Origin of the sequence: Pseudomonas auratipiscis (genome assembly GCF_036324085.1) — a bacterium.
GTDB lineage: Bacteria > Pseudomonadota > Gammaproteobacteria > Pseudomonadales > Pseudomonadaceae > Aquipseudomonas > Aquipseudomonas auratipiscis.
Genome location: NZ_JAZDCU010000006.1, coordinates 230,687 through 286,460, shown reverse-complemented (window position 1 = coordinate 286,460; position 55,774 = coordinate 230,687). Strand labels below are relative to the sequence as shown.

Genomic DNA, 55,774 nt, shown 5'->3' with positions numbered 1-55,774 from the left:
AAATGCTTTTTCTTACACGCATGCTCTTGTTGGGGCTGCATTTTGTTGTGATCGGCGTGGTCGGTGTATTGATTGGCCTGTGCCGGCCATTCAATCCGGACAACAGCCGAATTTTCGCCCGTCTCTACGGCCTGCCAGCCACCTGGCTGATGCGCCTGGATGTAAAGGCGGAGGTCGGCCCGTTGTTCGACCAGCCTCCCGGCTGTGTGATCGTTGCCAACCACCAATCCAACCATGACTTGTTCGTGCTGGGGCATGTGGTGCCGCCACGTACCGTGTGCATCGGCAAAAAGAGCCTGAAGTGGGTTCCGCTGTTCGGTCAACTGTTCTGGCTGGGCGGCAATGTGCTGATCGATCGCGGCAACGCCTACCATGCGCGGCGCGCCATGCAGACCACTACGCGCACCTTGCGTGAAGATGACACCTCGATCTGGGTGTTTCCCGAAGGCACCCGCAATGCTGGCGAGCAGTTGATACCATTCAAGAAAGGCGCCTTCCACATGGCCGTGGAAGCCGGCGTGCCGATCGTGCCGGTGTGCGTCAGTCGCTACGCCTACCGACTGAACCTGAACAGCTGGCGGCGCAGCAAAGTTATCATCCGCTCCCTGCCCCCGATTCCCACCAGCGGCCTGACCCAACAGGATGTACCTGCTCTGGCTGAACAATGCCGCATGCAGATGCAACGCTGCATCGACTTGATGGAAGTGGAATTGCATCAGGCCTGAACGGTTGCTCAATTCTGCGGGTCAGACCAAGCTACTGGCACGGTCATCAGAATAAGCGAGCTACCATGGGACGCGTCGTTGCGGCGGCGGTATACAGCGCCGGCAGAAAAGTCACCAATATCAGTATCGATGAAGGCAGCCTGTGGGCCAGCAAGCCTGGCCACTTCGTCTGGATAGGGCTGGAAGAACCCAACGCCCAGGAACTCGCCAACCTGCAATGCCAGTTCAACCTGCATGAACTGGCCATTGAAGATGCCTTGGAAAAGCACAGCCGGCCAAAGCTGGAAACCTTTGGCGACGCACTGTTCATCGTCACTTATTCACCCGTACGCCACGAAGGCAAACTGGAATTCATCGAAACCCACATCTTTGCCGGTAATGGCTACATCATTACCTGCCGCAACGGTCACTCCAAATCCTATGCCCTGGTCCGCCAGCGCTGCGAGGCACGACCATTGCTGCTAGAGCATGGCGAAGACTTCGTGTTGTATGCCCTGCTCGACTTTGTCACCGAAAACTATCAACCGGTCAGCGAAGCCATTCATGGCGAAATCGAAGAGCTGGAACAGAGCGTGCTCAGCAATTCGCTCCAGGAAGATGATATCCGCCGCCTGCACAGCCTGCGTCGTGACCTGTTGCGTCTGCGCCGCTACGTGGCACCGATGGTGGAGATCAGTGAAGAACTGCAACGCCTGGCCTTCCCGTTCATCGACAAGAACATGCGCCCGTATTTTCGCGATGTGCAGATTCACGTCACCCGGCAGATGGAAGACCTGACCGGGATTCGCGACATTGCCAGCCAGACCATCGAGATCGGCATGCTGCTGGAGTCATCACGCCAAAGCATCGTGCAACGCAAGTTCGCCGCCTGGGCGGCGATCCTGGCATTTCCCACCGCAGTGGCGGGAATTTACGGGATGAACTTCCAGAACATGCCGGAGCTGAGCTGGCATTACGGCTACTTTGCCGTACTGGGCGGAATCGTCGTGGGGTGCACGGCGCTATTTGCCAGCTTCAAGCGCTCAGGCTGGCTTTAGCCAGTTGTTGGTGCGCCACGAAGCGCAGCATCCATTCGCCGACCAAGCCACCCTGGTGCTCTTGCGTCAGGCTGGCCACCGCTTTCTGGTAGACCTCCTGGCCCAGACTCTGCTGGCGCAGGTCCAGCAGCGCCCGCGAATAGTCGTGGACGAACTCCGGATGGCCCTGGAAGCACAGCACCTGATCAGCGATATGGTAGGCCGCATACGGACAGAAATCGCTGGAAGCGATAACCGTGGCGTTGGCCGGCAATTCAGTGACCTGGTCCTGATGGCTGATCAGCAAGGTCAGCTCGGAGACGGTCGGGTCCATCCAGGGGGCCTTGCCCGCCAACTGATAGCGATGCACACCCAGGCCCCAGCCCTGGGATGAGCGTGCAGTCTTACCGCCCAGCACCAATGCCAGCACCTGATGCCCGAAACACACACCCAGCAACTTGTCGCCCCGGTTATAGCGCGCGAGCAAATAAGCCTTCAGGGTTTCAATCCACGGATCGGTGCCGAAAGAGTCGGCTTTGCTACCCGTTACAAGGTACGCGTCAAACACTTGGTCATCGGCGGGATAGTCGCCATTCATCACGTTGAACACGTCAAACTCGGCCGCAATCGGCTGACTTGCGAACAACTGCTCGAACATCCGTCCGTAGCCCTGATATTGATCGACCAACTCGGGTCGCAGGACGTCGGTTTCCAGGATGCAGATGCGTAGCGACATAAAAATAGTCCTGAACGACAAAGGCGGGATTGCCCCCTAAAGCCTGCCCCGAATAAGGCTTGTAAGCAAGTATGATGCGCTGACGAACGGTCATTTTTAACGCACCTGGGTGCAGAACCTTTGCAAGCGTCTAGCAGGGGGATAGTTACTAGATGGCATAAGGCCTCATAGCAAAATATTCAGGGCTAGCTATATATAAATACGAAAGCGTTCTAAAACATGGGTGACGTTGACCCTAAGGTTAGAGGTATACCCAATAACAGAGGTTCGCGTCTGGACGTCAAACCGCATTAACCATGTTTGCCGGATCGACGACAAGGAAGCCACTGGGCACTCAGGAATAACAACAAGAAGGCGGTCAGCCATGTTCAAACAACATAAAGTACGTCAAGCCGGGCTCATTTTATTCGCCACCACCTTACTGCTGATTGTGCCGAACCTGTCACGCCTGTTCGGTTGAACGGCACTATGGCTCTCTACAGCCCTGCGCGGGTACTCTGCCAGCCCTGACCTGCTGGAGCGTACCCATGCGCCATTACCTGATCCTTTGCCTATTGCTGCTCGGCTTGCCCGTGCAGGCGGCCGAACTCGTGCTGGAGCTGGCAAAAGGCAGCCAGCACTGGCAAACCGCACAGTTGCTGGCCCACCCCAAAGCCGAGGACATTCAGGTCGACAACGACGTCTCCTACAAAAAAACAATGCATTACCGCGCCGTACCTCTGGCGGTCTTGCTTGAAGGCATCGCGCCGGAGGATCACCTTCAGGCCGTGGCCGATGATGGCTTTGCCGCAGAGATGCCAGCAGCCCCCTTACTCAAGAACGGCCCAGCCCGGGCCTGGCTTGCGGTTGAAGACCCGGCCAAACCCTGGCCTGCACTGGGCGCAGGCAAACACAGCGCCGGCCCGTTCTACCTGGTATGGACCAACCCGCAAGCAGGCGGCATCAGCCCTGAGCAATGGCCCTTCCAGGTTGCCAGCATTCGGCGCCTGGCACCCGTTGCGCAACGTTTCCCGGCCTTGCTACCGGATGCTCGACTGGCCAGCGACGACGCTATCAACCGTGGTTTTGCCCTGTTCCAGAAAAACTGCCTGGCCTGTCACCGCCTAAATGGCGCTGGCGACGCACAGTTCGGTCCGGACCTGAACCTGCCGCACAACCCTACCGAATACTTCCAGCCAGCCTTCCTGCGCAGTTACATTCGCGATCCGCAAAGCCTGCGACGCTGGCCACAGGCAAAAATGCCCGGTTTCAGTGCTGACGTGCTCAGCGATCCGCAGCTCGATGACCTGCTTGCCTACCTTACGCACATGGCCTCGCGCAAACAGCCCTGAGGTTTATTGCTGTTGAGCGCTTAGGCCGGGCAGCACCAGAACCTTGGCGTGCATCTGCTCGAAACCGCCACCACGACGCATGCCTCGAACCGGACAGGCATCGAGGTAGTCCAGGCCAACCGCAAGCTTGAGATGGCGCTCGGGCCTGGCCAATTGATTGGTGACATCGAAGCTGTACCAGGCACCGTCCAGCCAGGCTTCAGCCCAGGCATGGCTGGCCATTTCCTGGTTTTGACTGTCAAACAGGTAACCCGACACATATCGCGCCGGCACGCCCAGGCTGCGCACGCAGGCAAGAAAGGCGTGAGTGTGGTCCTGGCAGACACCAGCGCCTGCGGCAAACGCCTGGGCGGCGCTGGTATCGACTGCGGTGCTGCCGGGGCGGTAGGCCATGTGCTGGTTAAGGGCGCCCATCAATTCGATCAACGCCGAACGATCACGTCGTTTGCGGCAAAGTTGGCTGGCGAAAGCACGCAAGGCTTCGTCAGGCTCGGTCAGGCGGGTAAAGCGCAGAAAGGGCAACGGTGATTGCGCATCATGTTCGGTTTCACAGGTTTCATCGATTTCCACCAGACCACGCGCACTGATAAACAGATCCGAATGCGGCTCTTCCAGGCTCAACACATGGAGGATATTGCCGAACGGATCTCGCTGCGCCCGCACCGGCCGTGGCAAGTCCAATTGCCAGCTCAATACGTGCTGACGGTCACTGTCACTGGGCGTCAAGCGTAGGTACTGGATGCTGGTGCGCACCTGATCTTCATAGTGGTACGCGGTTTCGTGACTAATGGTCAGTCTCATACGGCCTCCAGGTAAGCGCTTTGGATGGCATTGCCCAACTGACGTACCAGCGGAATGTACTGGGTCAGCCAGGGGTGCAAGCCTTCGGCGAGAATTTCATCGATGCCGGTGTAGCGCAGCCGCGCATCCACCTCGGCGGCCAGGCGCTGAGCCGCACGACCATTGCTGCCCGGCAAACTGGCCAGGATCAGATCGATTTCCTCAGTACAGGCCCGCAGTGAGCGCGGCACATCGGCGCGCAACAGCAACAGCTCAGCCACATGGCGGGCTGCCGGTGCGTCGCGATAAATCTCGGTGTAGGCCTCGAATGACGACAGCGCCCGCAACAAGGCACTCCACTGGTAATAACCACGGGCCGAGCTGTCACTGACTGCCTCGGCTTCATCGCCGAGCATTTCGTAGCGGGCATCGAGCAGGCGCAAAGTGTTGTCGGCACGCTCGATGAAGGTGCCGAGGCGAATGAATCGGAAGGCATCGTTGCGCATGATGGTGCCGTAGGTTGCACCACGAAACAGGTGGGAGCGTTCCTTTATCCACTCACAAAAGCGGCTCAAGCCGTAGCGGCCCAGGCCTTGCTCAGCAATACCGCGAATCTCCAGCCAGGTGGCGTTGATGTTTTCCCACATGTCAGCGGTTATCCGCCCGCGTACCGCATGGGCGCTGGCGCGGGCCGCCCCCAGACAGCTGTAGATACTTGCCGGGTTATCTGGGTCCAGGGCAAAAAAGTGCAACAAGCGCTCGGCATGCAACTGCCCGTGACGCTCAAGATAATCATCCAGGGTGCCAGTGATCAGCAGTGGCATGGCCACTTCTTCCAGGCCGTCGCCGCGACCGTCCTGCGGCATCAGCGACAGGGAGTAACTGACATCGAGCATCCGCGCCAGGTTTTCCGCTCGTTCCAGGTAGCGCGACATCCAGTACAAATCTGAGGCAGTTCTACTCAACATGGCTTAATCCTCGACCACCCAGGTGTCCTTGGTACCGCCGCCCTGAGACGAGTTGACCACCAGCGAGCCTTCGCGCAGCGCCACCCGCGTCAGGCCGCCGGGCACCACGCGGGTTTCGCGGCCAGACAATACAAACGGGCGCAAATCGATGTGTCGAGGAGCAATGCCGTTTTCGACAAAGGTCGGACAGGTGGATAGCGACAGGGTTGGCTGGGCGATATAGGCTGCAGGGCGCGCCTTGATCCTGGCGGCAAACGCTTCGATTTCGGCCCGCGTCGCCGCCGGCCCCACCAGCATGCCGTAGCCCCCCGAGCCCTGGGTTTCCTTGACCACCAGCTCAGGCAGGTGCGCCAGCACATGGGACAGCTCTGTGGGTTTGCGGCACTGCCAGGTCGGGACGTTCTTGAGGATCGGCTCCTCATCCAGATAGAAACGAATCATGTCGGTGACATAGGGATAGACCGACTTATCGTCGGCCACCCCAGTGCCGATGGCGTTGGCCAACACCACGTTGCCGCAGCGATAGGCCGAAAGCAGCCCTGGCACGCCGAGCAGCGAATCAGGATTGAACGCCAGGGGATCGAGGAAAGCATCATCCAGGCGCCGATAGATCACATCCACCGCCTTGGGGCCATCGGTGGTGCGCATGAACACGCGCTCATCGCGCACGAACAAGTCGGCACCTTCAACCAACTCGACGCCCATCTCCCGCGCCAGGAAGGCGTGCTCGAAAAAAGCACTGTTGAACCGCCCAGGGGTCAGCACGACCACGCTGGGGTCATCCAGGGGGCTGGCGCTTTTCAGGGTGTCGAGCAACAGATTGGGGTAGTGGTCGATAGGCGCGATGCGCTGGGCGGCGAACAGCTCAGGGAACAACCGCATCATCATCTTGCGGTCTTCGAGCATGTAGCTGACGCCGCTAGGGGTACGCAAATTATCTTCGAGCACGTAATAGCTGCCATCGCCATCACGGACCAGATCGATACCCGAAATGTGCGAGTAGATATCGCGGTGCAGGTCCAGCCCCTGCATAGCCAATTGGTACTGATCGTTGGCCAGCACCTGCTCTGCGGGAACGATTCCAGCGCGGATAATGCGCTGGTCATGGTAAAGGTCGGCCAGAAACAGGTTCAGGGCTTTAACCCGCTGAATACAGCCACGCTCGACCATGCGCCATTCGCTGGCCGGAATACTGCGTGGAATGGTGTCGAACGGAATCAGGCGCTCGGTACCCTGCTCGTCACCATAAAGGGTGAAAGTAATCCCGGCGCGATGGAACAGCAGATCGGCTTCGCGCCGACGCTGCGCCAGCAATTCCGGCGGGGTGTCGGCCAACCAGCGGGCGAACTCCCGGTAATGAGGACGGACCAGGCCGTCAGCGCTATACATCTCATCGTAAAAGGTGCGGATCATGCCGAACTCCTTGTCACCCGTGCACCCAGGCCATCGCAAGCCTCGTGCCAGCGGCATTAATCCTTTAATTTCAATAGGTTGTATTTTGAATAAAGAACGGTTGCACCAGATGCGTGCAACCGTTCGATCACGTTGGTAGGCGACGCTTCATTGCGAAGCGTTGTCAGGCCAGCTGGCGTTCCTGTTTCACGCCCCAGCCTTCGATTTCACCATCCAAGGGAGCTATCAACGCTTCGAAGTCCTGTTCGAATTCGTCAATGCCGCCATAGGTGGCGTACATCACCTTGCTTAACTCCAAATGCCAGGCGCCATCGTCACGCTCATGGATCTGAGCGCTGAGCGACTCCCCACGAAACTGTCCTGCTGCCCGTCGTGCCCGTGCCTCATCGGGAAAAACCGCGTAGAACTCAATGGGATGAATCTGGGCGAAGTTGAAGCCACCCTCTTTCATCTGACGCAGCACTGTGCTGCTGATGTCCTCGTATTGGCTGCTCATGAATCGTCCTCCTAACTACCGATGGATAGACTTTCAGTGCAAAACGCACCTGCCCGCGACACAAATCGTGCGGGGGCAATTCGAGCTGATGCATGACGTGGATCGGCAAGTCCGGGCAGCCAAAAAAACGGCCCGACCTTGATTGCAGCGTAGCGCGAAGTTGCCAAGCGCGCCAACTAGAGGCCTCAAGGTGCCTCGTTTATCGAGGTTATCTCCACCCCACTCTGCTCTTTCAGCCATTTGGCAGTGGGCATTGTGGCGCGATCCTGGAAATCATTGAGGTCCAGCTCATCCATGACCGGATACAGATGGGCGCGTATCAGCCGCGCCGCCTCCTCGATACCAGGTTCCTGCTCGGACATGAATGGCAGCGAGGTGCGCTCGCCCTTCTGGTCAACAAAGGTAATGACCCATGCTTTCATTGGACTCTCCTCTGCATCGACACTCCAGGTAAATCTGCCTACTTCACGTTGACCGCGTCGAGTGAAAAAAATTTTAGACAAAGGTTCCAGCGGCCATAAAAAAAGAGGCCCGAAGACCCCTTTCTTAGTGCGGCACGGACAATGTGTTACTCAGGTGTACCGTGGACAACGCCTGCAGTGTTATCCAGCAAGCTCTTGGTGGCTGTCTGGATAAACGACTCAAGCTTGTGGGTCAGGTCCTGTTGATCCGGGCTTTCGATCAGTTCGGCCTTGAAGTTGGCCCCCAGCTCATAGCGATACATGCGCGGCGACATGTCCTTGGATTCGATGAGGATACGATCCCCCTTCACCAGGCCAACAATCTGCTCACTGCCCGAAGGCTTGATCATGCCGAAGCCCTGATCGCCAGCCGGCAGGTTGAGCAAGTCACGGCCCCAGCATTGGTGACGGGTTTCACCACCCAGGCGGCCCATGATGGTCGGCACGATGTCGATCTGCGTGCCGACGGTGTGGTTGACCGCACCGAACTTTTCCTGGATGCCCGGCGCAATCAGCAGCAGCGGCACGTTGAAGCGGCCCAGATCCAGCTCGGTCACTTGCTGGTGGTTGCCAAAACCATGGTCACCCACAATCACGAACAGGGTCTCGTTGAAGTACGGCTCTTTGCGTGCCTTCTCGAAGAACTGACCCAGGGCCCAGTCCGAGTAACGCATTGCAGTCAGGTGCTGATCCAGGCGCCCCTGGCCGGTGACGGGCTCCACCGGCAATTGCGCAGGCAACGCGTACGGCGTGTGGTTGGACAGGGTCTGCAGCAATGCATAGAACGGCTTCTTGCCGTAGTTTTTGGCCAGCTCTTCGGCGCCACGGTCGAACATGTCCTGGTCGGACACACCCCAGGTAGGGTCGGAGAACACCGGATTGACGAAATCATTGCGACCGATAAACGTGGTCATGCCCTGATTGCCGAAGAACCCCGACTGGTTGTCCCAGGCGAAATCGCCGTTGTAGACATACACGTCGTCGTAATCACGCGCACTGAGCAGCGCTGGCAGGCCAGACAGCTTGTGACCGCCTTCGGGTGTCTGCATCAGGTATTCGAAACCTGGCAGATTCGGGTAACAGGCCATGGTGGCGAACATACCCTGGTGGGTATGGGTGCCGTTGGAGAAGAAGCGGTCGAACAACAGCCCTTCTTTGGCCAGCTTGTCGAAGTACGGGGTGATGTTGTTCGGGCTGCCCAGCGCGCCAACCGAGTGGCCCGCGAAGCTTTCCATGAGGATCACCACAACGTTCTTGATCGGCAGGGTGTTGGCGGTTGGTGGGGTGAAATCACGGCGCACGGCTGCGCTGTCGGCATCGACCAGCTTGTCGTTGTCGGTCAGCAGCATGTCACGCACCGTCTGGGTCGCCAGGGTTTGCTCGATGGTGGACTTCCAGACGTTGGCGCGGTCTTCACCGAAACGGCTCTTGGCCGCATCGATCAAGGTCAGGGTGCCATTGAGGCCCAACTGGTTGACGAAGTTCGAATCGGTGGTGAAGGCATCCCCCCAACGCATGGGTGGGCCCTGACGCAGCGTGCCGCGCGCGGCGATGACCGCCACCAGCAGGATCATGAAGAACACCACGCCACGCACATACCATGGCGCAACGGCGCGCGTGTTCGCCGTTTGATTCTGATAGGCGCCACGCGGGCGGGTCAGGCGGTCGATGCCTTTGAACAGCAGGCTCAGCAACCAGGTGCCAAAGGCCCAGGCCAACAGGTAGCGCACCACCGGGAAGCCGTACCAGAGCATACTCAGTACGGTTTTCGGATCTTCCTTCACATACTGGAACACCAGGCCGTTCAGGCGTTGATGGAACTCGCGATAGAAGTCCAGCTCCATCAGGCCGAGGAACATGACAATGCTCGAGGCCAGGGTCAGCCAGATCCGGAACAGACCGCGGGCAGCCATGGCCCGGGCACTGAGAACGGCCAACAGCAGTGGAATGCTCAGATAAACGACAACCCGCAGGTCAAACCGCAGGCCATTGAGGAAACCCTCGGCCACGGTCGACATCGGTGTGTCACCAATCATATCGCTGTTGTAGATCAGCAGAGCCAGGCGCACCAGGCTGAGCATGACCATGATCACCAGGCCACACAGCAAGGTGTAGGCCAGGTGCGATGTTAGCGTCGGTTGCAGCGGGCGCGACGCAGCCCGCTGATCACTCAAGGCGTCCGTGTTAGCCATGGATTGGAAGATCCCTAGGATTCAGATTCAAAGAAGGCAAAAAAAGCGAATCGGCAAATGTGCACTAAACCCAAGTCCAATGCACGGCCATTCGGCGAACGGATAATTGCGCGCGCGAATTCTCCATAATCGAATGTGAAAATTTCGTTGAGTGACACGCCGGGTAACGACTTGCGGTAAGGTAGCGAGTACTCCATCGCCCAGGCGTCATGCCATGTATTACCGCTATCAGCCCAGCCCGCTTGGCCCACTCTTGCTCGCGGGGGACGAACAGGGCCTGCATCTGATTCACATGGATGCTGCCCAGCCATGGGCGCTTTCAAGTGCCTGGCAACCCGCGCATAGCCAGCTCGATGCGGTAAGCCGTCAGTTGGACGAATACTTCGCCGGCAAACGAGAAGCGTTCGATGTACAGCTGGCACCCATGGGTACTGCTTTTCAGCGAGAAGTGTGGCAAGCCTTGCAGCGCATCCCTTACGGCACGACCTGCAGCTATGCAACCCTTGCTCAGCGAATCGGCCGGCCCCGCGCCATCCGCGCCGTCGGTACCGCCAATGGCGCCAACCCCATCTCGATCATCGTGCCCTGCCATCGCGTGATTGGCAGCAATGGCACCCTGACCGGCTATGCCGGTGGCGTGGAGCGCAAGCAGCAATTGCTCGAGCTTGAAGGGGCGTGGCTCATCTGATTCTGCAGTGCCCCGCTGCCACTGGGGAGGGGGCATCTCTGCAAGTCTATCGTGGGGAAAACCCACTGCTGCCGCCGCGCGGCCCGGCAATGGCCCAGATGATCAGGCCGAGCACCGGCAGCAACAGTATCAACAGGATCCAGAGGATTTTTGCGCCCAAACCCGCGCCACTCTTGAGCACGTTGATGATCGCCCAGATATCCAGTGCCAGGATTATCAGGCCCACCAGGCCATTGAATGTAGATCCCATGCTCTTGCTCCTTTGGTCGAGACTGCCCAAAGGATAGCTGGCTATGACGCCCATAGACGCTAATGGTTGGCTGCCAGGCATCGGCACTGGTTAAACTTGGGGCATTGACCCGTTTCAGTGAGGTATCTATGCCATCAGCCCACAGCTCCAGCAGCCCCGCCCCGGCGTCACTCTGGAATGCCTGGCTGCAGCAGGCGCAGTCCAGCCCCTGGCTGAGCGCAGGGTTGGGTTTGAGCCTGCTGGTTGTGCTTGGCTTGCTGATAGCCAGTGCCTGGAACGCCGTACACGGCGACCACCAGGAAAACCTGCACATGGCCATGCTCGGCGGCCTGGCAGGCTTTGCCGCCACCGCCCTGGGAGCGATGATGGCGGTGGTACTGCGCGAAGTCAGCACCCGCAATCAGGATGTGATGCTCGGCTTCGCCGCCGGCATGATGCTCGCCGCCAGCTCGTTTTCATTGATTCTGCCGGGCCTGGATGCGGCACGAGAAATTACCGGCAATGGTCCCTACGCGGCGTTGACGGTGGTGGTCGGCATGGGGCTCGGGGTGTTGCTGATGCTTGGCCTGGACCGCTTCACCCCGCACGAACACGAAAGCACGGGGCCTTGCGGCCCGCAGGCCGATCGGATCAACCGGGTATGGCTGTTTGTGCTGGCAATCACCCTGCACAACTTGCCTGAAGGCATGGCCATTGGTGTCAGCTTCGCTACGGGTGATTTGAATGTGGGCCTGCCGCTTACCAGCGCCATCGCCATTCAGGACATCCCCGAAGGCCTGGCGGTGGCGCTGGCCTTGCGCGCCACAGGGCTTTCAACCCTCAAGGCCGCATTGGTGGCAGTCGGTTCCGGCCTGATGGAGCCGATTGGTGCAGTGATCGGCCTGGGTATTTCCACCGGGTTTGCCATTGCCTACCCCGTGAGCATGGGCCTGGCAGCCGGCGCGATGATCTTTGTGGTGTCCCACGAAGTCATTCCGGAAACCCACCGCAATGGCCACCAGACCTCGGCGACCCTTGGCCTGATGGGCGGCTTCGCGGTAATGATGTTCCTCGATACCGCCCTGGGTTAAACGTGTACAGCCACCCGCAGCGCTTCCAGTGATGGCGCTGCGGCAATACCGACTTCGGCGCACAATTCGAGCACCCGCGGCAGGTCATTGGCGCCGACCATAACCACCTGCAGTTCGTCATCAAGCAACTGGCTGAAGTTCATCAGCACATAGCCGCCGACTTCTTTGTTCATCGCGCCCATTTGCACCTGGATCCGGTTGAGCGCGGTCAAGGGTTCGACCTTAGCCAATTGCTTGGGCTTGAGGTTGAAGGCCACGCTCTTGTCGAAAGAATCGACAATCTGCGCGAACAGGTCCTGGTAGCTATCGGCCTGGAACAGCACGGTGTCTGGCAAGCTGCCAACGACCATCCACTCTCCGAGTGGGATCGGAAAGCTGTCGTCGTAGTTGATATCTGGATTGTTGGCGAGGAAGGCTTGTGGGTCGGCATAGGCCTGGGACGCTTCTTCGGCAATGCGCTCGATATCGTCTTCGCGCATGCAGCCGGCGCTGATTTTGCCGATGAGTTCGACCAGTTGGGTTTTCATGAAGGGGCCCTGCGACGCTGAAAAAAGTCGCCAAGGATAGCCGCAAAAGGCCCCTGGGGGTTAGCCGGCCAGCGCTTGCAACTGCGCGGTAGTATCAACAGCGCCCATTGCCAACGCAGCGCCGAGCGCGGTAACGCCCTTGGCATCCTGGCGCTGGGCATCGGCGCCCTTGCTTAACAGGTAATCGACAATCGCGGTGCGGTTGAACATGGCCGCCATCATCAACGCGGTGCGACCATCAGTAGACGCCGAGTCCACCGCAACGCCTTGCTCTACCAGCAGCGTCACCATCGCCAGGTCACCTTTGAATGCTGCACCGGCCATGGGCAGCTGACCATTGTCATTGGCGATTTGCGCATCGGCGCCGTGCTGCAGCAGCACGGCTACCGCATCCAGATGCCCGTGGTAGCAAGCGAGCATCAGCAAGGTGTCGCCCTTGTGGTTGCGCAGGTTGGCAGGCAGGCCTTTGTCGAGCAGACGCCCAAGCATCTCGGCATCGCCCTGGCGTGCCCGGTCGAACACCTGCTCGGCGAATGCGGCAGCCTCGTCATCATTCATGGGCGTAGGGCTGCGTTGATCAGACATGGGGAACCTCCTGGCTTACGGAAAGCCCAAGTATTTGTCAGTAACGCCGCGAGGTCCACTGTGGATAACGCATGGTGCCGACAGAGCCAATCTATTGGCAAAGGGATCTTGCAAAATGCACTGTGCAAATTGCACGACCTTGCACAATGCATGAGGCGCCCGCCCGTATTTATATTTAAGTAGTTGATTTATATAGATTTTATTTCAATAAAAACCTGGCACAGTCGCTGCAACCATCACTCCATGTCTGCCACTAACAGCCAGGAGTCGATATGGACCTCATCCAGGAAAAATTTGCCTCGGTTTTCCCCGCCTACACCGTGGTCACCCAAGCGCGGCCTGACGGCGGCATTCTGCTGACCTTGCGCGCCGCAGATGGCAAGCAGGTAAAGCGCTCGATTTCGTATGGACAACTGCACTGCGCTGAACAGCTGACGTGGGCGATCAGTGCGATCCGCCGCGACCTGGCCGAACAAGCCAGTGAGCTGCCGGTAATTTCTCGGCTGCAGAGCCAACAGCGGTTCGCCCTGCCGACTTACCGCTAAGCCTTGACACCCCCCTTCACAAACAAGGCCAACCCCAACAGGACGTCGGGGTTGGCCTTGTTTGTGAAAGCCTGTGTAGCAGCCGCTACCCGTCCTAACGATCAATCATCAAGGCGTGGATAACGCTCGGCAATCGGGTCGCCGGTGAAATCTACAGCTTGCCCTTCTGGGGCGTTGGACAGGCGAATGGCAACGAATCGCGGTTCATCACCCATATCGACCCACAGCCTGGTGCCAGCCGGCACGCCGATCAAATCGCCCTTCTCACACAGCACTGCGTAGATGTAATCGTCAATGCGCAGGCTGAACAGCCCGCGTCCGGCAGCAAAAAAGCGCAGCTGGTCTTCCTTGCACGTATGCTCATTGCGCAAAGCGCCATCCACTTCACGGATTACATCGACATGGGCGTACCCGCGTTCGGCCAGCAATGTGTCGATGCTCGACCGGTAGGCTTCGATGATGTGTTGATCGCCAGCACCGGGCTGGATCGCAGAGTCAGCTTGCCAACGCTCGAAACGCACACCGTGCTCAGCCAGCGTGGCAGCGATGTCCTCAAGGTGGGTCAGCACCTTGTTGGGGATGTCCGGGGTGGACTGGTGGTAAACGGTCAGGCTGCTCATTAAAGGCGCTTCCTATGGCTGGGCATCTTTCATCTGGGTCGCAATGATAACGGCTGCGGCCAGGGCTGCGATGCTGGCAATACTAAAGGTGGTAGTTGCACCCAACAGGTTCCAGCTGTAGCCGGAATACAGAGCGCCCAAGGCTCCGCCGGTGCCGGCCAAGGCAGCGTACAGGGCCTGGCCCTGCCCTTGCTGACGCGCAGCAAAACTACGCTGCACAAAAGCGATGGCCGCGGCGTGGAAGCTGCCGAAGGTGGCGGCATGCAGTACTTGGGCGAACAACAGCACGGCCAGGTGCTCGGCATAATTGCCCAGAAGCAGCCAACGCAGGGCCGCCAGGATGAAACTGGCCATCAGCACCCGACGCAGCGATACCCGCGCCAGAATCCAGCTCATGCCGAGGAACATCAGCACTTCGGCCACCACGCCCAGCGCCCAGAGCATACCGATTATCCCGCGGCTGAAGCCGAGTTGCTCCAGGTGCAGGGTGAGAAAGGTGTAATAGGGACCATGGCTGAGCTGCATCAGCGCCACACAAACATAGAAGGCGGCCACGCCAGGGCGGGTCAACTGCTTGAGAAAACCACCCTGGCTTCGCTCATTCTGCCCCGGTGGCTGAGCGTTCGGCACCCAGAAGCTGGCGAGCACGATACCGGCCATGATGACCACCAACGCTTGCGGATACACATCCAGGCTCAAGCTATCGAATAGCCGGCCAAGGCCGACCACGGTCAGAATGAAACCAATCGAACCCCACAGCCGAATCTGGCTGTAGCGCGACGTCTGACCCTGCAAGTGCGCCAGGGTGATGACCTCGAACTGCGGCAACACCGCGTGCCAGAAGAACGCGTGCAAGGCCATGACCAGCGCAAGCCAGGCATAGCTTTTGGCAAAAAAGATCAGTGAGAAGCTCAACAGTGTGAACAGCGCGCCAAGGCGCACGATCAACAGGCGTTGACCGCTGCGATCACCCAACCAGCCCCATAGATTGGGCGCGATACAGCGCATCAGCATGGGGATGGCAACCAATTCGCCGATGCGCGCGCTGGAAAAACCCAGGTGATGAAAGTACAGCGCCAGAAACGGCGCTGTAGACCCGAGCAAGGCAAAGTAGAACAGGTAAAAGCTGGACAGCCGCCAGTAGGGAATCGGCGCCACGGCTCAACACGCCGCAGCGCGCATGCCAAAAGCCTGCATTACAGCTGGCCCAGTACCGGCGTGGTCACCCGTACATCGGCGTTCTGGCCGCGATGACGCAGCAGGTGATCCATCAGCACAATGGCCATCATCGCTTCAGCGATTGGCGTGGCGCGGATGCCGACGCACGGATCGTGGCGACCTTTGGTGATCACTTCGACCGGGTTGCCATCGACATCAATCGAGCGACCTGGGGTGGTGATACTTGAAGTGGGCTTCAAGGCCAGGTGGGCAACGATCGGCTGACCGGAGGAGATTCCGCCGAGAATGCCGCCAGCATTGTTGCTGAGAAAACCTTCAGGGGTCATCTCGTCACGATGCTCGGTACCACGCTGGGCAACGCTGGCGAAACCTGCACCAATCTCCACACCCTTGACCGCATTGATGCTCATCAAGGCGTGGGCAAGCTCGGCGTCCAGGCGGTCGAAGATCGGCTCGCCCAGGCCTGGCATGACGCCTTCGGCGACGACAGTGATTTTTGCGCCAACCGAATCCTGGTCACGGCGCAGTTGGTCCATGTATGCCTCCAGCTCCGGGACTTTGTCTGGGTCGGGGCTGAAAAAGGCATTTTGCTCGACCGAGTCCCAGGTTTTGAACGGAATCTCGATCGGTCCCAGTTGGCTCATGTAGCCACGGATGCGAATGCCCTGGCTGGCCAGGTACTTCTTGGCAATGGCACCGGCGGCCACGCGCATGGCGGTTTCACGTGCCGAGCTGCGGCCACCACCACGGTAGTCGCGCTCACCGTATTTATGGTGATAGGTGTAGTCGGCATGGGCCGGACGGAAAAGATCCTTGATCGCCGAATAGTCCTTGGACTTCTGGTCGGTGTTGCGGATCAGCAGGCCGATCGAGCAGCCTGTGGTGCGCCCTTCGAAAACCCCGGAAAGGATTTCGACTTCGTCGGCTTCCTGGCGCTGGGTCGTATGGCGACTGGTGCCAGGTTTGCGCCGGTCGAGGTCGTGCTGCAGGTCAGCCAGGGAAATTTCCAGGCCCGGCGGACAGCCGTCGACAATGGCGACCAACGCCGGACCATGGCTTTCGCCAGCGGTGGTGACAGTGAACAGCTTGCCGTAGGTATTGCCGGACATGCAGGACGCTCCGCGAATCAGCCTGATTTTAACAAAGCCGCCAGTATACGCAGGCTAACCCTTGAGTTCATCCCTGACAGCGAACCTTCTGCCCACACTTGGGTCCAAAATCCATCTCCTCGATAGTGGCCTGATGATGTTGCGTGTTTTCGTGGTATTCGCCTTGCTGTTCAGCGGCCTGGTACACGCTGCTGCCCCCACCGTGTTGCAACGCCCGATCAGCCTCGATACCGGCAGCGGCATGCTTTATGGCAGCCTGCTGTTGCCGCGCACCGAGCAACCGCCACCGGTGGTGCTGATTATTCCGGGGTCTGGGCCTACCGATCGCAATGGCAACAGCCCCGACGGTGCCCACACCGATAATCTCAGGCAACTGGCGCTGGTACTGGCGAAAAACCGCATCGCCAGCGTGCGCTACGACAAACGTGGCGTAGCCGCCAGCCGCCCAGCCACACCCGATGAACGCAACCTCAGCGTCGAACGCTACGTCGCCGATGCCGTGGCCTGGAGCCGTGCCCTCAAGGCTGATCCACGTTTTGGCCAGTTGATTCTGCTGGGCCACAGTGAAGGCGCGCTGATCGCCAGCTTGGCTGCCGAGGCAAGCGATGCCAGCGCCGTGATCAGCGTGGCCGGCAGTGGCCGGCCTATCGATGAGGTGTTCCGCGCGCAGCTCGCCGACCAGGTTCCGGCCCGCTACCGCCAACGTGTGGGACAAATACTGGACAGTCTCAAGGCCGGACACCCCGCCGCCGACGTACCGCTGCCCTTGCAGGACGTGTTGCGCCCCAGCGTCCAGCCCTACCTGATTTCGTTGTTTCGCCAAGACCCCGCGGCCGCATTCGCCAGCGTGAAAGTGCCCGCCCTGATCATTCAAGGCACCCACGATGTGCAGGTCGATGTGAGCAACGCCGAACGGCTCAAGGCCGCCAAGCCGGATGCCGAACTGGCGTTGATCCAGGGCATGAATCATATGCTGAGGATCGCCCCTCAGGCGGCCAGCGAGCAGCGCGAAAGCTACCTGAACCCTAAACTGCCGCAAGCCAGCGAGCTGGGCACCCGCGTGGTCGATTTTATCCACAGGCTGCCCGCTGCTTGAACGAACTTCACGGAAATTCAGCCTCCAGTCCCACACGATTCTGCCGATAAGCCGATGCTGGCATCGAGATTATGTCCAGCTTGCTGTGCATAAGAGGATTGCCGTGATGACTGAAGCCGCCCCCCAGGACGCCCCGGAAACCGCCGAGGCCGCGCCGGAACCCGCCCCGCTGCCGTGGGCCGAGGTGACTGCGGAACATTTCCAGCTGCTGCGCGTGGCGCCGCTGCCTACCGACCGCAACAGCGGCGCGCGCCCATTGCGCTTTGTCCAGTACGGCTATGCCGAACGGCACAACAAGGAGACCAGCCTGCTGCGCATGGTCATCCAGTTGCCAGGGCAGAAAGTGCGCAAGGAGCAGAACTGCCTGGATATCTGGGTGGATCATCAAGAGAAGCGCGTCCATGTCGGCCCCGACAGCGGCTTGCAACTTGAACCCCTGAACCGCGGCCTGGGTGGCTTCCTGCTGTCCCAGGCAATTGCCTGGGCGCAACGCAAGTGGTCGCACTACCGCGTTGACGGAGCTGCGCTGGCAAGCAAGGACGCGCTCAATGAAGACACCCGCCAGCGTCGAGATCGGATGCTGAACAGGCATGGCCTGGAGGTTGAGTACGCCGACGCCCAGCACCTGAAGGGACGCTACGTCGAGGTGCAGGTCGGCGAACTGAAAGGCGGCTGGAACAACGAGAAGGTGCAACGGGTTGAAATACTCGATGCTGCGCACATGCTGCAACAAGCCGAACAGACCCTGCAGGAAAAAGACGCCCAGCTTCGCGAGCGCGACGAGCGTGTCAGCAAGTACCGCCGTGAAGACAGCGGGCTACGTTTCACCATTACTTGCCTGGTGGCCTTTGCGGTGTTTCAGGCCGGGTTGTTGATCTGGATTGCGACGCACTGAATACATCGCGGGGCTCGCCCCGCGATGAAGTCCTCGCTTAAACCCTCGCAGCAAACAATTGCTGATGCTGGCGGCACTGCTGCGCCGTCAGCATGAACACCCCGTGCCCGCCCCGCTCGAATTCCAGCCAGGCAAAGTCCACTTCCGGGTACAACGCTTCGACGTGAACCTGGCTGTTGCCGACCTCGACAATCAGCAGCCCTTTATCGGTGAGGTGATCCGCCGCCTCGGCGAGCATGCGCCGTACCAGGTCCAGACCGTCGTTACCACAGGCCAGGCCCAGCTCCGGCTCGTGATGGTATTCATCCGGCATGTCGGCAAAATCCTCGGCGTCGACATAGGGCGGATTGGACAGGATTAGATCGAAGCGCTGCCCCGGCAAGCCGCCGAAACCATCACCTTGTACGGTGTAGACGCGCTCTTCCAGGCCGTGACGCTCGATGTTCTGATTGGCCACTTCCAGCGCTTCGAACGACAGGTCGGCCAGCACCACTTCGGCTTGCGGGAATACCTCGGCGCTGACAATGCCGATACAACCTGAACCGGTACACAGGTCGAGAATGCGCGCAGGCTCGCTGGCCAGCCACGGCTCGAAGCGCTTCTCGACCAGCTCGCCGATGGGTGAACGCGGGATCAGCACACGTTCATCGACGATAAAGGCCAAACCACAGAACCACGCCTCGCCTAACAGATAAGCGGTAGGCACGCGGTCTTCGATACGGCGTTTGAGCAGGCGCTGCAGATTGACCAGCTCGTCGTCTTCAAGCTGGCAATCGAGGTAGCTGTCGGCAACCTCCCAAGGCAAATGTACCGAGCCCAGCACCAGAAGCCGTGCTTCATCCCAGGCGTTGTCGGCACCATGGCCGAAAAACAGGTCATGCTCATGGAAACGGCTGACAGCCCAACGGATATGATCGCGCAGGGTGCGCAGGCGAGAAGTGATCACAACAGACTCCTTGAAAGACGACCTGCAATTCTAACAGCCCGGTCACAGAAAAGGTCGCTGAAAACGGCGTGTAAGCGATTCGCTGACATGGCTGCAGGCCACTAACCACGCTGCTTGTGCGCGAAGCGATTCACATAAGTGCTCAGGCAGGGGACAATAGGTTGAAAAGCCCTATCCAAAGGAGCCCTTGATGTCTGTTCCAATGACGATGTTCCACCTCAGCGGCCGTGGCTATCCGCCCGCCAAGCTGAGCAATGCCAGCCTGCTCATTATCGACGCGCAAAAAGAGTACCTCAGCGGTCCTCTGGGACTGTCGGGCATGGACGACGCTGTGAAGAACATCGCTAAAATGCTCGAGGCTGCCCGCAAAGCCGGTCGCCCGATCATCCATGTGCGCCACCTGGGTACTGTCGGTGGCATGTTCGATCCACAGGGACCGCGCGGCGAGTTCATCCCGGGCCTTGAGCCACAAGGCGATGAGGTGATCATCGAGAAGCGCATGCCCAACGCCTTCAAGAACACCACGCTGCATGAAACCCTGCAGAAGTACGGTCACCTGGACCTGATCGTCTGCGGTTTCATGAGTCACTCCAGCGTCAGCACCACCGTACGCCGTGCCAAGGACTATGGTTATCGTTGCACCCTGATCGAGGATGCCTGCGCCACCCGCGACCTGCCGTTCAAGGATGGTGTGATTCCCGCTGCGCAAATCCAGCAAAGCGAGATGGCGATCATGGCCGACAACTTCGCTTGCGTGGCGCCAACCAGCAGCCTGATCTGATCAGCCGCCTGGCGGGCTCACGGAACCACCTTGCGGCAGTTCGGTCAAAAACCGGATATCCACAGAGGAAATTGGCATGAAGTTGTCCAACGGTTTCGATGCCAAGCGCTTGCGCCAGCGTGAACCCAGCAATTGGGGGGCGCGCATGGCGGCTGCGTTTTCGGCACTGTTGGCCACCCTCGGCGTGCTGCTGGCCATGGCTGGCGCTGCCAGCCTGCTGGGTAACGTCCCGGCACTGGCCGAGCTTAACGCCAGCCGTGCAGGTGCCGCCGTGGTACTTGCCGGTGGCCTGTTGCTGTTGTACCTGGGTGTGTTGTTCTGGCGACGCAGCCGTCTGCGCCTGCGCCGCAGCCGCGAACTGAACCTGTCGCCCCACCTGATGAAGAAACACGATTGACTGCAACCTGAGGAAGAGTCGCGTAAACTGCGCCGCCCAGGCGGAGGCTTACATGCAAGACGATGATTTTTCCCTGTTCAAAAGCGAGATGCGCGGCGTCAAGCCGATCAAGCATGATCGCGCCGAAGTCGGTAAACCCAAGGCTGATCGCAAGCAGTTGGCGGGCCTGCGCCAGGCTGCCACCGTGCGCAGCAACCAGGGTGTAGTCGACGGCCTGTCGGATCAGTTTGTCATCGACGTAGGCCCCGAAGACGACCTGCACTGGAGCCGTGATGGCGTTCAGGAAAGCCAGATGCGCAAGCTCAAGGCCGGTCAGATAGGCTTCGAAGGCAGCCTCGACCTGCATGGCATGAACGTGGAAAAAGCCCGTGAAACCCTCTGGGCGTTTCTCGCCGAGGCGACCCGCTTCGAAGTACGTTGTGTGCGGGTCACCCACGGCAAGGCGGTACGCCTGGATGGCAAGAAGCCGATGATCAAGAGCCACGTCAACACCTGGCTGCGCCAACACCCGCAGGTACTGGGTTTTACCTCGTGCCAGGCCCGCCACGGCGGCACCGGTGCAGTCTATGTAATGCTCAAACGAACCATGCTCGAAGGCCGTGACGAGTAACGCCGTGCTTGCAGCGCCGCCACAGCCGCCGTACCCTTCGCGTTTGCGATAATTCCCCACAGGTAGATCCATGTCCCTGGAACAGAACTACACCGCTATCCTCGGCCAAATCGGCGAGGACGTCTCCCGCGAGGGCCTGCTCGACACGCCCAAGCGGGCAGCGAAGGCCATGCAGTACCTTTGCCGCGGTTATGAACAAACCCTGGAAGAAGTGACCAACGGCGCTTTGTTCAGCTCCGACAACAGTGAAATGGTCCTGGTCAAGGACATCGAGCTGTACTCGCTGTGCGAACACCATATGCTGCCATTCATCGGCAAGGCGCACGTCGCCTACATTCCCGATGGCAAAGTCCTGGGCTTGTCCAAGGTTGCACGGATCGTCGACATGTACGCACGTCGCCTGCAGATCCAGGAGAACCTCAGCCGCCAGGTTGCCGAGGCGATCCAGAAAGTTACCGGCGCCCTGGGCGTAGCAGTGGTCATCGAAGCCAAGCACATGTGCATGATGATGCGCGGTGTGGAGAAACAGAATTCGACGATGATTACTTCGGTGATGCTCGGCGAGTTCCGCGAAAATGCCGCGACTCGCAGCGAGTTTCTCAGCCTGATCAAGTAATCGGGCCTGCTTGCAAGCCGATCCTTGGGGGTCGGCTTTTTTCATTCTGAGGAGTTGTCATGATCGTCAAAGCACTGCGCGTCGGCCTCGGCCAATTGATCGTCTTCGGCGATTGGGTCAGCCGCCCGGCCAAGCTCAAGCGCGACCCGGCTGTCCAGGCACTGGTTGAACAGCAAGCCAAGGGCCTTAGCCTGTACCAGTTTCACGCCTGCCCTTTCTGCGTGAAAACCCGTCGCACCCTGCACCGCCTCAACGTGCCGGTTGCCCTGCGCGATGCGAAGAACAACGAACAGGATCGCCAGACCCTGCTCAACGAAGGCGGCAAAATCAAAGTCCCGTGCCTGCGCATCGAGGAAGACGGCAAGACCACCTGGATGTACGAATCCAAGGTGATCATCGATTACCTCAACAAGCGTTTTTCCGCCATTTGAGGCAATCGAGCAAGCTGTGGGAGCGCTGCGTTTAGCCGAGCATCGTCACGTGCCGTGGATGACTGGCGACGCGCTCCAGCCAGGCCTGAATACCCGGATACGCGTCCAGATCAAAGCCCCCCTGCTGGGCTACATGGGTGTAGGCGTAGAGCGCGACATCGGCAATCGAATAGCGGTCACCGACCAGATACGGCGTTAGCTGCAGCTGCTTTTCCATTACCCGCAGGGCTTTGTAGCCGCCCTTGTGCAAGGTTTTGTATTCCTCAAGGCGCTCTTGCGGCAGCCCCAGGTAAAACTGGATGAAACGCGCCACGGCAATATACGGCTCATGGCTGTACTGCTCGAAAAACTGCCATTGCAGCACCTGAGTGCGCAAGCGCGGTTCGGTGGGCAGGTATTCGCTGCCGTCGGCCAGAAAGTTGAGGATCGCGTTGGACTCCCACAGGTAGGTGCCGTCTTCCAGCACCAACACCGGCACTTTGCCGTTGGGGTTCATTTCGAGAAATTCCGGGGTTTCCGTTTCACCCTTGAGGATATCCACCGCGTGCCACTCGTACGGCAGATCAAGCAGATGCAGCATCAATTTGACCTTGTAGCAATTGCCCGACTGGTAATCACCGTAGACCTTGTACATCACTCCCCCCGTTCGATGGCTCATCCTGCTCGCCGCCCATAGTTGGCGACTGTACGGCTAAATGCAATGCCTGCTGTATGACAAAGCTCAGAGAGCTGCGCGTTAGTCTGCAAAATCTGCTTACACCTAGCACAAGGACTGCACCATGCCCGATGCCTCTTCCGCGCAATTGCGCCCATTGGCTGACACCTCGCCCTCTGCCGTGGTCGCAGGCTTCATTGCCATGCTTACCGGTTACACCAGCTCCCTGGTGCTGATGTTTCAGGCTGGACAGGCAGCCGGTTTGACCACTGCGCAAATTTCTTCGTGGATCTGGGCGTTGTCCATCGGCATGGCCGTGTGCAGCATTGGCCTGTCGCTGCGCTATCGCACGCCGGTGACAGTTGCCTGGTCGACGCCGGGCGCCGCACTGCTGATCACCAGCCTGGGGGGCGTGAGCTACGGCGAAGCAATCGGCGCCTATATCACCTGCGCTGTGCTGGTGGTGATCTGCGGGCTTACCGGCAGCTTCGAGCGCCTGGTCAAACGCATTCCCGCGTCTTTGGCGTCCGCCTTGCTGGCCGGCATTTTGTTCAAGATCGGCAGTGAAATCTTCATCGCCGCCCAACACCGCACGACTCTGGTGCTGGGCATGTTCTTCAGTTATCTGATCATCAAACGCTTGTCGCCGCGCTATGCCGTGCTTGCTGCGTTGCTGGTAGGCACGGCGCTATCCGGCGCCATGGGTCTGCTGGACTTCAGCGGCTTCAGTCTGGAAGTGGCAACGCCCGTATGGACAACACCCAGCTTCTCCCTGGCGGCCACCATCAGTATCGGTATTCCGCTGTTCGTGGTCGCCATGACGTCGCAAAACATGCCAGGGGTGGCAGTGCTGCGCGCCGACGGCTATCAAGTACCAGCCTCGCCGCTGATCTCGGTGACAGGCCTGGCCTCGCTGGTGCTCGCGCCCTTTGGTTCGCACGGTATCAACCTCGCCGCTATCAGTGCTGCGATCTGCACCGGCCCGCATGCACACGAAGACCCGAACAAGCGCTACACCGCTGCGGTTTGGTGCGGGATTTTCTACGGCATTGCCGGCGTCTTCGGCGCCACCCTGGCGGCCCTGTTCGCCGCCCTGCCCAAGGAGTTGGTACTGTCGATTGCCGCCCTCGCTTTGTTCGGCTCGATCATGAACGGCCTGACGGTGGCGATGAACGAAGCCAAGGAGCGTGAAGCTGCGTTGATTACCTTCATGGTGACCGCTTCGGGCTTTACCCTGTTCTCGATTGGCTCGGCGTTCTGGGGGATAGTCGCGGGGGTGTTGACCCTGATGATTCTCAACTGGCGCAAAGGCATCTAGCGATACCATCGCCGCTCCTAGCGGGTGCGTTGGAAAAATGCCTGGGCACGCTGGTCCTGGGCATAGGCGACATTGATCCGCAGCCAGTCACTGGCAACCCCCTGCGGATCAAACGCACTGCCCGGCGCCACTAACACCGAACACGCCAAGGCCAACCGGTTGAGCGCAGCGAAATCCCAACCGGGACGGCGCGCCCATACAAACATGCCACCGTAAGGCTCGGTGAACACTTCCCAGCCACAGGTCTCAAGCTGGCCCAGCGCCTTGGCCATATGTTGCGCCAGGCGCGGGCGCAGGCGTGCGACGCTTTTACGGTAGCCGCCGCTGGCCAACATCTGCGCCACTACTTGCTCGGTGAAGCGTGAAGTACCGAGACCGGCGACCATCTTCAGTTCAGCCAGGCGCGCTATCAGCGCCGGCTTGGCCACCAGATAGCCACAGCGCAGAGAACTGCTCAGGGTCTTGGAGAAACTGGCGAGGTAAATGACCCGCTGTTCGGCATCCAAGGTGGCCAGCCGCGTGACCGCGCCATCCTGGAAGTCGGCATAGATATCATCCTCGATGATCTGCACATCATGTTCCCGGGCAAGCTCGAGCAGGCGATAAGCAACTTTCGGCGTCAAGCTACTGCCGGTGGGGTTGTGATACAGGCTGTTGATGTACAGGCATCGAGGGCGATGACGCTTGAGCAAGTCCTCCAGCACCTGCAGGTCCGGGCCGCTGGGCGTACGCGGCACCTCCAGCATTTCCACCTGGTGGTGGCGCAGCAGGTTGTACAGGTTGTAGTAGCCGGGGCTCTCTACCAGCACCTTGTCACCTGGCTTGAGCAGCGTACGCACAAGCAGATCCAAGGCATGACTGGCGCCTTGGGTGGTAAGGATTTGCTGGGGACTGACCTGGATACCGATCTGCCCCAAACCTTTATGCAGCTGGCTACGCAAAGCGGCCAGGCCCAAGGGAGGACAGTAATCGAGCAAGTCCTCGATAGGCCCACGGCTGACGTGGCGTACCGCCTGGGCAATTGCATCGGTGGCCCGCCAACTGTCGGGCACCCAGCCGCAACACAGCTTGAGCAGACCGGGGCGCTCTTCGCTGAACTGCTGCCAACGACTGTCGAACGCTTCATCGCGTACGGGATGGTCAACAACGGGTTCACTGCGCCGAAGCTCGGCGACGAAGAAGCCGGCACCGTGCCTGGCCTCCAACAGCCCCGTCGCAACCAGACGGTCGTAGGCTTCAATTACACACGACTGGCTGATCCCCTGCTCTTTCGCCAATTGACGAATTGAGGGCAAGCGAGTGCCCGGGCGCAGACGCTGCTGCTCGATCCACTGCAACAACTGTTCAGCCAACTGCTGTACCAACGGGGAGGACGATTGGCGATCGAGCGTCAGATTCATGGGCGAAGTGTTCGTTGATTTTGTCCAAACAGTTAACCACAAATCCCCCGCCAGTGTGCCTTGTGAGGCCCTGTTGATCGCCGGATAGTCGCGGCATCAACAAGGAGTCTTCCATGCCCACTCAGCGTTCGCCGGCGCTACTCGCCTTCGCCCTGTGCGTGATTACTTTCGCCGTTAATCTGCAAGCACCGCTCTATAGCGCCTACGCCGAACTTTCCGGCAAGGGCGCCGCCGCCACGGCTGTGGCCTTTTCGGCCTATGTCGCAGGTGTGGTGCCAGTGCTGTTGCTACTCGGCGGCCTTGCCGACCGGGTAGGAAGGCGTCCGTTGATTATGCTTGCGCTGATGGTATCGATGCTCGCCACGGTGCTGATGCTACTGGCCCCTTCCTTGAACACCTTGGCCCTCGCACGCCTGCTTCTGGGGATAGGCACCGCGCTGGCGTCTGCGACCGCGACGGCCTACATGAGTGAGTTGATGCAAGAGGCTGACAGCCAACACGCCGCCACCTGGGTGACGGCAAGCACGTCGCTGGGGTTCGGCCTGGGCGCGGCACTGACCAGCCTGTTCTTGCTGCGTGGCCCCACCCTGGCGCCCGACAGCTTCTATCTGCATCTGATATTGGCCGCCCTGGCACTGCTGGCCGTGTGCAGGCTGCCAGATCAACGTCGAGATACCCGCGGCGCATGGTTGCGCTTGCCCTATTATCCCGCCGGCAGCCTGCCCTATGGCCTGGCCATCCTGCTGGCCTGGGCCTGTGTTGGCCTGGTGATCGCCTTGTTGCCTTCGATCCTCAAGCAGCATCAACTGGCCAACTGGTCGGGATTCTCGACCTTCTGCGTCATCAGTTGTGGCTTGCTGTTCCAGCCCTTGGCTCGGCGCATGCCACCGGCCAAGGCCACCCTGCTCGGCCTGATCGTGTTGCCGTGCAGCTATGCGCTACTGGCCTGGGGCGCCGACAGCGGGCATTTGCTGGCCGTACTGCTGGGCACCGTGGCCGCCAGCAGTGCCTGCTACGGCTTTATCTATCTGGGGGGATTATCAGCGGTGAACGTGCTGGCAGGTGTTGAGAAAACCCGCGCCAGCGCCGGTTTCTTTCTACTCGCCTACCTGGGCTTCAGCCTGCCGGTGATTTTCACCGGGCTAGTGGCCGATCACCTTGGGCCTAGAATCGCCCTGTTGGTGTTTGGGGCTGGATTGCTGCTGGGTTGTGCGTTGGTGGGTGTTCGACTACTGATTCAGGAACAGGGGCAAGAACGGCAAGCCGTTATCCCGTGACGCGGTCTTCGGGCCAGTTGAACTGGCCCGCTACGCAGGCAAGCCGCTCAGATCGCCGTCGCCCCACCATCCACCGCCAAGGCCTGACCGGTGGTGAACGCAGCCCCATCGCTGCACAGGTACAACACCGCGCTGGCGATCTCCTCAACCTTGCCGATACGCCCCACCGGGTGCATGGCTGCAGCAAACTCTGCCTTACGCGGGTCGGCCTCATAGGCGCGGCGGAACATATCGGTATCGATGACCGCCGGGCACACGGCATTTACGCGGATTTTCTTCTTGGCATACTCGATGGCCGCCGATTTGGTCAGGCCAATGACGGCATGCTTGGAGGCACTGTAGATACTCATCTTCGGCGCGGCACCCAGGCCGGCGACCGACGCAGTGTTAACGATAGCGCCACCGCCCTGGGCCAGCAGCAGCGGCAACTGGTACTTCATGCACAGCCACACACCTTTGACGTTTACGCCCATGATGGCGTCAAACTCAGCTTCGCTGCCATCCGCCAGACGCCCTTGCTCAATCTCGATACCGGCATTGTTGAAGGCATAGTCGAGACGACCGTAAGACTCGAGCGTAGTGGCCATCAAATGCTGCACATCGGCTTCGCGGGTAACGTTGCAGGATACGAACAGCGCTTGTGCACCCGTCGCCCGGATCAACTCGACCGTGCCCTCACCCCCGACTGCGTCCAGATCCGCTACCACCACCTTCAAACCCTGGGCGGCAAACGCCAAGGCTGTCGCCCGCCCGATACCTGCCGCACCGCCGGTCACCAAGGCAACCTGGCCGGAAAAAGTCATGCTCATCGCTAGCTCCCGCAACATAGTGAGGTGATGCCCGGAGTCTATGCAGACGACCTCATGGTTGGGCAGCATCATCAGAACGCCAGTTGAAGGGGTATCGGCTTGGGTGATTATCAGCACACTGACGAATCAGCGTTGTGTATCGTGGTGTATTCGCTGCACGGGTAAACCTTGCCGGAACCTGCGCCAGGGTCTATCAACAACCTTTGCCCATTTCTTTGAGAGCCCAGCCATGACCACCCAGACCAACCGCCGCTTTCTGCTCGCCAAACGCCCGATCGGAGCGGTCAGCCGGGACGACTTCACCTTCGAGCAAACGCCGGTCAGTGAACCCGGCGAAGGCCAGGTGCTGGTGAAAAACCTCTACCTGTCCCTCGACCCGGCCATGCGCGGCTGGATGAACGAGGGCAAGTCCTACATTCCACCGGTGGGCCTGGGCCAGGTCATGCGCGCGCTGGGTGTCGGCGAAGTTATCGCGTCCAAGCATCCCGGCTTTGCCGTAGGCGACCACATCAATGGCGCCCTGGGTGTGCAGGATTATTTCGTCGGCGAACCTCAGGGCTTTCACAAAATTGACCCAACACTGGCGCCCCTGCCCCGCTACCTCTCGGCCCTGGGCATGACCGGCATGACCGCCTACTTCGCCCTGCTCGACGTCGGCGCACCGAAAGAAGGCGAAACCGTGGTGCTCTCCGGCGCTGCCGGCGCGGTGGGCAGCATTGCCGGACAAATCGCCAAGATCAAAGGTTGCCGGGTAGTGGGCATTGCCGGTGGTGCAGAGAAATGCCAGTACCTGAAGGACGAACTGGGTTTTGACGGCGTTATCGACTACAAGGCCGAAGACGTGCTTGAAGGCCTCAAACGCGAATGCCCGAAAGGCGTCGATGTTTACTTCGACAACGTCGGCGGCGACATTCTGGACGCCGTACTCAGCCGTTTGAATTTCAAGGCGCGGGTAGTGATCTGCGGTGCTATCAGTCAGTACAACAACAAACAGGCGGTAAAAGGCCCGGCCAACTACCTGTCACTGTTGGTGAACCGTGCGCGCATGGAAGGTTTTGTAGTGATGGACCACGCTGCCAACTATGGCAAGGCGGCACAGGAGATTGCCGGCTGGTTGGCAACCGGCAAACTGAAGAGCAAGGAGGATGTGGTCGAAGGGCTGGAAACCTTCCCCGAGACGCTGTTGAAGCTGTTCAACGGGGAAAATTTCGGCAAGCTGATACTTAAGCCCTGATTTCTGCGACCACTGCCGCCAGCGCCTGGGCCGGATCGGCGGCCTGACTGATCGGGCGACCGATCACCAGGTAGTCGGAACCGGCATCCAGCGCCTGTCGCGGGGTCAGGATACGGCGCTGGTCGTCTTGAGCACTGCCAGCGGGGCGAATACCCGGGGTCACCAATTGCAGTGACGGATGGGCCGCTTTCAGCGCCGGGGCTTCCAGTGCCGAACACACCAAACCGTCCATTCCGGCCTTCTCAGCCAAGGCAGCCAGACGCAGCACCTGCTCTTGCGGTTCGATATCCAGACCGATACCGGCCAGGTCTTCACGCTCCATGCTGGTCAGCACCGTCACACCGATCAGCAGCGGTTGTGGACCAGAGCGCTGGGCCAACACTTCACGACAGGCCGACATCATACGCAGGCCGCCGGAGCAATGAACGTTGACCATCCACACGCCCATTTCCGCAGCGGCTTTAACCGCCATCGCCGTGGTGTTGGGGATATCGTGAAATTTAAGATCGAGGAACACCTCGAAGCCCTTCTCGACCAGGGTTTCGACAATGCCTGATGCGCTGCTGGTGAACAGCTCCTTGCCGACTTTTACCCGACACAGGGAAGGATCGAGTTGATCCGCCAGTTTCAGGGCGGCGTCACGGGTAGGGAAATCCAGGGCGACGATAATGGGCGTCTGGCAGGCGGACATGGGCTGGTCTCTTGGCAAGTCTTGAACGGCGCGCATTGTAAACGAAGCAGCGGCCTATGGGGGGCCGATGATCGTGAATTGGCCCACCGGGAGGCAGCCCTCTATAATTGAACCAATAAATGATCCATTGGCTCCAAATTGTTGAGCACAATGAACGTTACTGCTCAAAGGAGGACTACATGCCCTGGTATGCTTGGTTAATACTAGTACTGGCGCTAGGTTCCATCGTCGGCGGCCTGATGCTACTGCGTGATACCGCGAAAAAGCTGCCTCTGACCGAAGAGCAGCTTAAGCGTGTGCATGAGCGTAATGCTGAGATGGATGCGAAGGATGCGCAGGATCGATAACTCCGGTAGTGACTACTCGGGTTCGCGCATAACGTGTCACGTGCGGTGGCAGCGCTTCACACGCCTTAAAAAAGCCAACCGGTCCGCCACATCGGATGACGACGGTAAGCTCACAGGCTAACTCTCGACACCTTCAACCACAGCCCCGGTAGGAGCGAGTTTGCCCTAGGATAAAGTTACAACAGCCGCCCAATACCTAAGGCAAACCCGCCCACTTAAATCAGCTTTACGGGTATCACTGGCTCACCGTGAGTCTATCGCGATTACGATCCAGCAACGCCTTGCCGATCCCCTTGATCTCCAGCAGCTCATCCACCGAAGCGAACGCACCATGCTGGTCACGGTAAGCAACGATTGCCTCGGCTTTGGTTTTACCGATACCCATCAGGGTGGACTGGAGGGTTGGTGCGTCGGCAGTGTTCAAGTCGAGCTGTGGGGAGGATTGCTGGGTAGCTACTACGGGGATTGGGGTTTTTATTGGATCAGAGGCTGGGGCTGCGCTGAGCGTGAAGGAAACGCTGGCGAAGAGAGGGAGCAGAAGGTAGGACAGAACGGTGTTGCGCATGAGGTGAAACTCCTAGGTGATTGCAAAGGCAGCTTTTCCTTGGCTGCCTTTGAAACCTAGAACGGGATTGGGGAGAGTCAAACTGTGGGGTATGGGGAATCGTTACGAAATAGGACCGTGGGACTGTCAGATATTTTGTGTGCGGGCCGGTAACGGCCTGCCGTTAGGCAGGCCATGCTTTTACCAGGTCGGCCTGATAAATCGATCTCCGTACAGAATCGCGAATTGATTCATCGCACTTTTCCAGTCATGGGCCGCTGAGCCCCAGTTTGCCGTGATATTGCGCAGTCCAAGCCAGATCAGTTTTGTCGCCGCATCGTCGGTCGGGAAGTGACCTCGGGTTTTGATGATCTTGCGCAGCTGAGCGTTGATGCTCTCGATGGCGTTTGTCGTGTAGATCACTTTTCTGATCGCCGGCGGGAAAACAAAAAATAGAATCACTCTGTCCCAAGCCCGCCGCCAAGCAGCCACCACCGTCGGATACTGCTTGCCCCATGGCCCGCTTTCAAACTCATCAAGCGCCTGCTCGGCCGCGTCAGCGGTGACTGCTTGATAGATCGGTTTGAGCGCCTTGGCCAGTTCGCGACGCTTATCCCAGGCCGCGTAATCAAGGCTGTTGCGGATCAGATGAACGATGCATGTCTGCAGTGTCGTGTCTGGAAATACGGCGTTGAGAGCTTCTGGCATGCCTTTGAGGCCATCGGTCACAGCAATCAATACGTCTTCGACGCCGCGTGTTTTGAGGTCGTTGAAAACCTTCATCCAGAATTTGGCGCCCTCGGTGGTTTCGATCCAAATGCCGAGAATATCGCGTGTTCCGTCTGGTAAAACCCCCAGGGCTAAGTGGATCGCCTTGTTGCGAACCAGACCCTCTTCGCGGATTTTGACCCGTAGCGCATCGAAGAAAATAACCGGATACATCGGCTCCAATGGCCGCTGTTGCCATGCACCGATCTCTGCCATGACCTCGTCGGTTACAGAGCTGATGAAGTCGGGAGAAACATCAGTACCGCACTGCTCGGACAGAAACGCACGGATCTCTCTGACCGTCATTCCACGGGCATACATGGCGATGATCTTGTCGTCGAACCCGGTGTAACGACGCTCGTGTTTGGGGATCAGGATGGGAGAAAAACTGCCGTCCCGGTCGCGAGGGATATCCAGTCGGAGCGGGCCATCGCCGGTTAGAACCGTCTTGCCGCTCTTGCCATTGCGCTGGTTGGTTTCATCCTCTGGGCGCTGCGCGCCCGGCGGATAGCCCAAATGGTGGCCAAGCTCAGCACTGAGGGCTCGCTCGATCAACGCCTTCTTGAACGCCGCAGAGGCGTCCTCAATGGCTTCAGCGGTCATCGGTCCGTCGGTGAATTGCTCAAGCAGCTCTTTCGGAATTTTCGGTAACTCTCGCAACACGGGTTTCTTCTTCGTTGGCATACATGCACCTCTTACTCATGTTATGCCCGAACACAAAATTTCTGCCCCCCCCAGGACCGTAAGCGCTCCACAAACCCCACCGACAACAACGCCGCTGAGCGCGCGATCCGCCCCTTCGTGATCGGAAGAAAGAATTGGCTGTTTAGCGACACGCCCAAGGACGCGACGGGCAGTGCTCAACTTTACAGCCTGGTCAAGACTGCCAAAGCCAACGGCCAAGAGCCCTATGCGTGGCTACGCCACGCACTCGAACGCCTGCCAATGGCGGCTTCGGTTGAAAACTACGAAGCCTTGCTGCCGTGGAACTGCTCACCCATATCGCTTGGCTGAGCGCACTACACATCTTGAAGTCGGTGGGGTTTGTGGAGCGCTTACGACCAACGCAGCCAGGCCGTCAATGGATTGTAAGCGCTCCATGAACCCCACATTCAAAGCGCTTATCTGATCCCGGATGCTGTGCTCCCGATTTCTTTCTGGAGCCCGCACGCCATGATGCGTCCCGACACCAAAGTCGAAAAAGTCTATCTTTATCCCAAGCCAGTCGACTTCCGAAAGTCCATTGACGGTCTAGCTGCGCTGGTCGAACTGGACATCAAAGTGGCGGTGTTCGACCCTGTGCTCTTCGTGTTTCTCAACAAAACGCGAAACCGCGTGAAGATTTTGTACCGGGAGCGAAATGGTTTCTGCCTCTGGCTCAAGCGTCTCGACTCGGAACGCTTCAAAACATCCCCTGAGCCCACCGACGAGGCCATTGTCCTGACCGTCCAGGAACTCAACTGGTTACTCGACGGCTTCGACCTCTGGCGCAACCGCCCCCATCAAGTTCTGACGCCTCGCTACGTCGCCTGATTCGGTATAATCCGTCGCATGATTTCCATGCCCGACACCCTCCCTGACGATCCGATTTTGCTCAAGCAGCTGCTTGAGCAAATGATCAATGAGCGTGCGTCTGACAAGGGCAAGATCGTTCATCTGGAAGAAGAGGTAGCGCTGCTCCGCCAGCGGTTATTTGGCCGTAAGACAGAGCAGACCAACGATTCGGCTACGCCCCAACTCCCTCTCCTTGACGAAGCAGAAAGCCTGGCAGAGCCGGCCGACGAGGCTTCGGATGAAGAAGTTGTTGCTCCGAGCAAGCGCCACGGCAAACGCAAGCCACTGCCCAGCGATCTGCCGCGTGTCGAGGTCATTCATGAACTCCCTGAACACGAGCTGACATGTGCGTGCCGCTGTCGCAAACACGCCATTGGCGAAGAAGTCAGCGAGCAGCTTGAAATCGTCCCGATGCAGATCCGGGTCATCAAGCATATCCGCAAGGTTTACGGCTGCCGCGACTGTGAGTCAGCACCGGTGACCGCAGATAAGCCCGCCCAGATGATCGAAAAAGCATGGCCAGCCCCAGCGTCCTGGCGATGTTGTTGACCACCAAATACGTGGACGGCCTGCCACTTCATCGTTTCGAAAAAGTGCTCGGACGTCACGGCATCGATATCTCGCGTCAAACTTTGGCACGTTGGGTCATTCAGTCCGGCGAGCACTTTCAGCCGCTGCTGAACCTGATGCGCGACAGCTTGTTGAATAGCCACATCATTCATTGCGACGAGACCCGGGTACAGGTATTGAAAGAGCCTGACCGCGAACCGAGCAGCCAGTCCTGGATGTGGGTGCAAACTGGCGGCCGGCCCGATAAGCCAGTCATCCTTTTCGACTATTCCACCAGCCGAGCGCAGGAGGTACCGACTCGCCTGCTGGATGGCTATCGCGGCTATGTGATGACAGATGATTATGCTGGCTATAACGCTCTCGGAGCGCAGGATGGCGTTGAGCGCCTGGGCTGCTGGGCCCATGCGCGGCGCAAGTTCGTCGAAGCACAAAAAGTACAGCCCAAGGGGAAGACCGGACGCGCTGACATCGCCCTGAACCTGATCAACAAGCTCTATGGCATCGAGCGCGACTTGAAGGACAGCAGCGATGAAGCTCGTAAAGCTGCCCGCTTGGAGCGTAGTTTGCCATTGCTGGCCCAACTGAAAAGCTGGATAGAGAAAACGCAACCTCAGGTCACGACGCAGAATGCCTTGGGCAAGGCCATCGGCTACTTGGCCAGCAATTGGGGCAAGTTGCAACGCTACGTCGAACACGGATACTTGCCGATCGACAACAACGCTGCCGAGCGCGCCATCCGCCCGTTTGTCATCGGGAGAAAGAACTGGCTCTTCAGTGACACGCCCAAAGGTGCCACCGCCAGCGCACAGCTTTACAGCCTGGTCGAAACTGCCAAAGCCAACGGCCAGGAGCCCTACGCGTGGCTGCGCCACGCACTGGAACGCCTACCGGAGGCGTCCTCAGTTGAGGATTACGAAGCCCTGCTGCCGTGGAACTGCGTGCCTCAAGTGCACCGGTGATGCGCCGGCCCATCTTTGAGGTGGGTGGGGTTCATGGAGCGCTTACTGATAAAAACCAGATTACGTTATCTCAAAACCCTTGAAATTGAGGGCTCTGCTGAGCGAGTGGTGACGTCAGGTATGGTCGGCAGCGAAATGAGAAATCAAAGAGATTCTACTCTCTGCAACTGGATGATGTTAGGGTGACATCGTTTTGGTGTGACCCTTTTGATGTTGGATTCCGGCTAGCAGATAAGATCGCCATTCATGCAAACTTCGATAGAACATTGGTGGGTGAGTCCTTATGATTGCAGCTGCTTTCATAGGGCTTCCCATGTGGCGCTATGTCGATCTGGACAGTTCCGGCCGCAGCTAAGCGAGACGTAAGGGCGGCATGCGGCTCGCTCGTATGTCGAACGAATTTTAGGGAGTGAAGCCCTCTGTGGCATAAACGGCGCGCAAGGGTAGGTTAATTCAAGGTTAGTTGCGAGAAATGACAGACATTAAACAAACAGCAGTAGAGAAGTTCAAAAGCAGGCAGGCCTTGATTGGTATTGTTGGTGATATGTCTGTCAAGCGCTTCCCGGATATATCAGGTTTAAGGGTTCCGCATATGGGATGGAATCAGACCCATCCTACAACTAGGGAGCACCCATTAACTCGTGATTTAGATGAAGATGCTAGATTTTACTTCGTTCATAGTTATTACATGGAGCCGCGGAATCGTGAGGATGTATTATTAGAAACTAGCTATGGCATAAGTTTCGCCGCAGCTGTAGCTCGTAATAATATTACTGGTGTGCAGTTTCACCCAGAAAAAAGTCATCGCTTTGGCAAAAATCTCTTAGCTTCATTTGTGAAAGGTGATTGAATGTATCGGGCTCGTGTAATTCCTTGTTTGCTAATTCGTGATAATGGATTGGTCAAAACGCGAAAATTCAAAGATCCAGTGTATATCGGCGATCCAGTTAATCCAGTACGGATTTTTAGCGACAAAGAAGTAGATGAAATTATAGTGCTTGATATCGATGCGTCGCGCAAGGGAAAAGAACCAAATTACGCTCTTATCGAAGAAATTGCTGGCGAAGCATTTATGCCGTTAGCTTACGGTGGCGGAATTCGTACAGTTGATCAGGTGCGTCGATTAATTCGCTCAGGCATAGAGAAGGTCGTAATCAATACTGCTGCTTTTGACTCGATGGATGTGATCAGTGAAGCAGCTGATATATTTGGGAGTCAAGCAGTTGTAGGTGCGATAGATGTCCGTAAAACTTTGTTTGGAGGAAACCGGCTAATAACTAAATGTGGCAGTGTTGAAGCAAATGATGAGCACGTCGATAAGCTTGTTGCTGCAGGCGTGGGCGAAATTTTTCTGAATAGCATCGATCGGGATGGGATGATGAGTGGTTACGACGTCCCGTTGATCCAATCTGTGGCGCGTCGAGTGAATGTCCCGGTTATGGCTTGTGGTGGGGCAGGTACACTAAACCATATGGCGGAGGCAGTCCGTGAAGGCGGGGCCTCGGCAGTTGCAGCCGGTAGTATGTTTGTATTTCATGGTAAGCATCGAGCGGTGCTGATTAACTACCCCCAGAAAATAGAATTTTAGGAGCGGGTAATATATGCATCCACTCTTTAGGCGTATCGGCGCAATCAACCGCTTGTTTTTATTAGTATTTGGCCTTCTCCTTGCCTATAATTTAAAGTTAGCGGCGGCCAATGAGTATTTAGGGTATCAGGTATTTGTTTTTGATCTTTCCTACGTACTGGTGGTTTTTGTCGCCGTTATTTTGCTTGGCGTGTTTATGCCTGTGGGGATTAGGGTTCCTTCAGATTTTTTCACTTTTTTATATGGATTGTTTGTTATTTTCCCTTACACGATCTTGCATTTAATTCGGGGGCCTGTTACGCCTTTGGAGTTTATTAGATGCTTTCTAATCCTGGCGGTTCCTTTTTTTGTAGTTCGGGTAAGTGCTTCAATTCTGCCCAAGGTTAGATTTCCGGGATTTTTTTCGTATAACTTTGTGTTGCTATTGCTGATACCACTTTCTATTACAGGCGTTTTTTTAGCACTAGCAAACCCGCCGGGATCTGCAGGTTTTGATTTGGGTACGTCCTACGTACGACGGCTTGAAGGGCGAGAAATTTTTTCAGTGGGGACACCGCTTGCTTATTTGAATTCGGCCATTGTTAACGGCTTTGCACCATTTTTTGCGTTCGTAGCCGGATGGCAGCGCCGATACGGGTTGTTATTTTTTGCATTGCTGTGCTGGTTATCTTTTTTCTACCTCTTGGGAGTAAAGGCTCCTCTTTTATTTATTGGGGTGGCTTTCATTATTGGGACTAGGGCTTCAGTTGGTAGGCTGTATTCGCTAGTTAATATTATTTATATATGTATATTTTTAGCCTTTTTTGTTTTTCTAGTTGAATACTTGTTTTTTGACTATTCTTACGTTGCGGACTACTTCATTCGTAGAGCGATGAGCGTACCAGCTTGGCTGATTTCAGCATATTTCGAATTTATGTCGTCAACAGATTCAACTTTATGGTCACCGCTAACTGGTATCGCATCCAATGAGCCAGTCACTATGGTTGTGGGCCAAGAGTTTCTCGGTCTTCCAGGCTTAAATGCAAATACAAATGCGTTTGTATATCAGTTGGCGTCGGGAGGGTTTCTTATGTATGTACTTACTGTAGCCTTGGTAGCATTTGTCTTTGCAATGCTTGATTCTGTTTACTCCAGTAACCGCAATCCAGCGTTAATTTATATTGGGTTTTCGTATGCGATTTTGCTCACAGAGCAAGCTGCAACGACAGCACTAGTTTCATCTGGACTCGGAGTCCTTATCATGCTTTTGATATTTTCGAGAAATAGTGGTTCGCCCAATGATGATCTCCGCCTAAATAAAGTGTAGTTTTTTAATCTTTGATATTTGGATGTGGTGAAAAATTATGCAGATTAATAGTGATAACACTAAGTAAGCGCTCCACAAACCCCACCGACTTCAAGATGTGTAGTGCGCTCAGCCAAGCGATATGGGTGAGCAGTTCCACGGCAGCAAGGCTTCGTAGTCTTCAACCGAAGCCGCCATTGGCAGGCGTTCGAGTGCGTGGCGTAGCCACGCATAGGGCTCTTGGCCGTTGGCTTTGGCAGTCTCGACCAGGCTGTAAAGTTGAGCACTGGCCGTCGCGCCCTTGGGCGTGTCGCTAAACAGCCAATTCTTTCTTCCGATCACGAAGGGGCGGATCGCGCGTTCAGCGGCGTTGTTGTCCAGCGGCAGGTAGCCTTCCTCGACGTATCGCTCCAGCTTGCTCCAGTTGTTTGCCAAGCAACTGATGGCTTTGCCCAGGGCATTCTGAGCAGTCACTTGTGGCTGCGTCTTTTCGATCCAGCTTTTCAACTGAGCCAGTATCGGCAGGCTTTGTTCGTGACGACCGATCTGACGTTCAGCGTCGTCGCAAGCTTTTAGGTCGCGTTCGATGCCGTAAAGCTTGTTGATCAGATTCAGCGCGATATCCGCGCGCCCCGTTTTACCTTTGGGCTGCACTTTCTGTGCTTCAACGAATTTACGACGCGCGTGGGCCCAGCATCCTAAACGCTCAACTCCAGCTTGGGCGCCCAGCGCGTTGTAACCGGCATAATCGTCGGTCAAGACGTAGCCACGATAGCCATCGAGCAGGCGCATAGGCACTTCCTGCGCCCGGCTGGTCGAGTAGTCAAAAAGGATGACCGGCTTATCCGGCGGGCCGCCGGTTTGCACCCACATCCATGACTGGCTGCTCGGCTCACGGTCAGGCTCTTTCAACACCTGCACCCGCGTTTCATCGCAATGGATGACGCGGCTGGCCAATAGGCTGTCGCGCAATAAATTCAGCAGCGGCTGAAAGTGCTCGCCGCACTGGATAACCCAGCGCGCCAAGGTTTGGCGCGGGATATCAATGCCGTGGCGACCCAGCACTTTTTCAAAGCGGTGTAGCGGTAAACCGTCCACATATTTGGTGGTCAGCAGCATCGCCAGAACGCTAGGGCTGGCCATGCTTTTTTCAATCAGTTGAGCCGGCTTGTCAGCAGTGACCGGCGCCATCTCGCAGTTGCGGCAACCGTAGACTTTACGAACGTGTTTGATCGCCCGGATCTGCATCGGCACGATTTAAAGCTGCTCGCTGATTTCCTCACCAATGGCGTGTTTGCGGCAGCCGCAGATACAGGTCAGTTCATGCTCGGGCAGTTCGTGGATCACTTCGATGCGCGGCAGATCCGCAGGCAGTGGCTTGCGCTTGCCACGGCGCTTGGCGGGTGCGACGACCTCTTCTTCAGCGGTCTCGCACGCCAACTCGACCTCGTGCTCCGCTTCATTGAACAACGCCATTTGAGGCGTTGCAGGATCGACGGCCTGCTCCGGTTTTCGGCCAAACAGTCGCTGCCTCAGCAATGCAACTTGTTCTTCGAGCACGCCCATCCTGGATTGCATCTTCGCAAGCATCTGCTTGAGCAATTCAGGATCATCAGGAAGGTTGTCGGGCACGAAATTCATGCCCTGGATTATAGCGAATCAGGCCACGAATCGTGGCGTCAAAACCTGATGAGGACGGTTACGCCAGAGGTCAAAACCGTCGAGCATCCAGTTGAGTTCCTGGACAGTCAGGACAATCGCTTCGTCCGTCACGTCAGGCGACGTTTTGAAGCGCTCGGACTCCAAACGCTTGAACCAAAGGCAGAAGCCGTTGCGTTCCCAGTACAAGATCTTCACGCGGTTGCGTGGCTTGTTGAGGAAAACAAAAAGCACTGGGTCAAAGGCCGCGACTTTAATATCCAGCTCGACCAACGCAGCCAGGCCGTCAATGGATTTTCGGAAGTCGACGGGCTTGGGATAGAGATAGACTTTTTCGACTTTGGCGTCGGGACGCATCATGGCGGCGGGCTCCTGAGAGAATCGGGAGCACAGCATCCGGGATAAGCTAAGCGCTTTGAATGTGGGGTTCATGGAGCGGTTACTGTATAAGCACCGTTTTTTCGAAATTATCTGAAAGCGTTACTTGGTCTCTGAACGTAATTGCTGATAAACAAGATCAACAATTTCCCCACCAGGCGAATACCCACTAACGCTTTCACGAAGCAATTGCCTCACTTGTATATAGTCATCATCGGATACTGCCTGAATTAACCTTGACAGTTGGGTCTTTAGGGCTTCCCAACCGAGATAATCTTCCGTAGCACTCATGATCATTGGATGCTGAGTGGGCGAAACATTCTCCCCAATCAACAATTCTTCGTAGAGTTTTTCTCCTGGACGTAAACCTGTGAACTCAATGGATATGTCCCCGTGTGGATTACGTTCAGAGCGCACACTCAAACCTGAGAGATGGATCATTTTTTCTGCAAGCTTCGCAATTTCAACCGGCTCCCCCATATCCAATACAAACACATCGCCGCCCAGTCCCATAGAGCCCGCCTGAATAACTAACTGGGCGGCTTCAGGAATCGTCATGAAATATCGTGTTATCTTGGGATGGGTTACGGTAAGAGGGCCGCCCGCTTTAATCTGCTTATGGAAAAGCGGAATTACTGAACCGGAAGAGCCCAATACATTGCCGAAGCGTACCATGGTGAATCGTGTTTTATTAACGCGAGCAACGTTCGCTGAGTCGCCAAACAAGACGGGGGCAAGCTCCTTGCTCAAAGCCTGCAATGTCATTTCCGAAAGACGTTTTGTACTCCCCATTACATTGGTTGGTCGCACTGCCTTATCAGTAGAGATGAGAACAAAGTTAGAGACATTAGCCTGAATAGCTGCTTGTGCAGTATTCAACGTGCCTAGCACGTTATTTATCACGCCCTCTGCAATATTATGTTCAACTAAAGGCACATGTTTGTAAGCAGCTGCGTGATAAACAGTATCGACGCCCCACATCTCCATCGTGTCGTAGAGGTGTTTCTGATTGCGCACCGAGCCAAGGAATGGAAGGAGCCTTATCGGCAGGCTTTCTCGGATGATACGCTGCTCTATCTCTCCAAAAATACTGTAAAGGTTGAACTCACTGTGTTCGAATAACAGCAATGCAGTAGGTTTGAGCGCAATAATTTGTCTACAGAGTTCTGAGCCGATGGATCCCCCGGCGCCTGTCACCATCACAACCTGACCAGTGATGCAGTGCTCGAGTAGATTATCTTGCGCAGGCACTGCATCTCGCCCCAACAAATCAGCGATATCGACCTCTTGGATGTCATCAACTTTCACGCGGCCACTCGCCAGGTCCATGAATCCAGGCACACTTCTGACATGCAACGGAAAGTTCTCAAGGAACCCTAAAATCTCTCGGCGCCGAGCACGTGTTGCTGAAGGAATCGCTAACAAGATCTCTTCCGCGCCGGTCATATCGATCATTTTCTGAATATCTTTACCGTGGAACACTTGCAGGCCAGAAATAATACGATCCGCAACACCGCTGTCATCATCAATAAATGCGACTGGCCTCATGGCTCGCCCGACCCGTAAAGCAGCTACCAGTTGATTACCTGCCGCACCTGCACCATAAATAGCAACTTTCGGTAGACCATTATCACGATTAGTAAATGGCACATACTGACTAGCTGCAAACCAGTCGCCCAAGAAGTATTGTCGCATGATCAAGCGAAGACCACCGATCAAAACCATACTGAGCCACCAATAGTTGAAAACGATGGAGCGAGGTACGGTCGCCGTATGATTACTATGCCAATAGACCACTAACGAAAGGAGTAGAGAGGATAGGGAAACTGCCTTGCATATTGTAATCAGCGCATCATTACCGAAATAGCGCATCACAGCCCTGTACATACCAAAGCGGATAAAGATCGGGATTGCCACGATCGGAGCGCAAAAGAATAACCAGAAATGTGTCTGTAACGGCTCGTAAAACCCGTCGACCCCGAGACGTACCAGGAACGCAAGCCAGAGCGCCACCCAGACTAATACAATGTCGGTTGCCACTTGGAGGGCTCGCTTGTAGCGCCGAGGCATCATCAGCATGCCTGTACGAATCCTGTCCATCATTCGCTTGCTCTCCTGACTACGCACCAAACTAAATCCTTTCTGTACCATTAGTATTCGAACACTCCCACTTCCTTCAGTGCCCCTCTGTGCGGGAAGGCGCTGAAGAAAACTGCCAGGCAACCGCCCGGCCGGCCGCGACAATCCAATCTACGTTGTCGTCGCTTGCGCCATAACCTTAGACAGTACGTCACAGGTCTTTTTCATTTCCTCATCAGTCAAAGTGGGGTGTACAAGAAACATCAAGCTAGTTTCACCCAAGATCTGTGCAACGGGTAAACGGGTCTGCGGCCGCCAGTCCGTACCATCAAAAGCCTTTTCCAAATAGACCTCGGAGCACGAACCCGAAAAACATGGCACACCCTGATTCACCATTTCGATGATGATACGATCCCGACTCCAGCCTTCTCTGAGGGCCGAGGGCTCGACAAAAACGTAGCATTTATAGGCGGCGTGCACACTGCCCAGCGGTAACGAAGGCGCGCGCAAAGCCTTCAACTGCCTGGCGCAAGCCCAAATGCGCTCGGCATTTTTCAGACGCCGTTCATGCCACTCAGGCATCTTACGCAGCTGGATCCGACCGATCGCTCCTTGGACTTCGAGCATACGCCAGTTCGTGCCAAAGCTCTCATGCAGCCATCTGAAACCAGGCTCATGATCACGCTCATAGACCGCTTCCCAAGATTTGCCGTGATCCTTGTAAGACCACATTTTCATCCAGAGATCGCGATCATTGGTGGTAACCATCCCACCCTCACCACCGGTGGTCATAATCTTGTCTTGGCAAAACGACCAAGCACCAATATCCCCAATTGAACCTACAGCGCGGCCATTGTAACTTGCACCGTGCGCCTGAGCGCAGTCCTCAATAACCCGCAAGCCATATTCCTCGGCCAAGGCCATGATAGGGTCCATGTCACATGGCCAACCAGCGAGGTGCACACAGACGATTGCCTTGGTACGGGGTGTTATTACCGCCCTGATGGTAGATGCATCAACATTCTGTGAATCCAGATTCACGTCAGCGAACACTGGAACGGCACCGCAATTCACGATACTTGAGACGGACGCAAGGAAGGTTCTTGAGGTGACTACCACTTCGTCACCCAATCCAATATTCATGGCTTTGAACGCTACATCCAAAGCTACAGTGCCGTTAGCCATGGCTACCGCGTAATGGGTGCCTACCCAGTTGGCAAATTCTTCCTCAAACTGACGGCATTCCTGTCCGGTCCAATAGTTAACCTTGTTGGACAGTATGACATCTCGCGCGGAATTCGCTTCTTCTTCAGTAAATGAAGGCCAAGGCGAAAAAGGTGTGTTAAGCACAGTAAGATCCCCGAATGTTCAAGCAAATAGCGATAAAAAAACCGGCGAAATCAAATACTCAATTGCCCACCGGCCATCACGAATGCACCACTTCAGTGTTAAGGCTGGGCAGATCCGGCAAAGCCAGTGAGTACCGAGCGGACAAGCCAATTCACCGCTTGCTGCCTGTAAACTTTGACATAGTGACCTCACCTTGTGCACTGATTCCATCGCGCTTGAGTACCTTCTTTACTGTCAGCGCGATGATCTTGAGGTCCAGCCATGTCGAACGGTTTTCGACATACCAGACATCCAGTTCGAATTTATCCTCCCAACTCAGGGCATTTCTCCCATTGATCTGCGCCCATCCGGTAACTCCAGGGCGTGCTAAATGTCTCCGTTTCTGACGTTGATCGTACAAAGGCAGGTACTCCATCAGCAATGGCCGTGGTCCTACCAAGCTCATTTCGCCTTTCAACACATTCCACAGTTCAGGTAGCTCATCCAGACTGCTAGAACGCAAAAAACTGCCAAAGGGAGTCATACGCTCCGAATCAGGAAGTGGTTCTCCTTGGGCGTTGTATGCATCTCGCATCGTACGAAATTTGACCATTTCGAATGGAGCGCCGTTCAACCCAGGGCGGACTTGCCTGAATAGGACCGGGCTACCCAGTTTGCGCTTAATCAACCACGCCAAAAGTAAGATAACTGGCGAAAGCACGATTAAACCGAATAAAGCCCCAAGGAAATCCAAAATTCTTTTCATCAACGCCGCTCACAACAAACATTAAGACAGTCCGCCAAGCTGCCGGCCAACTTGTCAAAACCATGCTGAGTCTCCACATAACGTCGGCCAGCCTCACCCATCGCTAAGCGCTTTTCTCGGGACATCGCGATCACTTCTCGCGTGGCCTCAGCCAACGCCTCTGGATTACCGGGGCTAACCGTCAAGCCAGCACCAGCATCCTCCACAGGGTTATTACCAGCATCACAGCAAAACAATATCGGTCGTGCTCCCGCCATAAAATCGAATAGCTTGTTGGAACTGATGCCAAACTTGAACACAGGAGCATCAATTAGATTGAATACGAACGCATCGGCCTCAGCCGCCAGACCGGGGATCTCTCGTTTGGGGACTGCGTTCTCGAATGAGACTTTTTGCAGTCCCAGTTGCTCAGCCAAAGCGATCAGATCATTTTTGCACGGTCCGTTTCCGATAATTCGCAAACTCACATGCGCAGTAGCAGGGTCCGTTTCGAGTAACTTTTGAGCCTTGAGAACATTATCCAAGCCGTTTGCCGGACCATGCGCACCAAAGTACATAACTGTGAATTTCTCTGAAACGGGCCTTTCAGCAGGCTTCGGGAAATCTTCGAGGTCTACCCCATTTGGAATCCAAACAACCTTCTCCGCATCAATCCCCATGGGCGTAATGTATTCAGAGGCTTTGGGTAATAACACCACAATACGTTTTGCCCTTTTATAAAGCCATTTTTCCAGCACCCGCAGGGCGCGAGCCGTCAGGCTCTTGTCCCGCAAACGACCCATGTCAATGAGCGTCTGCGGCCAAAGATCCCTTACCTCAAAAACGAAAGGTACTTTATGCCTCCAGCCTAGGATCGCACCGGCAGCGGCGGCGAAAGGGTGAACACTGGAACCAATGATCACATCTGGCTTATCCAGTGCGGCGAGGGCACCCGGTTTAAGCACACTCAGGGAGTACTCAAGCATATTGCGCATGCGCGCTGCTCCATTCCCCTCATATTCCGTTGTTCTCAACCAAAGAAAAGGAATTCCGTTGTAGTGATCAAGCCTACTCTTCTCAGCCACCGCCAATCGTTGTCGCCCCGATTGATGTTCAACACTTGCCGCAATTATCGAGGCCTTCCACCCATATGCGCGAAGGCTCTTTGCCAAATGATAATGGCGAGTACCACCGGCTCCACCAGGCTCTTGAGCATAATGGTTAAGAATCCAGACATTCTTCATACTGCCATATCTCTCAACAAGCACTGAACAATTCGTTCAGCTGCATTTCCTTCGCCGTATGGCTGAATCGACGCCCCCTTCGTGCCTATAGCTGCGCGGATCGCAGAGACCACGACGTGGCTCTCAACGGGCGATACAAGACTATTCCAACCAGAATCTACCAACTCGACCCATTCGGTTTCATCTCGCAATGTCACACATGGGACACCATAGAAAAATGCTTCTTTCTGTACTCCCCCGGAATCAGTAGCAATAAGCCCGGCGTACTTTTCCAACTGGACCATATCTAGGTAACCGATAGGATCAATCATCAGAAGATTGGTTGGAATATCAGCCAACAGCCCCTGTTGCTGCAAGACGGCCCGAGTTCTAGGATGCACAGGCCAAACGACAGGCAAATCGGTGCAAACCTCCTGAAAGGCCTCCACAATTGCGCGCAGTCGGACTGGATCATCGGTATTTTCAGCGCGATGAACAGTCGCAAGTATATATTTCCCGGCCTTTAGGCCTAAACGCTCAATCATTCGACCTTCGACATTGACACGAGATCCGTGGAAAAGAGCAACGTCATACATCACGTCCCCCACAGGAACTATCTTCTCTGACGATATTCCCTCTGACAGCAAATGTGTCTCAGCCGCTGTGGTCGGGGTGAATAGCCATTTGGATACGCGATCAGTCAAAATCCGATTGATTTCTTCCGGCATTAACATGTTGAAAGATCGCAGACCGGCCTCAATATGGGCAACAGGCACATGCAGTTTCACCGATGCCAACGCACCCGCCAAAGTAGAGTTGGTATCCCCGTAAACTAGTACCAGGTCCGGATTTTCGGCGAGAATCACCTTCTCGACCTCAATCAGCATGCGCCCTGTCATATTGCCATGGCTACCGCCGTGGATATCCAAAAGATGCGCGGGACGGTTCATGCCCAGTTCGTCGAAGAACACATCGGACATATTTGCGTCGAAATGCTGGCCGGTATGGACGACGACCTCCTCGACACCCTCACATTTTGAGATGTAATTGGAAACGACACTAGCTTTAATAAATTGGGGGCGCGCTCCCAGAACGGTAAGAATCTTCATGATTTTTCCTTATCAAAAATCTGCTTGTAAAAAGCAACGAGCTTCAGGGATTCGTTACCCCAATTATATGTAGAGCGGACCGCTTTTCGACCATTCTCACCCATGAGACGAGCGGCTTCTGAGTCATCCATTAGCGAATCAATTGCTTGAGCAATGGAGACTGGGTTCATTGGATCGACAAGCAACCCACACTTACTTTTTTCTATGATTTCCCGCCACAGGGGAAAATCAGAAGCTATTACAGGAATACCGGCAGCCATGTACTCAAACATTTTCACCGGGAGCGCGTCCAAATAATTGATAATCGGATGTAATGTAACTAATCCAGCTCGGGACCGATAAAGCGTGTCGCGAACCCCGTCTCGATTAAGAAAGCCAAGCAATTCGCTTCGCCCCCAACCAGATGAGTTCTTAATTCTCTCCTCTGTTACCGAGTCCATAAACTTACCAGCCAACAGTAACTTCGTGTCAGACTTGACGAACGCCATCGCATCTACGATCTCGCCAACCCCTCGAGGCACCGCAAAACCACCAACGTAACATACCTCGCTTGACTTCTTAGACCATTCGACCCCAATCTCAGCGAGTTCCTCAATCATCGGATAGTTGTTGATGGCTACTACAGCAGAATTGACGTGCTTAAATTTTTCGCAAATAAAAGGAGTGGCAGCAATAATTCCGTCAAGTTTCGCGCACGCCCAGCGCTCATATGCTCCAACACAGGATGAAACCAATTTCTTGGAGAATCGGCCAAGGTACGGCTTAGCAAGAATTTGTTTCGGAACATCCTCATGGGAGTCGAAAATAACTTTCTTTCCCCGCTTTTTTAGCGAAAGACCGATCGGCAAAAGTTCAGGGTCATGCAAGTGATAAATATCTGCATCTACCTGATTAGCTTTTTCAAGGACTCTTTGGGTGGTCCTGAAAATACGATTGATACGACCAGGTAACACTCCAGCATCAACAATTGAAACACCGCCCTGAAGTTCATCGCCTTTACCATCAGCTACCACTAATGATACAGAGTACCCTGCCTTCGACAACGACACACATTCCTTGTAGAAGATTCGTGTATCGTAACGTGGATGAACCGATGTTAGGTGACAAACTTTCATCTCATACTCTTATGACTGGCAAACAATAGTTCTTCAGATTACTCAGGAGTAAACCCGAATACGCTTCCCCGTAACTTTCGAAACCAAGGCCTGAACTGCTTTAAGCATCCGGTAACGAGCATCCCACGTTGGAAAATCTGTATAATTATGAATAGGAGCTTTCATAAAATCATCAAACTGGACACGACTGATTTTTAACTTCTTACAAAAATAAGCAATATCAATTTCCAGCTCATCAAGATCATAGAGGGGCTCAGCAAGCTTGGCCACAGCTTCGTCTCGGGTCATTTGCCCGGAAACGATCAAACTAGACAAATGGGGCAACCGTTTGTCAAACCCAAATTTTGTTGGCAAATAGTAGTTTTGAAATAGCTTTGTAAACTGAGACTCACCGTGCTTCCGTGCGTAGGCCTTATAACCCACAGTGCGTTCAAGTTCTTGGAGCGCCTGCCCTTTGTCATACGGCATAAAGTCAAGAGGACGTACCGTACGCATTTTTTTTACAATTGGATACCAAAAATAATAATCAAAGAAACTAATAGTTTTATAGTTCCTCAGCTTACGTTCCCCGTATCTTCTATGGATAGCCTTGAGATTGATAGCATCCATTGCTGTACCGTGCCAAGTTCTAGGGAAAATACCCTCAGTTGAAATGTTACCGCCAGACAATATGTATTTAATTCCATTTTTAGTAGCGAAATGGTAAAGACTTGCGAAAAAAATGTGGTCCTGCGGCACATCTTGATTAGAGATCCCCGCTTTAAGATACGCCAGATGCAGGTCCCGCATGTCTTCCCAATCTACGACATGGGTGTGGAGGTCATATTCACAGTGCTTTACAAGCGCTTCGATATTCGCCACTGCCAATTCACTGTTCCAGCCAGCATCGACGTGTACAACCAGAGGCCGCAAACCCCAATCTTTTACCTTTATAGCGAGATAAGAGCTATCAACACCGCCACTTAGTCCTAGAATACAATCATATTCTTGACCTTTGCCCGCAGCTTTTATTTGCTCTACAACTTTGGTCCAACGAGCAGCTCCCTCCTCGTTTGGAAACCAATTTTTCTTTGTGACCGACTCAAACTCCAGGCAATGATTACAGACGCCCGCACCATCGAATACAATTCCTGGATCACTTGTATCCATTACACAACGACTGCAAACCTTGTATGACACGCTTTCAATATTCATTCATCAGCTACCAATGATCAGGCTGGCGCTAGGGCTCAACCTTATGTAATTCACCCAAGGCGCAGCACACCGATTACAGATGTAAGTACAAAACGCCTCAAAAATTAAAAACTTTAGGGTAGTTAATAAGTACCGCCCTATGCTTACCATGAAAAACAAACATACTTCCGGCTGCGACAGCCGACGCCCCACCTTCTTTTACAGCTTGAGCTAGGTGCTCAGGCGTGCCAGCGCCACCACAAGCAACGACCGGAACATTTACTTTTTCTGATACACTTTGGATCAAGCCAATGTCGTAACCGGCCATCATTCCATCACGATCGACGCTGTTTAAGAAAATTTCTCCTACACCAGCGTTGACTAATCTTTGAACATGCTCGTCCAACGACACCTTAATTTCTACAGATGCTGATTTCACGACGACGCGATATCCGCCAAACAACGTCTTTCGCACGTCCACCGCTCCAACGACCGCCTGGCTTCCAAAGAGTTCTGCAGCCTGACGGATAACATCCATCGACTCCGCTGCGGCGCTGTTGATCACCACTTTTTCGATACCGGACCGAATCAGCTTGCGAACCTGATCAATTGTTCGAATACCACCACCGTATGCCATTGGCATGAATGCCTCACCTGCCATCTCCTCAATGAGTTCATAGTTCGGCTCACGCCCCTCGCGGGAAGCATCAATGTCCAATACGACGATTTCATCCACCTCTTTGTCGCTGAAAATTCGCACCGCGTTAACCGGGTCGCCGATGTAAACCGCATCTTTGAATTTTCGGGTTTTAACCAACCCATTATCGCGAACAAGCAGGCAGGGAATTACTCGAGCACGGTACATTCATTCACCCTTTACAAACGAAGCGAGGAGTTTTTTTCCAAAGCGATGGCTCTTTTCAGGATGGAACTGGACACCCGCAATATTATCGCGCGAAACGCCCGCAGCAAAATCGATACCATAGTGTGCTTTTAGCAGTACATCCTCTTGATTCTTTGGCTCCATGAAGTAGCTATGCACAAAATAGAAACGACTGTCCGCTTCCATTTCTTGGGTTAGGCGATTCTCCATCCCAACGGGGGTCACTTGGTTCCAGCCCATGTGGGGAACCCTTAAACCAGGCATGTCCGGAAAGCGCCTCACCTCCATGTCCAACCAGCCCAATCCGGCTTCATTGCCTTCAGCACTGGTGTGGCCGAGCATTTGCGCTCCCACGCAGATCCCCAGCAACGGCGTTCCCTGCTCTAAAACTTTGTGTTCCAATATTGGGATCAGCCCACTTGCCCGCAGATTCAACATGCAGGCATCAAATGAACCATTGCCGGGAAGTATAATACGTTCAGCCTGTTCGACATCTTCCGCCTGCCGGCTAATCTTGCAGCGAACACCAACACGCAGCAACATATTGGCTACTGCTGAAATGTTACCTATGTCGTAATCGATAATAACGATCAATTCCGTACTCCGAGGCTGAAACGATAGGACATGCCAAGATAAACTAGGTAGAGCGTGGCATAGCCAACACTGTAGACTTGCAGCGCCACGTCGTAGCCACTGAGCAACATCAGACTTGCGCAGGTCACCAACAGCAAAGCAACCTGCCAAAATAGATCCAAATGTTGTTTACCTGCGATATAAACCATGTAGCTCAAAGGGCTAGCAATGAACCGCAGAGCAAAGACAGGCAACATCCAGATAGCCATAATCCCCGCTTCCCGCCAACTCTCACCAAAAGCTAAGGCAAAAAGATGTTCGCTCCAAGGTACCATCACTGCACAAAACAAAAGAGAAGCCAGTAACAACACTTTGAAGGTACGCAGGTATTCAGCACGACACTCTCCGCGCTCTCGATAGCTGGTCGCTGCATGCCGCTTGAATACGTCAAGAACGGCCTTACCCAACAGCCCGATCGGTGCCCCGAGAATCTTCATGGTCATCGCAAGCAGCCCCCCCACTTCGGCACCAAAACGACTGGTAACAACAAGGACCGGAAGCTGTGCTGCCGCTGCGTTAATGGAGTCCGCGGGCAAAGAAAAGATAGGAAAGCGCTTGTGACGCCTCCAGAAATCGATAATGGAGGACACACAGGTTCCTGCAGGAAATCTCCCTGTTGGCATCAGCCAGGTTGAAGCGACTACAGCAATCAGCACGCCCGCAAAGTGCCCCATGGCCAAGGCACCCGCAGTGGCGAACTGAAAACCCACCAAAATCTGGATGAGCGTTACAGTTGCTGCTTGTATCAAACGCATCCCGGACAGGCTGCGATAATTACCTTCCGCAGCAGCCCAGGATTGCCACGTCACAGCAAATGTCAGGGCGAGAGCGGTGGGCACGGCGCCAACGACCAAAACCCATGGAACGCCTTTGAGCAACTCCGGCAACAACGCCATTGCCAATGCAACGCCAAGGCCTGCCACGAGCGCCATCAAACACGCCGTGACCAAGGTTGCCAGGACAGCGATCCTTCTAGGCTCGCCATCTGGCTCAATCGCCAACGCCGTTTCGAAGCGGGCGCTCAACACTACACTCAACAATGTAACCAGGCCAAGCCAACTGGCAAAAATTCCGAATTCGGCAGGTGAGTAAATTCGCGCTATCACCAATGAGCCTAGAATCGGGATTACCTGAGCGAGCGTCGCCCCCGTCAAGACAGATGCAACACTTTTCCAGTAGTTACTCACTGGTCATCCCCTGACGCCGGATTTGGGTCGTGCCATCGGATTCGACAACAATAATTAGAGAGTCAAATCGCCGATATTGAAGCTTCATGCGTGGACCGTACTGACTTCAGCCAAAGCAGCAACGATACGTACAACTTCTTCTTGCGCAAGGTAGGGGTGCATCGGCAAGCTCATCACCCGCTCGGCCACTGCGTCGCCAACAGGCAGGTGAACGGAGTCATCACTCACAGCGGGTTGTCGGTTCAACGGGATCGGGTAATGAACGGCAGTTGGAATCCCTTTCGACTTCAGCTGCGATTGAACGTCATCGCGCTGATCAACCTGAACGGTAAACTGAGCCCACGCACTAAGGCTTTCAGGTGCCACAAAAGGACTGGAAATCCCGACCGCCTCCAGTTGAGAACTGTAATACCCAGCTACTTGCTGACGCAGAGCAATCTCTTCCTCGAAAATATCCAACTTGGGCAACAATATCGCAGCCTGCAAAGTATCGATGCGACTGTTCACTCCTACCCGCACGTGGTGATAACGACGATCCTGACCATGCCGGGCGACTTGCCGAATCACCTTCGCCAAATCTTCATCGTTGGTGAATATCGCGCCACCATCTCCGTAACAACCCAGTGGCTTGCTAGGGAAGAAACTGGTGCACGAAACGGTGCTGAGATTGCAGGAGCGCCGGCCCTTGTAGGATGCACCAAAGCTTTGCGCCGCATCCTCAATCACTGGGATGTTGTACTTAGCGGCAATAGCATTGATGGCATCGAAATCGGCGCATTGGCCATACAGCGACACCGGGATAATAGCTTTGGTACGCGGGGTGATTGCGGCCTCAAGCAATTGCGGATCAAGGTTATACGTACGAGGATCAATGTCGACGTAGACCGGCTTGGCACCCAGGAGGGCCACGGTTTCGGCGGTGGCAATGTAGGTAAAGCCCGGAGTGATCACTTCATCACCTGGGCCAATGCCGAAAGCCATCTGCACAATCTGCAGCGCATCGGTTCCGTTGGCGCAGGTGATGCAGTACTTGGCACCGACGAAGGCGGCCAGACGCTCTTCTAGCTCTTGAACTTCAGGACCCAAGATGTACTGGCCGTGACTCAGGACACGCTGGATACCGGCGTCGATCTTGTCCTTGATTCGAGCCTGCTGGCTCTTCAGATCGATAAATTCAATCATGATTCTATGTCCACCTTGTTCAGGGCATTACCATTGAGTACATAGCGCGCACCGGTATGCGAGCATACAGCTTCGCCTTTCGCATCCAACTCCAGCTGCTCGCCAAATTCGCTCATCCAGCCGATCTGCCGGGCAGGGACTCCGACCATCAAGGCATAGGCTGGGACATCTTTATTGATTACTGCGCCGGCGCCTACAAAGGCGTATTCACCAATCGTCACGCCGCATACGATGGTGCAGTTAGCACCCAAGGTGGCGCCCTTCTTTACCAGCGTGTCTCGGTACTGATCCTTACGCTCGATCAACGACCGTGGATTGTAGACATTGGTAAAAACCATGCTCGGGCCGCAGAAGACGCCGTCTTCGAGCACAACATTGTCGTAGACCGAAACGTTGTTCTGGACCTTGCAACGGTCACCGATCACGACCTTGTTGCCGACGAATACGTTCTGTCCAAGCGAAACACCGGCACCGATTTGGGCGCCGCTACACACGTGCACGAAATGCCAGATCCGGCAATCTTCACCGATTTGCGCGCCTTCGTCGACGATGGCGCTGGAGTGCTGGTAATGACTCATGGCTGTAGACTCATTTTGAACTAAGGGTTATCGAACACGTGCTGCAATTGTGTCGCAGCGAAGCGGCCATACAGACGAGCACCGACTTCATTCAGGTGGTGGCTGTCACGGTAGATCAGCCCACCCTGCAAATAAGGCGCCTGCCCAAAGAAACTGCTTTCTGAGAAGTTCAGGAAACGTACGCCTGGCAGACCTTTGCCCAGCGCTTCGACCTGCTGGTTGGCAACACTCCATTCCTTGTTGAAGGATAACGGCGCCGGTAGACCGAGCTCAGTAAAGCGACGCACCCTCATCACATCGGTCTCAAACATCGGAATCTGTGCAAGCACCAGTACCTGCTTGTGGGCAACTGCGCTTTGCGTCAGGAACCGCTTGAGTGCATCGACAAACGCCGGGCTTTGCATCTGATATTGCCACATACCGGCAATTATTATTTGGCGCGCAGTCGGCAACTCCGCAGAAACGGCCTGCATCTGCGACAAACAAGCTTTTCGTGCCCAGGCAGGCAAGCGCTCAACATCGAAACCGGGAATCGGCACGCAGCTGCTCCCGGTCAACACACGATAGGCGGTGTGGGTCTGATTGCCGACCTCATCAAAAAAGAAATTGAGCTGGGCGGCATGGCTATCGCCAATAACCAGTACAGACGGCTCAACGTCGGCACTGCCTCGCTTGCAGGCGCCAACCTGAACACCGTGACAAATTTGCTCAGGCGGTGCATAGCGGGTCATTTCCACGGGCAGCGGCTCAACCAACCAGCCATTCATCTGCCTTGCCAAGGCTACAAGGACAAAAAAACAGATTGCAGCGCCTATCCATTTCGGCAACTGCTGACATAGGCCACTGACCTGACGAATTGGGGTTTCAATGAAACGGTACGAAAGCCAGGCAAAGAGGAATGAGCAGATGACAAATGCAACCAGCCAGGGCAATGTCAGTTCATATTGGCCGGTGTAGTAGCGAACGAACGCCAAAATCGGCCAATGCCACAAATACAATGAATAGGAAACACCACCGACCCAGACCATCGGTGCGCTGGCGAGCAGGCTGTTGACCGGACCACGACGCGCGGCAATGACCAGGGCTGCACCAAGACAGGGAAGCACAGACCAGAATCCGGGAAATCCCTGCTTATCTATCGCCACGACGCTGAAAGTGACGAGCAGGGCGCCAACGAAACCGAGAATACTGGCCAACGACAATGGCAACTCACGCCCCTTGATCACCAAGGCGACCAACGCCCCCAGCAGAAACTCGGGGATTCGTGCGCTCAATGAAAAGTAAAGCTTGCCCGACTTGTCTTCGAGCGCTTGAAAACCACTCCAGATAAACAAAGCAACGGCAAGCAGCACAAACGCCGGCACCAACCATCGGCGTGGCAGGCAGACAATGAGCAGCGGAAATATCAGGTAAAACTGCATTTCAATGGCCAGTGACCAGGTATGCAGAAGTGGTAGCTCTTCAACACGCGGCGCAAAGTAGCTGCCGAAATCAGCGAAATAGCTGTTGCTGGTAAACAGGCTTGCCGACCTGAAGCTCTTGTAGAACAGGTCGAAGTCCGCTGGCAATAATAGTATTGCTGAGACCGCCGCGACCACGGCCAGCATGACAAAGTAAGCCGGGAGAATTCGCTTTATCCGACTGCCGTAGAATGTCAGAAGATTAATGCTTTCACTGCGCTCGACCAGTAGCGCGGTGATGATGAAACCGGAAATCACAAAAAACACATCAACACCGATGAAGCCGGCGCTCAGCCAGGCACTGTTGGCGTGAAATGCAAGCACCGCCAGCACGGCAACGGCACGCAAGCCCTGGACATCCAGCCTGATGGTATTGTGCGAACGCGCGCTCTGCGCAGCATCCAGCAGTTTGGAATTATCTCTAGACACGCGTAGCTCGCCACCTTGCTGTTGAATCACATCACTAAGCAGGGGTGGCGCTTAAAGGCCACCCTCTTGGACCACTGACTCAGCGCTTCAGCGCAGCGACGAATGGGTGAGCCTCGTTATCAGTGGCGCTGACGATGGCTGCACTGCGAATGGTATTGACCGTCTCCACGCAGTGGCGCGCATCTTCGATGCCGTAACCACGACCCGCGAGGATCTCCTCGTAGCTGGTGGTGTGCAGGTCAGTGAAGCCCTCGGAGAATTCCATTTCTTCACCGTTGACAGTGATGGAACGGTAGGTTGGCTTCTTGCCCTTGACCGATTCTGGCAGGTCATCGGCATCGACCGAAAGGAACCAGCGTACTCGGGCTTTCTCGTACTCAAGGTAACCAGCCGCCTTGTGCTCGTTGGTGAAGTGCACAACGTTGCGCTGCAGCTTGCCGAAGATAAAGTGCAGCATGTCGTAGAAGTGCACACCAATGTTGGTGGCTACGCCAAACGACTTGCGTGGATCGCCTTTCCAGCTTTTCAGATACCAGTTACCGCGCGACGTGATATAGGTCAGGTCGACCTCATACTTGTGCGGATTGTTTTCGCGAGCAACCTTGTCTTTCAGGTTGATGATCGCCTGGTGGTGACGCAGTTGCAGGATGTTGTACAAACGCTTGCCGGTTTCCTGTTCGATCAAGACCAATTGATCAAGCATTTCCGGAGTCGGCACCAGCGGTTTTTCGCAGATGACATCGCAGCCCAGGCGCAGGCCAGCGGCGATGTGCGGGTAGTGCAGGTAGTTCGGCGAGCAGATAGCGACATAGTCCAGCGCAGTTGCCGGGTCGCGCTTGAGGTTGCAAGCGTGATCGTAGAAGAACTCGAACTCGGTAAAAAACTCACTCTGCGGCGAAATGCTGTCGATGATGCCGACCGAATCGTTGATATCGTAAGCAGAGACCAAGCGATTGCCAGTGTCTTTGATAGCGCGCATATGACGAGGTGCGATGTAGCCAGCAGCGCCTATAAGTGCAAAGTTTTTCATGAAGGGTCCTTATAAAACGAATTAATCCGCCTGGCCGGGAAGCACAGGCGGATCGCAACTTCGGATGACGCAATCAAGCTTTGATGATGTGAGCTGCCGGGGCGCGGTACTTGCCGCGAC

At 55.9% G+C, this 55,774-nt stretch carries 57 protein-coding genes and 3 pseudogenes (1 of these 60 only partly in view); 23 read left to right on the top strand and 37 right to left on the bottom strand.

Annotated elements, in window-relative coordinates; translation table 11 throughout:
• Window positions 1-2: 2 nt before the first annotated feature.
• Entirely contained in the window at window positions 3-725 is a 723-nt protein-coding gene (locus V0R60_RS11340) for a lysophospholipid acyltransferase family protein (protein ID WP_136475126.1), read from the top strand.
• A 65-nt stretch (window positions 726-790) separates the two neighbouring features.
• Window positions 791-1,762: a magnesium and cobalt transport protein CorA gene (locus V0R60_RS11335; protein WP_136475125.1), complete on the top strand. Its 972-nt coding sequence runs from the start codon at window positions 791-793 to the stop codon at window positions 1,760-1,762.
• On the opposite strand, the gene V0R60_RS11330 is transcribed toward V0R60_RS11335, so the two are convergent.
• On the bottom strand, window positions 1,740-2,477 hold the full coding sequence (locus tag V0R60_RS11330) for an amidotransferase (RefSeq protein WP_203479203.1): 738 nt from the start codon (window positions 2,475-2,477) through the stop codon (window positions 1,740-1,742). The genes V0R60_RS11335 and V0R60_RS11330 overlap by 23 nt on opposite strands.
• A gap of 527 nt (window positions 2,478-3,004) precedes the next feature.
• Between V0R60_RS11330 and V0R60_RS11325 the strand changes: the two genes are divergently transcribed.
• Entirely contained in the window at window positions 3,005-3,808 is an 804-nt protein-coding gene (locus V0R60_RS11325; protein WP_136475123.1) for a c-type cytochrome, read from the top strand.
• 3 nt (window positions 3,809-3,811) lie between these two features.
• On the opposite strand, the gene V0R60_RS11320 is transcribed toward V0R60_RS11325, so the two are convergent.
• From V0R60_RS11320 to V0R60_RS11295, 6 genes are all read right to left on the bottom strand, one after another.
• The gene (locus V0R60_RS11320; RefSeq protein WP_136475122.1) at window positions 3,812-4,609 is read right to left on the bottom strand and encodes a transglutaminase family protein; all 798 of its coding nucleotides are present in this window, start codon (window positions 4,607-4,609) and stop codon (window positions 3,812-3,814) included.
• Window positions 4,606-5,556 carry an alpha-E domain-containing protein gene (locus V0R60_RS11315; RefSeq protein ID WP_136475121.1) on the bottom strand — a complete coding sequence of 317 codons (951 nt, stop codon included), beginning with the start codon at window positions 5,554-5,556 and terminating at the stop codon, window positions 4,606-4,608. The genes V0R60_RS11320 and V0R60_RS11315 overlap by 4 nt, the downstream gene beginning before the upstream one ends.
• Before the next feature lie 3 nt (window positions 5,557-5,559).
• Window positions 5,560-6,969 (bottom strand): circularly permuted type 2 ATP-grasp protein, encoded by a 1,410-nt coding sequence (locus V0R60_RS11310; RefSeq protein ID WP_330079717.1) that lies wholly within the window; start codon window positions 6,967-6,969, stop codon window positions 5,560-5,562.
• Between the two features lie 163 nt (window positions 6,970-7,132).
• Window positions 7,133-7,465, bottom strand: coding sequence for a ribonuclease E inhibitor RraB (locus V0R60_RS11305; RefSeq protein ID WP_136475119.1), 333 nt, complete (start codon window positions 7,463-7,465; stop codon window positions 7,133-7,135).
• Between the two features lie 185 nt (window positions 7,466-7,650).
• Window positions 7,651-7,887, bottom strand: a complete 237-nt coding sequence (locus V0R60_RS11300; RefSeq protein WP_203479207.1) for a hypothetical protein — start codon at window positions 7,885-7,887, stop codon at window positions 7,651-7,653.
• A gap of 146 nt (window positions 7,888-8,033) precedes the next feature.
• The gene (locus V0R60_RS11295; RefSeq protein ID WP_136475117.1) at window positions 8,034-10,118 is read right to left on the bottom strand and encodes an LTA synthase family protein; all 2,085 of its coding nucleotides are present in this window, start codon (window positions 10,116-10,118) and stop codon (window positions 8,034-8,036) included.
• Between the two features lie 214 nt (window positions 10,119-10,332).
• On the opposite strand from V0R60_RS11295, the gene V0R60_RS11290 reads away from it, so the two are divergent.
• Window positions 10,333-10,806, top strand: a complete 474-nt coding sequence (locus V0R60_RS11290; protein ID WP_136475116.1) for a methylated-DNA--[protein]-cysteine S-methyltransferase — start codon at window positions 10,333-10,335, stop codon at window positions 10,804-10,806.
• A 46-nt stretch (window positions 10,807-10,852) separates the two neighbouring features.
• On the opposite strand, the gene V0R60_RS11285 is transcribed toward V0R60_RS11290, so the two are convergent.
• Window positions 10,853-11,056: a PLDc N-terminal domain-containing protein gene (locus V0R60_RS11285; protein ID WP_136475115.1), complete on the bottom strand. Its 204-nt coding sequence runs from the start codon at window positions 11,054-11,056 to the stop codon at window positions 10,853-10,855.
• A 128-nt stretch (window positions 11,057-11,184) separates the two neighbouring features.
• Between V0R60_RS11285 and V0R60_RS11280 the strand changes: the two genes are divergently transcribed.
• Window positions 11,185-12,126, top strand: a complete 942-nt coding sequence (locus V0R60_RS11280) for a ZIP family metal transporter (protein ID WP_136475114.1) — start codon at window positions 11,185-11,187, stop codon at window positions 12,124-12,126.
• On the opposite strand, the gene V0R60_RS11275 is transcribed toward V0R60_RS11280, so the two are convergent.
• Both V0R60_RS11275 and V0R60_RS11270 read right to left on the bottom strand, forming a co-directional pair.
• Window positions 12,123-12,653 (bottom strand): hypothetical protein, encoded by a 531-nt coding sequence (locus tag V0R60_RS11275; RefSeq protein ID WP_330079716.1) that lies wholly within the window; start codon window positions 12,651-12,653, stop codon window positions 12,123-12,125. The two genes, V0R60_RS11280 and V0R60_RS11275, sit on opposite strands and share 4 nt — an antisense overlap.
• Window positions 12,654-12,713: 60 nt before the next feature.
• Entirely contained in the window at window positions 12,714-13,238 is a 525-nt protein-coding gene (locus V0R60_RS11270) for an ankyrin repeat domain-containing protein (RefSeq protein ID WP_203542958.1), read from the bottom strand.
• A gap of 272 nt (window positions 13,239-13,510) precedes the next feature.
• Here V0R60_RS11270 and V0R60_RS11265 point away from each other — a divergent pair, with 272 nt between their 5' ends.
• Window positions 13,511-13,783, top strand: coding sequence for a DUF3509 domain-containing protein (locus V0R60_RS11265; protein WP_203542959.1), 273 nt, complete (start codon window positions 13,511-13,513; stop codon window positions 13,781-13,783).
• A 101-nt stretch (window positions 13,784-13,884) separates the two neighbouring features.
• Here V0R60_RS11265 and V0R60_RS11260 read toward each other — a convergent pair whose 3' ends face one another.
• Genes V0R60_RS11260 through aroC form a run of 3 tightly spaced genes read right to left on the bottom strand, consistent with a single transcriptional unit; the run spans window position 13,885 to window position 16,691 of the window.
• Entirely contained in the window at window positions 13,885-14,403 is a 519-nt protein-coding gene (locus V0R60_RS11260; RefSeq protein WP_330079715.1) for a 1,2-dihydroxy-3-keto-5-methylthiopentene dioxygenase, read from the bottom strand.
• Between the two features lie 12 nt (window positions 14,404-14,415).
• Window positions 14,416-15,561 carry an MFS transporter gene (locus V0R60_RS11255; protein ID WP_330079714.1) on the bottom strand — a complete coding sequence of 382 codons (1,146 nt, stop codon included), beginning with the start codon at window positions 15,559-15,561 and terminating at the stop codon, window positions 14,416-14,418.
• A gap of 38 nt (window positions 15,562-15,599) precedes the next feature.
• Window positions 15,600-16,691, bottom strand: a complete 1,092-nt coding sequence (aroC, locus tag V0R60_RS11250) for a chorismate synthase (RefSeq protein WP_136475108.1) — start codon at window positions 16,689-16,691, stop codon at window positions 15,600-15,602.
• A gap of 133 nt (window positions 16,692-16,824) precedes the next feature.
• Here aroC and V0R60_RS11245 point away from each other — a divergent pair, with 133 nt between their 5' ends.
• Window positions 16,825-17,787, top strand: coding sequence for an alpha/beta hydrolase (locus V0R60_RS11245; RefSeq protein WP_330079713.1), 963 nt, complete (start codon window positions 16,825-16,827; stop codon window positions 17,785-17,787).
• A gap of 106 nt (window positions 17,788-17,893) precedes the next feature.
• The gene (locus tag V0R60_RS11240) at window positions 17,894-18,682 is read left to right on the top strand and encodes a hypothetical protein (RefSeq protein WP_330079712.1); all 789 of its coding nucleotides are present in this window, start codon (window positions 17,894-17,896) and stop codon (window positions 18,680-18,682) included.
• Between the two features lie 37 nt (window positions 18,683-18,719).
• On the opposite strand, the gene prmB is transcribed toward V0R60_RS11240, so the two are convergent.
• Entirely contained in the window at window positions 18,720-19,628 is a 909-nt protein-coding gene (prmB, locus tag V0R60_RS11235) for a 50S ribosomal protein L3 N(5)-glutamine methyltransferase (RefSeq protein WP_330079711.1), read from the bottom strand.
• A 190-nt stretch (window positions 19,629-19,818) separates the two neighbouring features.
• On the opposite strand from prmB, the gene V0R60_RS11230 reads away from it, so the two are divergent.
• From V0R60_RS11230 to V0R60_RS11210, 5 genes are all read left to right on the top strand, one after another.
• A complete protein-coding gene (locus V0R60_RS11230) occupies window positions 19,819-20,409 on the top strand; it encodes a cysteine hydrolase family protein (protein ID WP_330079710.1) in 591 nt (196 codons plus the stop codon).
• Window positions 20,410-20,485: 76 nt separating this feature from the next.
• Window positions 20,486-20,806 (top strand): hypothetical protein, encoded by a 321-nt coding sequence (locus V0R60_RS11225; protein WP_136475103.1) that lies wholly within the window; start codon window positions 20,486-20,488, stop codon window positions 20,804-20,806.
• Between the two features lie 52 nt (window positions 20,807-20,858).
• Window positions 20,859-21,416, top strand: coding sequence for a Smr/MutS family protein (locus V0R60_RS11220; protein ID WP_136475102.1), 558 nt, complete (start codon window positions 20,859-20,861; stop codon window positions 21,414-21,416).
• Between the two features lie 70 nt (window positions 21,417-21,486).
• On the top strand, window positions 21,487-22,032 hold the full coding sequence (gene folE, locus V0R60_RS11215) for a GTP cyclohydrolase I FolE (RefSeq protein WP_128325933.1): 546 nt from the start codon (window positions 21,487-21,489) through the stop codon (window positions 22,030-22,032).
• 59 nt (window positions 22,033-22,091) lie between these two features.
• Window positions 22,092-22,463, top strand: coding sequence for a glutathione S-transferase N-terminal domain-containing protein (locus tag V0R60_RS11210; protein WP_330079709.1), 372 nt, complete (start codon window positions 22,092-22,094; stop codon window positions 22,461-22,463).
• A gap of 31 nt (window positions 22,464-22,494) precedes the next feature.
• Here V0R60_RS11210 and V0R60_RS11205 read toward each other — a convergent pair whose 3' ends face one another.
• Entirely contained in the window at window positions 22,495-23,097 is a 603-nt protein-coding gene (locus V0R60_RS11205; RefSeq protein ID WP_136478892.1) for a glutathione S-transferase family protein, read from the bottom strand.
• A gap of 145 nt (window positions 23,098-23,242) precedes the next feature.
• Between V0R60_RS11205 and V0R60_RS11200 the strand changes: the two genes are divergently transcribed.
• Entirely contained in the window at window positions 23,243-24,436 is a 1,194-nt protein-coding gene (locus tag V0R60_RS11200; RefSeq protein WP_203542965.1) for a benzoate/H(+) symporter BenE family transporter, read from the top strand.
• Between the two features lie 17 nt (window positions 24,437-24,453).
• Here the strand turns inward: V0R60_RS11200 and V0R60_RS11195 are convergent, their stop codons facing one another.
• On the bottom strand, window positions 24,454-25,836 hold the full coding sequence (locus V0R60_RS11195; protein ID WP_330079708.1) for an aminotransferase-like domain-containing protein: 1,383 nt from the start codon (window positions 25,834-25,836) through the stop codon (window positions 24,454-24,456).
• A gap of 113 nt (window positions 25,837-25,949) precedes the next feature.
• Here V0R60_RS11195 and V0R60_RS11190 point away from each other — a divergent pair, with 113 nt between their 5' ends.
• A complete protein-coding gene (locus V0R60_RS11190; RefSeq protein ID WP_330079707.1) occupies window positions 25,950-27,113 on the top strand; it encodes an MFS transporter in 1,164 nt (387 codons plus the stop codon).
• A gap of 47 nt (window positions 27,114-27,160) precedes the next feature.
• On the opposite strand, the gene V0R60_RS11185 is transcribed toward V0R60_RS11190, so the two are convergent.
• Window positions 27,161-27,922 carry an SDR family oxidoreductase gene (locus V0R60_RS11185; RefSeq protein ID WP_330079706.1) on the bottom strand — a complete coding sequence of 254 codons (762 nt, stop codon included), beginning with the start codon at window positions 27,920-27,922 and terminating at the stop codon, window positions 27,161-27,163.
• 229 nt (window positions 27,923-28,151) lie between these two features.
• Here V0R60_RS11185 and V0R60_RS11180 point away from each other — a divergent pair, with 229 nt between their 5' ends.
• Window positions 28,152-29,156 (top strand): NADP-dependent oxidoreductase, encoded by a 1,005-nt coding sequence (locus V0R60_RS11180; RefSeq protein ID WP_330079705.1) that lies wholly within the window; start codon window positions 28,152-28,154, stop codon window positions 29,154-29,156.
• Here V0R60_RS11180 and pyrF read toward each other — a convergent pair.
• Window positions 29,146-29,847 carry an orotidine-5'-phosphate decarboxylase gene (gene pyrF, locus V0R60_RS11175; protein WP_136475092.1) on the bottom strand — a complete coding sequence of 234 codons (702 nt, stop codon included), beginning with the start codon at window positions 29,845-29,847 and terminating at the stop codon, window positions 29,146-29,148. The genes V0R60_RS11180 and pyrF overlap by 11 nt on opposite strands.
• A 179-nt stretch (window positions 29,848-30,026) precedes the next feature.
• Between pyrF and V0R60_RS11170 the strand changes: the two genes are divergently transcribed.
• Window positions 30,027-30,194 carry a DUF2897 family protein gene (locus V0R60_RS11170; RefSeq protein WP_136475091.1) on the top strand — a complete coding sequence of 56 codons (168 nt, stop codon included), beginning with the start codon at window positions 30,027-30,029 and terminating at the stop codon, window positions 30,192-30,194.
• Between the two features lie 235 nt (window positions 30,195-30,429).
• Here V0R60_RS11170 and V0R60_RS11165 read toward each other — a convergent pair whose 3' ends face one another.
• Window positions 30,430-30,759, bottom strand: coding sequence for a ComEA family DNA-binding protein (locus V0R60_RS11165; RefSeq protein WP_203542970.1), 330 nt, complete (start codon window positions 30,757-30,759; stop codon window positions 30,430-30,432).
• A 180-nt stretch (window positions 30,760-30,939) separates the two neighbouring features.
• The gene (locus tag V0R60_RS11160; protein WP_330079704.1) at window positions 30,940-32,190 is read right to left on the bottom strand and encodes an IS256 family transposase; all 1,251 of its coding nucleotides are present in this window, start codon (window positions 32,188-32,190) and stop codon (window positions 30,940-30,942) included.
• 75 nt (window positions 32,191-32,265) lie between these two features.
• Here V0R60_RS11160 and V0R60_RS11155 point away from each other — a divergent pair.
• The 6 genes and pseudogenes from V0R60_RS11155 to V0R60_RS11130 form a co-directional block, all read left to right on the top strand.
• Window positions 32,266-32,520 (top strand): annotated as a pseudogene (locus tag V0R60_RS11155) (transposase domain-containing protein); the annotation flags it as partial.
• Between the two features lie 159 nt (window positions 32,521-32,679).
• Complete coding sequence (gene tnpB, locus V0R60_RS11150) at window positions 32,680-33,039, top strand: IS66 family insertion sequence element accessory protein TnpB (protein ID WP_330079703.1); 360 nt, start codon at window positions 32,680-32,682, stop codon at window positions 33,037-33,039.
• Between the two features lie 18 nt (window positions 33,040-33,057).
• Window positions 33,058-34,589: pseudogene (gene tnpC, locus V0R60_RS11145) on the top strand (IS66 family transposase).
• Window positions 34,590-35,061: 472 nt separating this feature from the next.
• Window positions 35,062-35,439: an imidazole glycerol phosphate synthase subunit HisH gene (hisH, locus tag V0R60_RS11140; protein ID WP_330079702.1), complete on the top strand. Its 378-nt coding sequence runs from the start codon at window positions 35,062-35,064 to the stop codon at window positions 35,437-35,439.
• Window positions 35,440-36,177, top strand: coding sequence for an AglZ/HisF2 family acetamidino modification protein (locus tag V0R60_RS11135; protein ID WP_330079701.1), 738 nt, complete (start codon window positions 35,440-35,442; stop codon window positions 36,175-36,177).
• A gap of 13 nt (window positions 36,178-36,190) precedes the next feature.
• A complete protein-coding gene (locus V0R60_RS11130; protein WP_330079700.1) occupies window positions 36,191-37,483 on the top strand; it encodes a hypothetical protein in 1,293 nt (430 codons plus the stop codon).
• 108 nt (window positions 37,484-37,591) lie between these two features.
• Here the strand turns inward: V0R60_RS11130 and tnpC (V0R60_RS11125) are convergent.
• From tnpC (V0R60_RS11125) to wbpA, 17 genes and pseudogenes are all read right to left on the bottom strand, one after another.
• Window positions 37,592-39,103 (bottom strand): annotated as a pseudogene (gene tnpC / locus V0R60_RS11125) (IS66 family transposase).
• Between the two features lie 18 nt (window positions 39,104-39,121).
• Window positions 39,122-39,481 (bottom strand): IS66 family insertion sequence element accessory protein TnpB, encoded by a 360-nt coding sequence (tnpB, locus tag V0R60_RS11120; RefSeq protein ID WP_330079699.1) that lies wholly within the window; start codon window positions 39,479-39,481, stop codon window positions 39,122-39,124.
• A gap of 120 nt (window positions 39,482-39,601) precedes the next feature.
• Window positions 39,602-41,599 carry a polysaccharide biosynthesis protein gene (locus V0R60_RS11115; RefSeq protein WP_330079732.1) on the bottom strand — a complete coding sequence of 666 codons (1,998 nt, stop codon included), beginning with the start codon at window positions 41,597-41,599 and terminating at the stop codon, window positions 39,602-39,604.
• Window positions 41,600-41,749: 150 nt separating this feature from the next.
• The gene (locus tag V0R60_RS11110; protein ID WP_330079698.1) at window positions 41,750-42,928 is read right to left on the bottom strand and encodes a DegT/DnrJ/EryC1/StrS family aminotransferase; all 1,179 of its coding nucleotides are present in this window, start codon (window positions 42,926-42,928) and stop codon (window positions 41,750-41,752) included.
• 151 nt (window positions 42,929-43,079) lie between these two features.
• A complete protein-coding gene (locus tag V0R60_RS11105) occupies window positions 43,080-43,673 on the bottom strand; it encodes a sugar transferase (protein ID WP_375547272.1) in 594 nt (197 codons plus the stop codon).
• Entirely contained in the window at window positions 43,673-44,896 is a 1,224-nt protein-coding gene (locus V0R60_RS11100) for a glycosyltransferase family 4 protein (RefSeq protein ID WP_330079696.1), read from the bottom strand. The genes V0R60_RS11105 and V0R60_RS11100 overlap by 1 nt, the downstream gene beginning before the upstream one ends.
• On the bottom strand, window positions 44,893-45,984 hold the full coding sequence (wecB, locus tag V0R60_RS11095) for a non-hydrolyzing UDP-N-acetylglucosamine 2-epimerase (protein ID WP_330079695.1): 1,092 nt from the start codon (window positions 45,982-45,984) through the stop codon (window positions 44,893-44,895). The genes V0R60_RS11100 and wecB overlap by 4 nt, the downstream gene beginning before the upstream one ends.
• Window positions 45,981-47,099: a glycosyltransferase family 4 protein gene (locus tag V0R60_RS11090; RefSeq protein ID WP_330079694.1), complete on the bottom strand. Its 1,119-nt coding sequence runs from the start codon at window positions 47,097-47,099 to the stop codon at window positions 45,981-45,983. The genes wecB and V0R60_RS11090 overlap by 4 nt, the downstream gene beginning before the upstream one ends.
• 42 nt (window positions 47,100-47,141) lie before the next feature.
• Complete coding sequence (locus V0R60_RS11085; protein WP_330079693.1) at window positions 47,142-48,293, bottom strand: N-acetyl sugar amidotransferase; 1,152 nt, start codon at window positions 48,291-48,293, stop codon at window positions 47,142-47,144.
• Window positions 48,294-48,390: 97 nt separating this feature from the next.
• Entirely contained in the window at window positions 48,391-49,137 is a 747-nt protein-coding gene (locus V0R60_RS11080; protein ID WP_330079692.1) for an AglZ/HisF2 family acetamidino modification protein, read from the bottom strand.
• Complete coding sequence (gene hisH, locus V0R60_RS11075; RefSeq protein WP_330079691.1) at window positions 49,138-49,749, bottom strand: imidazole glycerol phosphate synthase subunit HisH; 612 nt, start codon at window positions 49,747-49,749, stop codon at window positions 49,138-49,140. It lies immediately after the preceding gene.
• Window positions 49,746-50,975, bottom strand: a complete 1,230-nt coding sequence (locus tag V0R60_RS11070) for a lipopolysaccharide biosynthesis protein (protein WP_330079690.1) — start codon at window positions 50,973-50,975, stop codon at window positions 49,746-49,748. Before V0R60_RS11070 ends, hisH (V0R60_RS11075) begins: the two co-directional genes overlap by 4 nt.
• 84 nt (window positions 50,976-51,059) lie before the next feature.
• Window positions 51,060-52,157 (bottom strand): DegT/DnrJ/EryC1/StrS family aminotransferase, encoded by a 1,098-nt coding sequence (locus V0R60_RS11065; RefSeq protein WP_330079689.1) that lies wholly within the window; start codon window positions 52,155-52,157, stop codon window positions 51,060-51,062.
• Window positions 52,154-52,735, bottom strand: coding sequence for a UDP-2-acetamido-3-amino-2,3-dideoxy-D-glucuronate N-acetyltransferase (wbpD, locus tag V0R60_RS11060; RefSeq protein ID WP_330079688.1), 582 nt, complete (start codon window positions 52,733-52,735; stop codon window positions 52,154-52,156). The genes V0R60_RS11065 and wbpD overlap by 4 nt, the downstream gene beginning before the upstream one ends.
• Before the next feature lie 20 nt (window positions 52,736-52,755).
• Window positions 52,756-54,624 (bottom strand): acyltransferase family protein, encoded by a 1,869-nt coding sequence (locus V0R60_RS11055; RefSeq protein ID WP_330079687.1) that lies wholly within the window; start codon window positions 54,622-54,624, stop codon window positions 52,756-52,758.
• 79 nt (window positions 54,625-54,703) lie between these two features.
• Window positions 54,704-55,654 (bottom strand): UDP-N-acetyl-2-amino-2-deoxy-D-glucuronate oxidase, encoded by a 951-nt coding sequence (wbpB, locus tag V0R60_RS11050; RefSeq protein ID WP_330079686.1) that lies wholly within the window; start codon window positions 55,652-55,654, stop codon window positions 54,704-54,706.
• 73 nt (window positions 55,655-55,727) lie between these two features.
• Window positions 55,728-55,774 carry the final stretch of a UDP-N-acetyl-D-glucosamine 6-dehydrogenase gene (gene wbpA / locus V0R60_RS11045; protein ID WP_330079685.1) on the bottom strand. 1,267 nt of this gene lie beyond the right edge of the window, so only the last 47 of its 1,314 coding nucleotides appear in the window; its start codon lies off the right edge, out of view — the gene reads right to left on this strand; it ends in the stop codon at window positions 55,728-55,730.

Excerpts from the sequence above, each read along its gene's own strand:
- V0R60_RS11305 (WP_136475119.1), bottom strand. The coding sequence starts at position 7,465 with ATGAGCAGCCAATACGAGGACATCAGCAGCACAGTGCTGCGTCAGATG.
- V0R60_RS11180 (WP_330079705.1), top strand. The coding sequence starts at position 28,152 with ATGACCACCCAGACCAACCGCCGCTTTCTGCTCGCCAAACGCCCGATC.
- aroC (WP_136475108.1), bottom strand. The coding sequence starts at position 16,691 with ATGTCCGGCAATACCTACGGCAAGCTGTTCACTGTCACCACCGCTGGC.
- V0R60_RS11210 (WP_330079709.1), top strand. The coding sequence starts at position 22,092 with ATGATCGTCAAAGCACTGCGCGTCGGCCTCGGCCAATTGATCGTCTTC.
- V0R60_RS11115 (WP_330079732.1), bottom strand. The coding sequence starts at position 41,599 with ATGGACAGGATTCGTACAGGCATGCTGATGATGCCTCGGCGCTACAAG.
- V0R60_RS11165 (WP_203542970.1), bottom strand. The coding sequence starts at position 30,759 with ATGCGCAACACCGTTCTGTCCTACCTTCTGCTCCCTCTCTTCGCCAGC.
- V0R60_RS11335 (WP_136475125.1), top strand. The coding sequence starts at position 791 with ATGGGACGCGTCGTTGCGGCGGCGGTATACAGCGCCGGCAGAAAAGTC.
- V0R60_RS11190 (WP_330079707.1), top strand. The coding sequence starts at position 25,950 with ATGCCCACTCAGCGTTCGCCGGCGCTACTCGCCTTCGCCCTGTGCGTG.
- V0R60_RS11085 (WP_330079693.1), bottom strand. The coding sequence starts at position 48,293 with ATGAATATTGAAAGCGTGTCATACAAGGTTTGCAGTCGTTGTGTAATG.
- V0R60_RS11245 (WP_330079713.1), top strand. The coding sequence starts at position 16,825 with ATGATGTTGCGTGTTTTCGTGGTATTCGCCTTGCTGTTCAGCGGCCTG.
- V0R60_RS11225 (WP_136475103.1), top strand. The coding sequence starts at position 20,486 with ATGAAGTTGTCCAACGGTTTCGATGCCAAGCGCTTGCGCCAGCGTGAA.
- V0R60_RS11325 (WP_136475123.1), top strand. The coding sequence starts at position 3,005 with ATGCGCCATTACCTGATCCTTTGCCTATTGCTGCTCGGCTTGCCCGTG.
- V0R60_RS11330 (WP_203479203.1), bottom strand. The coding sequence starts at position 2,477 with ATGTCGCTACGCATCTGCATCCTGGAAACCGACGTCCTGCGACCCGAG.
- V0R60_RS11315 (WP_136475121.1), bottom strand. The coding sequence starts at position 5,556 with ATGTTGAGTAGAACTGCCTCAGATTTGTACTGGATGTCGCGCTACCTG.
- V0R60_RS11160 (WP_330079704.1), bottom strand. The coding sequence starts at position 32,190 with ATGCCAACGAAGAAGAAACCCGTGTTGCGAGAGTTACCGAAAATTCCG.
- wbpD (WP_330079688.1), bottom strand. The coding sequence starts at position 52,735 with ATGAGTCATTACCAGCACTCCAGCGCCATCGTCGACGAAGGCGCGCAA.
- V0R60_RS11065 (WP_330079689.1), bottom strand. The coding sequence starts at position 52,157 with ATGATTGAATTTATCGATCTGAAGAGCCAGCAGGCTCGAATCAAGGAC.
- V0R60_RS11205 (WP_136478892.1), bottom strand. The coding sequence starts at position 23,097 with ATGTACAAGGTCTACGGTGATTACCAGTCGGGCAATTGCTACAAGGTC.
- V0R60_RS11130 (WP_330079700.1), top strand. The coding sequence starts at position 36,191 with ATGCATCCACTCTTTAGGCGTATCGGCGCAATCAACCGCTTGTTTTTA.
- V0R60_RS11100 (WP_330079696.1), bottom strand. The coding sequence starts at position 44,896 with ATGAAGAATGTCTGGATTCTTAACCATTATGCTCAAGAGCCTGGTGGA.
- V0R60_RS11135 (WP_330079701.1), top strand. The coding sequence starts at position 35,440 with ATGTATCGGGCTCGTGTAATTCCTTGTTTGCTAATTCGTGATAATGGA.
- V0R60_RS11260 (WP_330079715.1), bottom strand. The coding sequence starts at position 14,403 with ATGAGCAGCCTGACCGTTTACCACCAGTCCACCCCGGACATCCCCAAC.
- V0R60_RS11230 (WP_330079710.1), top strand. The coding sequence starts at position 19,819 with ATGTCTGTTCCAATGACGATGTTCCACCTCAGCGGCCGTGGCTATCCG.
- V0R60_RS11185 (WP_330079706.1), bottom strand. The coding sequence starts at position 27,922 with ATGAGCATGACTTTTTCCGGCCAGGTTGCCTTGGTGACCGGCGGTGCG.
- wbpB (WP_330079686.1), bottom strand. The coding sequence starts at position 55,654 with ATGAAAAACTTTGCACTTATAGGCGCTGCTGGCTACATCGCACCTCGT.
- V0R60_RS11090 (WP_330079694.1), bottom strand. The coding sequence starts at position 47,099 with ATGAAAGTTTGTCACCTAACATCGGTTCATCCACGTTACGATACACGA.
- tnpB (WP_330079699.1), bottom strand. The coding sequence starts at position 39,481 with ATGATGCGTCCCGACGCCAAAGTCGAAAAAGTCTATCTCTATCCCAAG.
- V0R60_RS11285 (WP_136475115.1), bottom strand. The coding sequence starts at position 11,056 with ATGGGATCTACATTCAATGGCCTGGTGGGCCTGATAATCCTGGCACTG.
- hisH (WP_330079702.1), top strand. The coding sequence starts at position 35,062 with ATGACAGACATTAAACAAACAGCAGTAGAGAAGTTCAAAAGCAGGCAG.
- V0R60_RS11340 (WP_136475126.1), top strand. The coding sequence starts at position 3 with ATGCTTTTTCTTACACGCATGCTCTTGTTGGGGCTGCATTTTGTTGTG.
- V0R60_RS11270 (WP_203542958.1), bottom strand. The coding sequence starts at position 13,238 with ATGTCTGATCAACGCAGCCCTACGCCCATGAATGATGACGAGGCTGCC.
- V0R60_RS11280 (WP_136475114.1), top strand. The coding sequence starts at position 11,185 with ATGCCATCAGCCCACAGCTCCAGCAGCCCCGCCCCGGCGTCACTCTGG.
- V0R60_RS11195 (WP_330079708.1), bottom strand. The coding sequence starts at position 25,836 with ATGAATCTGACGCTCGATCGCCAATCGTCCTCCCCGTTGGTACAGCAG.
- V0R60_RS11265 (WP_203542959.1), top strand. The coding sequence starts at position 13,511 with ATGGACCTCATCCAGGAAAAATTTGCCTCGGTTTTCCCCGCCTACACC.
- V0R60_RS11220 (WP_136475102.1), top strand. The coding sequence starts at position 20,859 with ATGCAAGACGATGATTTTTCCCTGTTCAAAAGCGAGATGCGCGGCGTC.
- V0R60_RS11105 (WP_375547272.1), bottom strand. The coding sequence starts at position 43,673 with ATGAAAAGAATTTTGGATTTCCTTGGGGCTTTATTCGGTTTAATCGTG.
- V0R60_RS11290 (WP_136475116.1), top strand. The coding sequence starts at position 10,333 with ATGTATTACCGCTATCAGCCCAGCCCGCTTGGCCCACTCTTGCTCGCG.
- V0R60_RS11080 (WP_330079692.1), bottom strand. The coding sequence starts at position 49,137 with ATGTACCGTGCTCGAGTAATTCCCTGCCTGCTTGTTCGCGATAATGGG.
- wecB (WP_330079695.1), bottom strand. The coding sequence starts at position 45,984 with ATGAAGATTCTTACCGTTCTGGGAGCGCGCCCCCAATTTATTAAAGCT.
- V0R60_RS11295 (WP_136475117.1), bottom strand. The coding sequence starts at position 10,118 with ATGGCTAACACGGACGCCTTGAGTGATCAGCGGGCTGCGTCGCGCCCG.
- V0R60_RS11240 (WP_330079712.1), top strand. The coding sequence starts at position 17,894 with ATGACTGAAGCCGCCCCCCAGGACGCCCCGGAAACCGCCGAGGCCGCG.
- V0R60_RS11310 (WP_330079717.1), bottom strand. The coding sequence starts at position 6,969 with ATGATCCGCACCTTTTACGATGAGATGTATAGCGCTGACGGCCTGGTC.
- V0R60_RS11275 (WP_330079716.1), bottom strand. The coding sequence starts at position 12,653 with ATGAAAACCCAACTGGTCGAACTCATCGGCAAAATCAGCGCCGGCTGC.
- V0R60_RS11300 (WP_203479207.1), bottom strand. The coding sequence starts at position 7,887 with ATGAAAGCATGGGTCATTACCTTTGTTGACCAGAAGGGCGAGCGCACC.
- V0R60_RS11320 (WP_136475122.1), bottom strand. The coding sequence starts at position 4,609 with ATGAGACTGACCATTAGTCACGAAACCGCGTACCACTATGAAGATCAG.
- tnpB (WP_330079703.1), top strand. The coding sequence starts at position 32,680 with ATGATGCGTCCCGACACCAAAGTCGAAAAAGTCTATCTTTATCCCAAG.
- pyrF (WP_136475092.1), bottom strand. The coding sequence starts at position 29,847 with ATGTCCGCCTGCCAGACGCCCATTATCGTCGCCCTGGATTTCCCTACC.
- folE (WP_128325933.1), top strand. The coding sequence starts at position 21,487 with ATGTCCCTGGAACAGAACTACACCGCTATCCTCGGCCAAATCGGCGAG.
- V0R60_RS11170 (WP_136475091.1), top strand. The coding sequence starts at position 30,027 with ATGCCCTGGTATGCTTGGTTAATACTAGTACTGGCGCTAGGTTCCATC.
- V0R60_RS11200 (WP_203542965.1), top strand. The coding sequence starts at position 23,243 with ATGCCCGATGCCTCTTCCGCGCAATTGCGCCCATTGGCTGACACCTCG.